This is a genomic window from Bacillus sp. 105MF, from assembly GCF_000374885.1.
Taxonomy (GTDB): Bacteria; Bacillota; Bacilli; order Bacillales; family Bacillaceae_G; genus Bacillus_A; species Bacillus_A pseudomycoides.
This window is the reverse complement of sequence record NZ_KB895584.1, coordinates 1-57,671: the sequence shown is the minus strand read 5'-3', so window position 1 is coordinate 57,671 and position 57,671 is coordinate 1. Positions and strand designations below refer to the sequence as shown.

Sequence of the window (57,671 nt, the reverse complement as noted above, 5' to 3'; positions counted from 1 at the left end):
CGCTAGCGTATTGCTAAAGAGTGTAAGGATAATTAAAAGCCCTATAAATAAACTGGAAATAATTTTAATATTTCGTTTTTTTCTTGTAACGACTTGTTCCGTTCTATTCTCCATTGTGTTCCCTCCTAAAATCTTTCCGAAGGAATGTTTACATTGTAATTCTTCATTATTCCTTCACACCTGATAACTGAATTCCCTTAATAAAATAGGACTGCGCATATAAAAATAAAAGTATCATTGGGGTCATATACAGAATAGAAGCAGAAAACCCAACCCCACGTGCCTCTTTGTTAATTTTTGATAAATAGAGCGATAATGGATGTTTGGATTCATCATTCAGAAAAATAAGCGGCTGTTCGATCATATTCCAATAATCTGCAAATAATAAAACAATAAGAGCGGCAATTCCAGGACGAATAAGAGGAAGAATAATCTTAAAAAAGATTGTAATATGGCCAGCTCCATCCATCTTAGCCGCCTCTATATACGCATCCGGGATATGCAACATGAACTGCCGGAGCATAAATACACCAAATGCACCAAAGATTCCTGGAAGAATAATAGACGCTATACTGTTCAAGATTCCAAGTTTATCCGCCATGATATAATTTGGTACGAGCGTAACTTGGAATGGCATGAGCATCGTCAAAAGATAAACGATAAACAACTTGTCTCTTCCTCGAAATTGAATCTTAGCAAAGACATAGGCTGCAAACGATGCAACGATTACTTGACCTACTATTATTGGTACAACCATGAATACTGAATTCCAAAACATTTTTAAGAATGTCGGATTTTTCACTAATACTGTTCCATACTGTTCAAATGACACTAAATCTGGGATTAGTTTTAAATTAATGAACGGTGTATCCTTTTTCACTTCTCCAATCGAATCATAATTGGATCCAATCTCTTGCTCAGTCATGAATGAATTCGTCAAGGTAAATACGATTGGAAATAGCATCATGACCGCTAATATCGTCAAAAATAGCGTTAACATCCATTTACGAAATACATTTTCTTTTTTCATCTGCTTTTCCCACCTAATTCATAAACTTTCGAAAACGACGTTCTATTGCAAACAATACGAATACAAGGATAGAAATAACCGCCACCATCAACGTGGCAGCCGCTGTCAACTTTTGAATATCAAGCGACACGAACATATTGTTCATATAATGCTGCATCATATACAAACTGTCATGCGGATAACTTCCTGCAATCAAGTATGTTTCCCGAAAGACTTTAAACGAATTGATAATCGACATTAATATGACAAAGAACATTGTTGGTGTTAAATAAATCAGTGTAATATTTATAAATGTATGCATACGACCTGCACCTTCAATTTCTGCAGTTTCGTAATACTCTTTGGGGATATTTTGTAGAGCTGCTAAAAATAAAATAATGTTGTATCCGATATTTTTCCATAGATATACGATTGTCAAAACAATAATTGCCCAATTTGATTTCATCCAATCAATTCGTTCAAATCCCATATTGTGCATCCATACGTTAAACGTACCGTTCCAATCGAATAAAATTTGCCAGAGCATGACAATGGAAGCCACAGGAACGACAAGTGGTAATACAAACGCGCTTCGTAACCAATTTTGAATATATACATTTTGATTCAAACAAAGTGCCAGTAATAAGGAGATAATGATGATGAGCGGTACACTCACTGCGGTAAACCAAAACGTATTCGTTGCTGCTTTGAGAAAAGAAGCACTACCTAGCAGTTCTTTATAATTGGCTAAACCGACAAAAGAACCATCAGTAGTGCCGTCCATTAACGAATAAATCATTCCCATTACAAATGGAATCAGATAAAAAATTGAAAAACCAATTGCACTTGGCAGAAGGAACAATAATGCTATACTTGTATCCTTTTGCATAAAATCCCGAAATTTTGTTGGGGATTTTTTTTTATCTTGAAGTTTATTCAAGGATCGATGGTCGCGATCCAAAAAAACATTCCGAATATATGATCGACTTTTGTTTATTTTCATTCGTGGATCCCTCTTTTTTATGAGTCTATTTTTATAAATCCATCTTACAATTATGTAGTTTAGTGGACACAGATGCAGATGAAATGCAGATAAAATAAAGAAATGAGGGATTTTAGTTCCGATGTTCATAAAACGGAATAAAAAAATGAAGGTTCCCCTTCCTTGCTTAGAATCATAAGGTGAAATCGAAAAGATAATAGATAAGCTTTATCAACTTTAGATAGGCTGGGTGGTTCTGTTGTAAAGGCCATGAATGGTTTCAATGCTTTTTATTGTATAAGGGGTATGGCGAAGGTTTAAAAGTAAGTAGAAAAATGAAAAAAATAGTAAAATACAAGCAGACCAAATTTAGAAAAAGATAGGCTCTCAATTGCCTATGTATGATAGTCAGAAATCCTACATTAAAGAAATAGTTGAAGGAACTGGAATCCCTTAATATTCTTTATATAGAACGATTAATCATCCGAAACTTGAAAAAACACAGATGTGAATACCTCTATGTTTTTTACTTTGCGTTCTACAGCAAGAACATTGTCACTAAGCCGACAGGGAACTAGTTAATTTATGTTCAAATTGTGTTTAAACGAACGATTTTCTTTTTTCGTTTTGGTGACACTTTAAAATATTAGCTTGATGGCTATGTGATGGTACGCCAAATAGTATAGTTAACAATCTTTTATATGTTGTGTAACTCAAAATAAAATGTTTATAAACTTAAGACTACTAAGGTATTTAGAGTTCGAGGCAGTTACACAAAATATAAGATATGGGTAAGTAAAGGAAAGAATTTTATGTTTTTTCAAATTCCTAAAAGAGTTCTATAGATCAATAAAATATGTTTTTTTGAAATTGTCACTTTTCTGTAACATAAGTAATTTATTTTATATAGGTAACTAACATGGAAAGAGGGAGAAGTTATGAAAAAAATCATACCGATAGTTGCATTAATGGGCATACTAAGTTTAGGGATGCAAGAAATGAATGTGAAAGCTGAGACATACAAATGTGCAGATTCCAAAATGGATTTTTGGAATTCTAAAAGAACAGGTACTAATTTTATGAATAGCACTTCATTACCTGAGAATTACAAGAGTGCAAAGGAGGCTCATATTGAATATGTTCGTTTAGCACCTGATAAATGGGCAAAAGATAAAGCTTTCTTCTCTGGTGACAAACCAGATACACCAGGAAAAGATTTTCTTATCGGTAATGCAGATAACTATCAAGGATTAGTGAAAGAGGACGTAGCAAAATTAAAAACAGATTTAGATGCTGCACAATCACAAGGAATTAAAGTTGTACTTACAATGCTTTCATTACCTGGTGACCGTTGGCGCCAATTTAATAATAATCAGAATGATGATAGAATCTGGGAGGAAGAGAAATATCAAGAACAAGCAAGCCAATTTTGGAAGGACCTTGCTCTTGAATTAAAGGATCATCCTGCTGTGGTTGGTTACAATATTATAAATGAGCCACACCCAGAAACATCTAAGAAAAATAGATATAATGATTTTTGGACGGAAGATTATGAGAAATGGTATTCAAAAGTGAAGGGGACCCCAGCAGATTTAAATAAATTTTATCAAAAAGTTGTTACTTCAATTCGTGAAGTAGATAAAGAAACACCCATTATTTTAGATTCAGGCCTATATGCCACACCTTGGGCTTTTAAATATCTTAAACCAGTTAAAGATAAGAAGACATTGTATGCATTTCATATGTATGAGCCATATCAATTAACAAGCCAGCGTGAAAATCAAAATAAAGAGTATCAATATCCTGGAATTGTAAAAGTAGGAGATGTAGAAAAACCTATGATGTGGGATAAAGATGGATTAAATAAATTCTTACAGCCTGTTCAAAATTGGTCTAAGAAGAATCATGTACCATCTAATCGAATCATTGCTGAGGAATTTGGAATTAACCGTACTGTTCCTGGAGCACCTCAATACATGCAGGACTTAATTTCTATATTCAATCAGAAAGGGTGGCACAAATCATTCTATGCATTCCGTGAAGATACTTGGACAGGAATGAATTATGAATTAGGAACAGGAAAAACAAAATGGGACGAAGAGGGTAAACCAATACGTCAAGATAACCCTCTCTGGGATGTAATTAAAAATGATTTACAAGCTCATAAGAAGTAAATTATTACTAAGTAATATAGTGTGTTAGGAACTTGACGGATATATTTATCCGTGTTTGAGCATCTGATCTATTAGGATTAGATGCTCTTTCTTTATCCCTTGATATATAAAGGGTACACCTTATGTTGTACCTTTACGGACAAAAAATAACCAAAAAGAAATAAGGGGATATTTAAAAATTCCTTTTACTCCCGATGTATTGACAGAAAATTTAATTATGATTACGATAATTAAATATAAAGATATAAAGTTATTAGTGAGGGATAAATATGTTTACAAATAAAAAAGGGATTCGAATTGGTTTAGGTTTATTTATCTTTTTATCTATAATTCAATTTACTATTGGCTATATAGAGGGATATTATAAATCTTCTACAGGTAATGAGTTATTAATTTCAGGAACATGGAAAACTGTGTTATTAGATGCTCCTGAAGGTATACTTGTTATTTTAGGAGCAATTGCTTTATATCAATGCACGAAGAAGTTACCAGAAAAAACGGCATCTATGTAGATTCCGTTTTTTTCTGGTTTGCTACCGGTAAGTGGGGTTATGTTAACACATATATAGGATATACAGTTTGTTTGTCTAAAAAAAGGAAAGCAGATGGCTTTCCTCAGAAATAGTATGTTGAACCAAACGGAATTGTTGAGAAATCAGTTGGATGTATGACATGATGTACAACATGATGATGTATAACATGTGTAAAGAAGGGATTCTGTGCCATCGTTTGGTGAATTGCCTGTTCTGTCACTTCTCCAGAATGTAATGTGATAGCGATTTGTCGTGCGTTATTAAAGTATGGGCTTATCATACTAATTCGTCTCACTCCTTTATAACAGTTGGCTTGCCTTTTTACATGTTATGTCTATGTACTGAACAAAGAGCTTATTTTATTGAGATTTGGTTACCGAAAAGCCGAGCCTAATTTGTGTACTGCCAGTATTTCGGAAAAAACCATGCTAAGGGTTTGGAATATTGAAAGTAACAGGAGCATTATAATATTTCGTTTACTACCGATAACTTGACTTATGTAAAAAACTAGTATGGATCTAGTTTTTTTTGTTTATGGATGTTTTAACCTCTTTATTTAAAGTGTTTCGAATATATACGTTTGTTAGTGATTTTGCTAAAAATAGCTAAATTCGGATAAGGCTAATGAAATCAATGTTTTGAAAGTAAACTAATAATAAAAAGTTTACTTTCATTTAGTGATCTTATTGAGTCCTATCTCAATAGAAACTCAATTAATAATTTACATGAATTTTTACATGCTAAGAGCTTAAATCTTTTTTGGTCTTCAATAGTTTTATTATCTGCTTGGTCGGATACAGACTTCACGCATAGGAATGGTATTTTATTAACATAAGAAACATATGAAAAAGATGCTATTTCTTGGTCAACAGCAATAGCATTATGGGTATTGCTTAAGGATAGTCTCAAAGCATCTTCTCTAATACGTTGGTCTCCCGATATAACCATCCCATTGTTGATTTTATGTTCACTGGTATTGATAGCAAAGTTAAGAAAATCACTAAATATAGAATTATTGCCATCAATAATGGATGTTCTGCCAGTATATAGGTCCCACACATCATCGTCTTTTCCAGCATTCGTAACATCATGTTGGAGCATTTGTCTTGCAATGACAATTTCTCCACCCTTGATGCTATCTGACAAACTTCCACAAATTCCTGTCATATATATTTCGTCAGGATGAAACTCTGATATAAGTAATTGTGTACAACTAGAGCAGTTTGTTTTTCCGACACCACTTATAACGGATATAATCTCTAAATTGTTAATATTATGATGATAGAATTCCCATGCGGCAATTTTACGAACTTTTCTACTCGGATATTCTTCGTGTAAATAATTGAGTTCAGGTTGCCAAGCTCCAATTATTCCTATCCTCTTCATTTTTATCCTCTCTTTGTCCAAATTATACCAAAAAGATCTTGTTTTAGGATATAATATAATCAGAATGTTAAGATAAAATGAAATATTGATATGTTAATACAAAAGGTAGGTAATTATATGATTCGTGAAGCTGAACCAAAAGACAGTAATGTAATTGAAAATTTATATAAAAAATTAGCACCGCATAGTAAAAACATTAAGGTTTTACCAGAAAGAATTGAGCAGATAAGGAATGATTCTAATAATTTCTTATTTGTTTATGAGGAAGATTGTAAAGTTAAAGGAAGTATATTTATGACTTTTTGTCTTGATCCAGGATACCAATTTAGACCATATACTGTTCTAGAGTATGTGATTGTAAATGAAGATTTTCGAGGTAATGGGATAGGTGAAAAGTTACTAAAGCATGTAGAGCAAATATCAATTGCAAGAGGATCCACAAGAATTATCTTATTAAGTAGTACAACTAGAATAGAAGCACATAAATTCTTTGCTAAAAATGGTTATAATGGAACTATAAGTAAGGGATTCAAGAAATATATACCAATTAATTAGGTTTGATATATAAGAACCACTCTTAGCTATAGTAGTGGTTTTCTTAATTGTTTTTAAATTAATTAACACATTAAAGAAAGTCATCGTGAACAACTTAAAATAAGCATTTTGTGTCATCGATGCATAAAATTGTCGTTATGGGGATAAATCAAAACTTTAGGTTGATGGCGATGGGACGGGACCCCTTATATAACAAAGCGTCGAGATCAAAGCATTAAGTAGCTTTAGACAAAGAACAAGCCAATTTCCTTAATGTACAGAAAATTGGCTTGTTGATTCGTTACTCGTTAAAAATGCTTGTAAAGCTTCTAGAGGCTATCGTATCAAAAAAAGAAAATTTTACGTTAAACAAAAACATTGGTTACCAAAAAACAATGTTTTTGTTTAACTTCTTAATGAATTCATTCACCTGGGACTTTCTTTTTTATTTTTATGTTGTGTAACGACGGCGAGTTTATGTTTTTTTATCTCAGCAAGCTCATCAGAGGTATAACTAAAAATTCCAGATGCTTTTACTGGATTCGAAGTTATTGTTGCGAGTTTTCGCTTCTCTCCCGGTAGTGCATGAAAAAGTTTATTTAGGTCAAAAGAAGCACTACCTGGTTTTATATTTGGAAATTCCTGTTTAATATATTTTAGAGCTAAAGGACCATTCATTTGACCATTATTGTCACTTTTTAAGTAATATGTTTGCCAATTCGTCAGCGCAATACCAGTATTCCCTGCATCTAATTGTTTTTGTGTAATATAATACGTATCATGTTCATATAGATCTGAGGCATGGGGAGTTAAGTCCACTATTATACCAGCTTGCTTAATCAGAAGTTGTTGACCATGTTTTATCGTTTTATATTCAACTTTCCCATCTTCATAGAAAACTTTAATTTTTTTAGAAAAGTTTTGGTTCTTATAATAATCATACACACTAATACCAAATTCTCCTTTGTTAAAAGTAGGAGCTTTGTAAGCACGGTTTTCATTGTTAGCTGTATAATCATATTTAGCACTTTGTTCTGATAAAAGAATAACAAAAGGCTCTTTTAGAAACGTATCATAGGTATCTCCAAATGTGGTAAGAGTCGTTTCTCTTGTATTAACGTCTGCTTTCGCTTTATGTTTTGTAATTGGGTTGAAACTGAATAAGATTCCCATCGCTATTCCTACAGGGGAGATTTTTTTTATACTTCTTTTTATCTTTTCTTTCATGACTTTGTTCCTTACTTTCTAAATATACTGTTACCAACATGTTTAAATTAATATCGGTAAGTTTATCTTAATTTAAACCCCTTTCAAATTTCTTTCGTAATTGTTACAAAAGTCTTTCTTTGACTTTCACTGTTTTCGTAAGAATTGATGCTATCTTGACCATACTGATAAAAGGTTGACTTTCAACTAGTACATTGGAGTTAAAGGAGGGTTAACATGAAAGATGAATTAAGTATAAATATCTATTTAGATGAAACTGATACTCCGTTTTCAAGATATTATAGCTCAGATGATGTTCACCTAAGCTCTGACCTTGAAGATTTTCTTTTGTCAAAGCTACGCAGTGGCAAAAGAAAAGAAGTTGAAATATTTTTTTTAGGTCAGAATGATTTTGACGAAAAGTTATTGAAGACTGCCACATGTAACACTTTTTCTAACATCTTGAACGAAGAGGAATATACATATGCTAGAAATGTCAATAAGGCTATTGTTTTGTTTGTAGTTGGTATTATTGTTGGGTTGATATACTTGAAGCTTTCAAGCAATCATGCCTATATTGCAGGAGTTTTAAGCATAGTGTGTTGGGTTTTTGTTTGGTCAGGTACAGAGATTTATTTTTTTGAAAATCAGCAAATCAAACAAAACATTAGAAAATGCAAGAACATTCTAAATTCTAATATACACAAAAAATAGAATTCTAGTAAATATTTACATTCGCGAAGCTGATTTGAGGATTCTATCTTGTACGTTTAATTAGATTATTGTTTGGAATTGGAAGTCGTGATGAAGATTAATATCGCCATACGAAGAAAGCGTTCATAAATACCTAAGACCTGGATTTAATCCGAGGTCTTATTTTTATCACAAAAAAACAACAATCTATACGAAAGAGCCTTGACTTTAAAGAAGTTCAACCAATATGAATGAAAAACAAGCGAATTTCAGTCTCTAATTTATGTTAACAATAATGTGTCTACTTCTTCTATGTTTAACCGATGAATTTTAAAAAGGCTTCTAACGGTATGCTATGAAACGATACCAGTTTGATTTTAGTTAAGAAGCAAATATGGAGAGTTAGGAGAAATTGGTGTGAGAGATCGCTCAGATGGCAAACAGGGAAGTGAATTTTGGTTTACTCTTCCCATCACATCAGAAAAAAATAAGACTGCTGAAAGACTTTTGTAATATTTATATTATAGAAATGAAAGACTTTCTTGTTACTATACCATTAAACAGTATACTACAGGAGGACTTTTACTTTATGAAAAGAAAATATGTATTGCTTATAGGAGGTTCCATAATTGTTGGGGGGATTTTATGGTCATTGTTCCGCCCCGAGAAATTATTTATTGATAAGCAAGTGAATGAAGCATTGCCACAAACAGAAATACAATCAAACAAAACAAAACAACAAGAAGAACGAGTAATAAGTACAGGTCAGTTTCAAAACGGTGTTCATGAAACAACTGGAACGGCAACGATCCATCAATTAGGGGATGGAAAACGTGTTTTACGACTTTCAAATTTTTCAACTTCTAATGGGCCAGATGTTCGAGTTGTATTAGTTCCTACGAATCGTTTGAAAAATAATGAAGATGTTAAAAACCATCAGTATATTGAATTAGGAAAGTTAAAGGGAAACAAAGGAGACCAAAACTATGAAATTCCTGAAGGGATAGATGTAAGCACATACGGTTCGGTTTCTATATGGTGTAAGAGATTTAATGAAAACTTTGGTGCGGCTTATTTTGAAAAGTAAGAAAGAACATAAAAATGAGGCCAAGCTGAAAAATACAGAATATCTTATAAAATTCGGAATTTTATAAGATGTTAACGAAAGAGTTTTGTAACATTTTCGCAAGAAAGATGAAAGGTATTTAAACTAAGATGAACTTATAAATATTGATTTTATATTTTAAAATCAACATACAACAGTCTTTATATATTTATTTTTTACAGTGTTACATGTAAGCAATCTAGGCTAAATCTTACTAAGAGAGGACAATAAAAATGAAGAAAAAATTTAATACAATTGGAATTGGAAAGAAAGTCATTCCTACCGCAGCGGCATTAGGTATTCTTTTTTCAGTAGCTCCTATTGCAGAAAACAAGGCTAGCGCAGGGATAGGTACCGTACTCGATGTGACGATTACTTCATTAGGTATAGTGAAAGACATTTATGAAGCGCTTGGAATATCTCCAGAGGATGGTCCAAACCCTAGTGATACTACTCGCTATTCAGAGAATATATCTTACAGAGCTCCTAGTTTTAAATCTGGGGAGTTTAATATTTCTATGCACCATACGAAAAATGACACAAATTTTACTAAAACGATTAAGGTACTTTATCCAAATGGAAAAAGTGAAATTCACAAATTAAAATCTGGACAGCAGCTTCAGATTACAGAAGCTGGTACCATTGTAGATTTAAATCCTGATGCAGGATCTGTTTCAGAACACGATCTTCTTTACATTACACAAGCGCAATTAGACGAGGGAAAGACTGGGATTGCATTGAATCAAGCTAAGACCATATATGTAGAAAAAACATCCGGTCAAAACCCAAGACTTGTTGACGAGTTTTATAAGAAAAAATTTGGACCAAATTCTCTTGACGGCTTTAAAGGTTTAGGAGTGGACCGTTTCTCTTATTTAACAGAAGAAGAAAAGAAGATAGCAACATTGACTTCACATCCAGTAGGCAGAGAAGTTCTTTCTGATTATGTTACGAATAACCCTGAAGCTCGTGCAGATTTTAATAACCGGTCAACTAATATATTGGCGGATTCTACAAAAATCCTAGAGACACCTATTACACTACCATTTAGTATATTAAATGACGGTAAACCTTATCAAATTATCCCCTATAAAAAAGGGACGAATAAAGTATTGGTAAAAACAGGTTCAAAATATCTTTCAGGGAAAGAAGGAAATGCACTTCAATATTCTGATTCGATTGGTGATGATGAAGTGTTTGAACTTGTTCAGACCGGCAATTCTAATGACAATAATTTCCAGTTCTATTTGAAAAACAAGAATGGAGTAAGTTTGGCTGGTAATTCTTATGTTCAACAATTTGGTACTGATTGGAGTTTCAAATCCGAAATTCGTTTCACTGCAAAAACTAACAATGAAATTCATAACTGGTTAAGAGCATGGTACCCTGGGAAAGAAAATGAGAAACAGAATTATGACGGAATAGAGTTCAGAAGTAATGATAAAGGTGATAGTTCTATATGGACTGCATATGATTCTACTGGAAAATTGATTAAAAATAGTTGGGTAAACCAAGGTACGCAAAATCCCGGTTGGTATTATGCAGATGCTTCAGGAGTTCTCTTGAAGGGTTGGCAGAAAATTGAGGGGAATACGTATTATTTTAATCCGGAGTCTAACATGATGGCTTCAGGAATAAATTCACAAATTGAGGGTAAGTACTATCACTTTAATGATTCTGGTGCTTTGCAACGATCAGCATGGAGAGATAATTACTATTCTGATGCTTCTGGAGCGTTGGTTAAAGAAGGTTTGCGGGAAATCGATGGTAAAATTTATTATTTCCAAAATTACCAACCTACTAAAAATAAACTTCGTCTAGAAGATCAAAATGCCATTCTTCATTTTTCTGACAAAGGCGTGCTTGAGAGAGCTTCTAATCTGAATGGAAACGCACTAATTACTCCTACAACTGTTATTTTTAACGAGAAACAAGTAGCCTTTGAGAAAAACGGTGCTATTAGAAAATTAGGAGTGACTAAAAAGAGAGCTTTCCCTCAACCGGATGGAAGCGAGAAGGATGCAATCCACTATTATAGCTTAGAAGAAGGAGCTACTTATTCTGGTTGGAAAACGATTGATGGAAAGAAATATCATTTCAAAGACGGCGCACACTATACTTTCGATGGACATGAAACCATTGACGGAAAAAGATATTATTTTAATCATGACGGAGAAGCTAAGCTAACAGGGTTCGATAAAGTTGATGGTAAGATACACCATTATGACGATAAAGGCGTAATGCAAACGGGCTGGCAAGAAATCGATGGTAAATGGTATTACTTCGATGAATCTGGAGCAGCTAAGATAGGATGGTTCCAAGTTGGTGGTGGGTATCATTTCCCTTATTACGGGTACTTTACGTATTATGCTAAACAGGATGGTTCAATTTATACAGATACCAAGGTTGAAATTAACGGAAAAACCTATAAATTTGATAGCCATGGACACAAAGGTTATTAATCATCCAAAAAAATATAAATATGACTCGCTAAATGAGGTCCCCAAATCCTCCAGATGCTTTCAGCATCTGGAGGATTTTTATTAACTTGATGGCGATGATTCCGTACCTCAAATAGGGTGATAATTATTATAGGTGTATCAGATTTCTTGTAGCTTTTAAATTAAAGGCCTTACCCAAAGTTGAGAAAAATCCACATATCCAAAATATTTTATCCTAATATTCGTTAGATCTGATGAAAAAGGAATCTGACATTTATCATAATATAAGGGAATCATAATAGAGGATTCTATCAGTTCTTTTTCAAGGTTTTTATTTAATGAGGGCCACTCCTCAAAATGTGTACGTTTGTATCTATCAAGGTGTTTTTTTATTGTTTCATTTGTTTTTACAATCTTATCCAACGGTGAATATCTAGCTGTTAGAAAATAATAAAATGATATCTCTTGATTCATCTCGAATACCTCACCATGAATAAAGAGATCAACTTGTTCATTAAGTTTTTCATCTCTCAGATAGCTTTCAAAAGGAACCCATTTGACTAGAAAAGGTATATTTTCTTTTTCTAAGACATTCATTAACCACTTTGTCAGTTTTTCTGTATACTGAGTAGCTTTTATAATAAGTGGTTCTTTAAATGCGGGGCGTGATTTTTGTCGCATATCGATTTGATGATCTATTTCCTTCAAACAACTTGTAGGGTTGGGGATCTTATTAAAGTCATATTCATGGATATGATTGATATTCTTAGTAATAATATAATGTAAGTAGTTACGAACATCGATTCGTTGAATAGATGAATTACGCCAGGCATTCATAATTATAACGCCAAAGCCAGAATTTCTTTCTACTTGAAAGGTGGAAGTGTTCTCGTTGCGCTTGGAAGATTGATAAATAGTATCAAATTCTATAGGAACCTGAATGAATTCTACTGTATCTAGCAATGGTCTTTCCTGAAAATAATCATTAAATGCTATCAATGATGTCTTTTCCTGGTTATTCTCTCCTATATAAAAACCACCAGTTCCCACAATTACACCGTTATTTTCTTTATAAATGCTTGTATTTATCATACATAACATTTGTAAACAATAGCTACAACCATCCGGATAATGTATGTCAATAATTAATGGTGATACAATATCTATTTTCTCTATTGGTGCCCATAAGTCTTTATAGTATTTATGACTCCGTAGTTTTGAGAGACATAGTTTCACGTCAGTCGCTGTTAAGATGGATCCATCATGAAATTTTATGGACTTTTTTAAGTATAGTCTAAGCTTAGATTGAGTTAAATCCCAACTATGAGCTATTTCAGGAAATATGTTCCCCTTTTCATCCATATAAACAAGTCGATTGAACACGTTTGCGACAATGTGTGCACTATGTACATCGGCAGCCTCTAGTGGATGTGTTGTTAAAAAGGGCTTTCTTCTAGGAATAATTAATTTATCATCCGAATTATGTATATAGCCAAATTTTGAGTGAAACTTAGTCATCAAACGTAGTTTACTGTTTGGAGACCAATTATATAGTAAATATTTACTGCTTTTTTCAACAGGTTGTTGATCCATAAACTCCATCACTTGTGACTCATAGATTTGTTCTATATTTTTAAGCCATTGAAGAGAGGAAGTGTGTCCTCTTCCTTTTCCAGAATTGAAAATTAGCCAACCTTCATCCATCCATTTATGTAAGTAACGTACTGTTTGCTTTGTACTTAAACTTAAAAAGTCTGCTAGGTCTTTTATTTTTATGTGTCCTGAAGAAAATGATTGCCATAGATCCAATAAATTTTTATCCATTTTCCTATCTCCTTCTATAAGTAGACATATTTTTCTAGATATGTCCATTTTTAGTTTGATAAGTCTAGTTTAATATAACATTAGATAAAAGGAGGAGATACTATGAATTGGAAAGACTTTGAGCAAAATATAAAAGTACGCTTAATTACATCATTTTTTAATCGTGCTGTTACATCAGCAGTAATGCCTTTCATGGCATTGTTTTTTGCTCAAGAAATAAATAAAGTATGGGCCGGGTTATTTTTAATCTCGACTGTTATTTTAAGTTTTTTTTCAAGTTTAATTGGAGGTTACATTTCCGATCGCTTTCAACGGAAGAAATTTTTATTGTTAACTTCTTCTTCTAGTGCTGTAATGTTTTTATTAATGACCTTAAGTTTATATCCTACAGATAAGTTGATTTGGTTATTTGCAATTGCTTATGTAGGTTTTGTAATATCTAGCAGTCTTGGTCGTCCATCCATGCACGCTATAATAATAGATTCAACTACACCAGAAAATCGAAAGGCTGTTTATACAATTGACTATTGGCTTATGAATCTTTCGATGGCAATTGGTGCTGCATTAGGTGGTTTTTTATACATTAATCACCAAAAAGAGTTATTTATATTACTAACCTTAGTTTCTGCTACACTACCAATTACCTATAAATTGTGGTTAGTTGCTGAATTTAATAATTTCTTAGAACCAAAACATGAAAATATAGTATTGGATCTAATCCAAAACTATAAAATTGCTATTCAAGATGTAGCATTTTTAAAAGTTGTAATAGGATCTACATGCATATTTGCGGCAGAGTTCTCCTTAAATAGCTATATAGGTATACGACTTTCAGAAACATTTAATACAATAAACGTTGGGAACTTTGAAATAGTAGGAGTAAGGATGCTGAGTATTCTCAACATACAAAATATGCTTTTAGTGGTATGTTTGACGTTTATTGTGAATAAATTTACAGATCGTTTAAGTGAAAAGAAGGCGTTACTTTTAGGTCTGGTTCTCTATGGTGTAGGATATGTAACAGTAACATCTGCAAACACTTGGTACGTACTTATTATTTTTAATTTTATTGCTACTGTTGGTGAACTTGTCTACTCGCCTGTCAGAAATGCAGAACAAGCTAATATGATTCCGGCTGATAAAAGAGGATCTTATTCAGCTTTTGCAGGTCTATCAGATATTGGTGCGGACCTGATTGCAAGAATTACCATTATCGTTGGTGCTTTCTTGATTCCTACGATAATGTCCGTTTACATTGGAATCATTGTGATAATTGGCACATTCCTCTTATACACTGGATTGTTCATTAGAAAAGATATTCAGTCTAAAGAAATATTGAAGAAAATATCATCATAATATAATACTTTAATAGTTATACATGGACAAAGAGGACAAAAGAGGAAGGCTTCCATACAGAACGACGCGGAAAAGGAAATGTTGGTGGCCCTTCCTCAAAACAGCTATCTTCTGATGACAAGCTAAAGAAAGCTTATTTATCTTGCGTAAAAGATAGTACGACACGAGAGATTTTAGCTTATCATGTTTCCCCTTCTTTACAAATGGCTATCGTCTATCAAACATTAGACAAATTAAAAGATAGATTAGGAGATATGATTCATCCTGAAGCACTTTTACACTCAGATCAGGGTTTTCATTACACGCACCCGGAATTTCAGCGCTGTGTAAAGGAAATGGGTATGAGACAGTCTATGTCACGTAGAGGGAACTGTCTAGATAATGCCTCAATGGAATCCTTTTTTGGTCATATGAAAGATGAATTAGACTATAAGTGTTGTCAAACATTCCGATCTCTTCAACTAGTAATCGAGAATTATATACAAGATTATAATTATGATCGTTATCAATGGACTCTCAAAAAAAGTGGCTCCGGTACAATACCGGAACCATCTTTTAAGTGCTTAATTTTTAAAGGTCTTTTTATTAAACTGTCCATTTTATATGGCACAGTTCATATATTGGTTCTCCTCTTTTTTATGAAATCTTATCTTCTATAAATAGGCAATGTATGTTTCCCTTGAATTAAGTTCCACTCATCCGAACTTTTTAGAAGTTTAATATTTAACAATGCTTTGCCATCTACGATTTCAATATCAATTTGACCTTGTTTACCAAATTGATCAAAAATTAAAGTTGCTTTATTATTTTTGAATGTTACAGTACCGTCTATATATGCTATATCTTCAGCGTTATCGGAATAAGAAGATACACCGACAACTGCTTCGTTTTCAGAAATAGGACTAATCTTCATCATTGTGAAAGCTGGGCCGATATACGGTGGTTTCGTCGGTAGTTCTTGTTCTGACCATGTTCCTTGAACGTTGTATAGAATAGAAGTTGGTTTTGCATCAGGATTCCATACACCGTCTTTATCGAGATAGTACCATTGTAATTGATCGTCGACAAACCATCCAGTTTTCATTGCACCGCTTTTATCAAGGAAGTACCATTTGTTTTGGTCGAGTACCCAACCCGTTTGCATAATACCCTTTGCATTTAAAAAGTACCATCTGTTTTGATCAAGAACCCATCCAGTGTGCATAACGCCATCTTTATTTAAGTAGTACCAATCATATGGTGAGTTTTGATGCCATCCAGTTTTCATGACACCATCTTTTCCAAGAAAGTACCATTTCCCACTATCGGAAACCCACCCATACTGCATAGCACCGTTTTTATTGAAGAAGTACCACTTTTCATCTTGTTTTAGCCATCCAGTGTGCATAGCGCCATCTTTATTTAAAAAATACGAATGTGGTCCTTCTTGATACCATCCAGTTTTCATGACACCATTTTTTTCAAGGAAATACCAATTGTTATTTGTGTTTACCCATCCGGTTTCCATTTTTCCATTTATGTAGTAATACCATGCGTGTTGTTTTTGTACCCAACCTGTTATTGGAGTAGACTGTTTATTTGTTTCTGCATAAACATGAGGTTGTATTCCGCTAAACAATATACCTGCAACAAATAACATACTAACGATTTGTTTTTTCATAGTAATCTGCTCCTTTTTTAGAAAAATGCCTTTCCCTACTACTAATATATCTAACTAATAAAACGAATTCAATACTTTTATTGCAAATGTGTTACAAAAATGTTACAAAAGTATCAAAACATTTCTTTCTGTAAGGGTTTTATTCCTTATTATCTGTTAATAAGGAATAAAATCACCATTATCATTAGTATGCAAAGGAGTTTTAAAATCCTTCTTGCTAGCTGTTTCTTTTCCATTCTATTATAGAAGAAAGAAATTCGTAAAAATTAGCAATGTGGTTTTGATTCTCTAGCATTTTTCATAGGATGCTAGAAAAATTTTCTGTTAGATATTTTAAACATGTAAGTGTATATTCTGTAAAGAAAAAGAGGAGAAATGTAATGAAGCGAATGATTGCATCAATATGTGTAGCAGGAAGCTTATTAATAGCACCTATACAAAGTTTTGCAGAAGTAAAGACAGGTGGAAATCAGCAAATTGTCGTAAAAGATGGCTGGGTGTTTGAACAAAACAATTGGTATTACTATGTGAATAATGTGCCGGCAAGCGGATGGAAAAAGATTCAGGGAACGTGGTATTACTTTGAGAGTAACGGCGTAATGAAAACAGGTTGGTATTTTGACGGAACGAATTGGTTTTATATGAATAGCAATGGTGGAATGGAGACAGGATGGAAAAAGATTCAAGGAACGTGGTATTACTTTGAGAGTAATGGCGTAATGAAAATAGATTGGTATTTTGATGGAATGAATTGGTTTTATATGAATAGCAATGGTGGAATGGAGACAGGATGGAAAAAGATTCAAGGAACGTGGTATTACTTTGAGAGTAATGGCGTAATGAAAACAGATTGGTATTTTGATGGAACGAATTGGTTTTATATGAATAGCAATGGTGGAATGGAGATTGGTTGGAATAAAATAGGCGGGGCATGGTATTACTTTGAGAATAGCGGTGTATGGGTTGCAAGCAATGATGCTGACTATTTATATACAATAGGAGAAAATCAACAGCTTATTCTTGTGACGGCAAATGATTATGGAACTAGTAAGGCAGAAATTCAAACATTCGAGAAGCGAAATAATAAATGGTATCCAGTGTATGCTGCTATGCAAGGATATATTGGACGTGATGGATTTGCTTATACAATGGCAGAAGGAGGAAAAAGTTCTCCGCGCGGTAAATATACAATTGGAACAGCTTTTGGTCGCTACGGTAATCCAGGAACAAAACTACCATATCGACAAATTACATCAAATGATGTTTGGGTGGATGATTCTAATTCATCTTTATATAACACGTGGCAGCAAAAACCAGCAAATGGCCGTTGGAGCAGTGCCGAAAATATGAATATTCCTCAATATGATTATGGGTTTGTGGTTAACTATAATACAGAACGAATAGCTGGAGCTGGCTCAGCAATTTTCTTCCATATTTCAGATATGTATACATACGGTTGCACAGCAACATCTAGGGAAAATGTTCTTTCTGTTTTAAGATGGTTAAATCCTGCTAAAAGTCCTGTGATTGTACAAACACCGGAGAGTGAACTGAAATATTATTAAACGAAAGAAAGTGTCCGTCAGTGGGGGACTTACTGCCCACGAATAGCGGGATTAAAGAGTGATATAAAAAAAGAAGGTGGCACGATGATATGATCCCCCTTATTGTAGACAGTAAAAAGAAAGCACATTAATCTGTTTACTATGGAGGGGATTTTTCTATGGGCAAAATTAGTGTTTATTTAGGGAAAAGAATTTTTATTAAAATAAAGTTTTAGACCAGAAAGTTAATGTTAAATTTTGACAATGAAATGTTATGTAGACTTCATGTATATACAGTATCTAGTAGTTTTATGTATCTTAAGTTGGTGTTATATTCAAGAAAAAAACGAGTATGGAGACAGAACTATGGATAAGCAAGTTGTTATTGAGGAGCATACACTAGAATGGGCACTACAATTTAAAGAAGAACAAAGGATTCTAAACAATATAAAGGTGTTTTCACATATGGAAAACACCTTTTCAAGCTAATTGAAACTACCAGCTAGCCACCTCAACATCCGCTTTTAACCATTTTTCCCAAAGTGGATCTTCTATTTTAAGTAAGCTTAATGAAGTGCCTTGCATGTCTAGGGAGGTTAGATGGGTTCCGACTTTGACAAATCGAATATCTAATCCTTCAAGCTCACACAAACGGCGAATGTCATTTGCGAAGATATACTGTTCCATTAATGGAGTAGCACCTAATCCATTAATCAAGATGGCAAACTTATCACCTTTTTTCCAGCGGTAAATACTTTTGAGCTTATTCATAAGCTCAACCGCCAATTTTTCAGAAGAAGATAATACTTCTTTCCGGTATCCTTTTTCTCCGTGGATGCCGACTCCGTAAAAGACTTCATTGTCTTGTAAGGTAAAAGAAGCCTTTCCTTGGATAGGGTCGGTTGCTGGAGAGAGCGCAACTCCTAATGTATGCAGATTCCGAATGACAGAATGGCCGATGTCGGTTAATTGTTGTAATGAATGGCCTTCAAGAGCCGCTGCTCCAAGTATTTTATGAACGAAAATCGTACCAGCCACTCCTCGTCTTCTTTTATTAAAGGAAGCATCATCTTCAATGGAAACATCGTCATTCACAATGACATGATCAACAAGTCTTCCTTCCTTTTTTGCTAAAGATTCAGCAGTTAAAAAGTTTTCTACGTCAGCTTGAAAGTTTTTAATAATGAATAGGACTCCTTTGTCTTTGGGCACAGAGCGAACTGCCGCTACTATTTGTTCTGGTGTAGGAGGGGTGAAAATTTCTCCATTGACTGCCGCTGAAAGCATGCCTTTTCCTACATAACCAATATCAGCTGGTTCGTGCCCGCTACCGCCGCCGCTTATAATGGCAACGTCTTGCCCAATTTCGGCAAGGTCTTTCTGATAAATGATGTTGTGTTCTCGGTTATAAGTTATTCTATCGTTATGTTCAAAATAAAAACCATGCAACATATCTTGAACAATATTTTGAACATCATTCATAATTTTTTTCATTGTTTTTCCACCTTATGATTTGTTTGCTGATTGCTTTAGTAAAAGGACTAATTGATTGTTTATCATATTTTTCATCATCGAAGACATGATAGACGGATCAATAGCGCAATGATTCTCAATCCAATCTTTTATTGTCCCAACAAATCCGTGACTATAAAAAGAGGCCAGTGTATCTTTTTTTACCTCAGAAATTGCTAATTTACAGCCAATTAATAGTTCATCGATGATTTTGAGATATAAGTTTTTCGTATGTTCAAAGAGATAATAATTAAATGAATTTTGCTCGATTACTTTAAATGCATTTCGATAGAAGCATTGGTTTTGGTAAAAGTAATCAAATAATAGGTCGAAAATATTTTCCCATTTTTCATAATCAAGAAAGTCTATAATATTCTCTTTTGTTTCTTCTTTATAAATCCAACTTAACAATTCAAATTTATCTTTAAAGTGATAATAAAAAGTTTGCCTGCGCATCTGACAATTTAACATAATGTCACTCACGGATATTTTATGGAAAGGTTCAGTTTCCATTAATTTTTTTAATGAGTTGGCTATGATTTTTTTTGAAATGATAGAAGAGGTCATTATAATCATCCCTACAGCTTTATTCGTTTTTAATAATTAACATCCTACCTACAAATGAAGTGGGTGTCTTTAGACAAATCGTTCATTTTGTCCGTTTACCATAAAACGCTTTCATTTTATTATAGTTAATAAGAATGCGCTTTCAAATATATCATAATTCAGAAGAGAATGTACCGTGGTAGGAAAAGCAATAAAATTATTGAAGTGTGGATACGAATAGGTTTGCGAAGAATGTAACAAAGCTTACAGAGGAGGAATAACAAATGAAAAAAATTATAAATAAACCTGAAACTCTCGTTATGGAGATGTGCAATGGGATGGTTATGGCTCATCCGGAACTCGAGTTATTAAAAAAGTATAAGGTCATTAAGAAAAAAGAAATGAACGAAAATAAGGTAACTTTAATTAGCGGTGGCGGTAGTGGACATGAACCGGCACATGCGGGGCTAGTAGGAAAAGGAATGCTGGATGCGGCAGTATGCGGAGATGTGTTTGCTTCTCCATCGCAAATACAGGTGTATCAAGCGATTAAAGCAACAGCTAGCAAAAAAGGTACGCTACTAATTATTAAAAATTACAGTGGCGATATCATGAACTTTAAAAATGGTGCTCACTTAGCTACTGAGGATGGCATTGAAGTAGAATATGTCCGCGTAGATGATGATATTGCAGTAGAAGATAGTCTTTATACAGTAGGACGTCGCGGTGTTGCAGGAGTTGTGTTGGTACATAAAATAGCCGGTGCAGCAGCGGAAGAAGGTATGGATTTGATGCAGGTGAAAGCTGTAGCGGAAAAAGCAGCGGCAAATGTTCGAACAATCGGTCTCGCATTAACTTCCTGCACGGTTCCGGCGAGTGGATCACCTACTTTCAAATTAGGTGAAGATGAGATGGAATATGGCGTTGGTATTCACGGAGAGCCAGGCAGGAAACGCGAAAAAATTATGGCTGCAGATGAATTAGCGTTACGTATGACAAATGACCTTGTGAAGGATTTAGGACTAGATGAAGATGCTGAAATTACTGTTCTAGTAAACGGATTTGGTGGTACACCGCTTCAAGAACTGTATTTGTTTAACAATGCAGTTACGAGAGAGTTAAGTAAAAGAAATATACGAATCAATAGAACGTTTGTCGGTAATTACATGACGAGTATTGATATGGCTGGAATTTCTCTAACAGTGATGAAACTAGACGATGAGCTGAAGACATTGCTATCGAAAGAATGTAATACACCTGCGTTTAAAGTAGATGGACCAATTGAGAGTGTAGAATACGTTGATATTGCGGAGCACGAAGAAGAGAAGCCAGTTTTCTTTGAGACGGAAACAGCTGAAGAACATGCAATCATTAAGAATGAGGTAATCACATTAAATAATATGATTTATCTTATAGATAAAATGAGCGAAGTTATTATTAAGAACGAAGTACCATTCTGCGAACTGGATACGCATGCAGGTGATGGTGATTTCGGAATGAGTGTCGCGAAAGGATTTAAACAATTAAAGCGTGAATGGAGCTCGATTTTAGATCAAGAGCATTTAAATATTGGAACTTTCCTTGATGCGTGTTCTATGGTGATTATGGAACATTGCGGTGGAGCTTCTGGTCCAATTTGGGGCGGAGCTTTCCGAGCTGCAGGTAAGGCTATGGAAGGGAAAATGGAATTAACAGTTGGAGAGTTTGCTGAAATGTTGCAAGCTGCACTTCATGGTATACAGTCTATCGGTGAGCGCTCTTTCGGAAGAGGAGCAGAAGTAGGCGATAAGACGCTTGTAGATGCGCTTGTACCTTGTGTAAATGCTTGGTCAGAAAGCGCTGCAGCTGGTACAGACTTTAAGACTGCTTTTGAAAAAGGGGCAGCGGCTGCCGTTAAAGGAGCAGAATATACAAAAGAAATCGTCGCTCGAATGGGCCGCGCTGGTACGGTTGGTGAAAGAAGCTTAGGTTATCCTGATGCTGGTGCCTATGCGCTAGGGGTTATTTTTACGGAGCTTTCTCGTAGTTTAAGATAATGGTATTTCGGGATACTGTGAAATACCGTTAAATCTATTTCATTAAAACATCCCAATAGGGTTTACTCTATTGGGATGTTTTTGTGAATAAAAGATTTATGCTATTTAGCCTATATTTCCGTTGAAATGTAGACGGGTACGCCTTTTAGTCGTTATTTTCTTATTAGCATTACGCATATTGATTTTATGAACTTAATTAATAAATAAAAGATAGGATGAAAACAATGTACGAAATAAATGTAATGAAAACAAGGAAACATATAAGCATCGTATTGGATACACATTGTTCTATTCTTTTTTTCATTTTAATTTGTTTTATTTTTTCAATTTTGCAGGATCAATTTGAATTTGTCCTTTCCAAGATCCAGTTACTTTTCCGATTTTATTTATATTTACATTTATCGTAAGTGGTTGTTTAAAGGATCCTTTCCCTTCAGGACCTTCAACAAATGTAACAACGCCTTCGGGTTTATCTTTATCACGAATACCTACATGTTTTAATTCTTTTCCATCTGCCATTAATTTGAATGGTAAATCATCTGTACCTTGAATAAATCCTAACTGTGAGAACATACCATCCTTAGTATTATATTCAGGATTTTCTTCTTGTTGTCCATTTGCCTTACCATCACTTTTAAGGTCTAATCCAGTTGTATCAAATTCAAACGGTACTAGACTTCCATCAGCTTTTTCAATTCTATAATGAACTGATATACGTGAATCTGCAACAAATAATTCTTTAAAATGCACAGTAACACCTTGATCAGTTATTTTTTCATCTAGGGGAATAAATTGACCATTCTTCATCATATCTTGTGTGACACCATTTTCATCCTTTATTCCCTCATTTACAACCTTATCATTTGTAACTTCATTAGAAAAATAGGAGGCAACATTCGTAGCTGCAACTTGTACTTGTGGAATCATTGCTGTTGTGAAAAGTCCTGCTGCAGCTACCGCTGTATAAATGAAACGTTTTGATTGTTTACTCATGTTTGTAAACAATCCTTTCTTCTTCTGCGTTTTATTATTGATATAAGAAACATTTTCTTGCTTTGAACGCTTTTCAAATGTCTGCCATGCTTGTTCTACATCAATATTGATTTCTTGTGTTGCATGTACACACTCTTCATCAAGCATTAAATTTTCCCATTGATTTAATTCACTAAGTGCTATTAATACTTTTTGACAATCTTCACATGTATCTAGATGTTGTATAAATTTCTTTCTTGCATCACGAGGAAGTTCTCCATCTATATACGCTTGAATTAACCCCATATCATAACAAGTCATTTGTTATGCCTCCTCCATTTGTTTATAAATCTTGCGAAATTTTGTTTTGGCTCGTATCAACAATGTTCCAATAGAAGCTATGTCAATTTGAAGTACTTCTGCAATTTCTTTATATTGAAATCCAGAAAATTTCATTAACAAAATGGTTCGATCTCGATCACTCATGTTACTTAGTACGGTTTGTACCTTTGTGACTTCTTCTTTTCTTATCCAGTCATCATCTAGCGATGAAGCATGTTGTACTTCATGATATTGTATTGTTTTATCTATTCTCGCTTGATGTCGTTTTTCAGATCGTAAATAGTTATAAGCTACATAAGTAGAAGATCTAATCAGCCACCCAGGTAAGTTTTCAATTGCTTTCCAATCGGTGCGATATAATTGTAAAAACACTTCTTGTGCTAGTTCTTCAGCGATTGTTTGTTTTTTGATAATCCATAGGATTTGTTTTACAACGTAACCATAGTATCGTTTAAACACCTGTTCAAATGTCACATCCGAAATATGCCTTTCTTCATTTTTTATAGTTAACATGTAATTCAAAACCTCACTCTCATTTGCTGCCTGTATTATAGAGAAACCAGAAAATCCAGTTTTGTGACAAGAATTTTTATTTTTTTATTATGGACTAAAAAAAGCATTCATCTTTCAATCAGATGAATGCAAAAATTGAAGTCAAATGAATCACTTGATCTAAATTAATCTTAATATAGTCGCTATTTTTTTCAACTATGTTGATGTTACAAAACTGTGCAACAGAACCCGTTAGAAATATGTACATGAATAACTCCATATAAACTCCTTAGCCCTCTAGATAAACTACTGAATAACTCCATACAAACTCCAGATAGTGTATATAGAATAAAAACTATCAAGGAGGTTAGAAAAAATGAATTTTATAAAACGCGCAATTCTCAGTATGAAAAAACGAAAAGGAACATCATTAATTTTGATGGCTGTCTTTCTGATTGTTACCAATTTAGTGTTGGCAGGATTCACAATCCAAAATGCATCAAAAAAAGCTGCTGATGCTGCAAGAAAAAAACTGGGTGCAGATGTTACTTTGGGTCTTGATTTTGATAAATTAGGAAAACAAGCAAGGGAAACTGGAGAAATGCCTAATCCGCCGCATCTCAACACAAAAGAAGCAGATCAATTAGCGAAGTCCAAGTATGTAAAAGACTATAATTATATAACCAATACTTTCGGAATTTCGGATGGGTTTAAATTAGTAGGAGCTTCAGAAGGAGAAGGAGAAGAAGAAGGAAAAGGTAGAGCGGGAGTGGCGACTGTACGAGGAGGATCAGGTTCAGGTTCAGAAATAGATATGAATTCTTCTCTTATAATAGAAGGAGTGCGCAAGACTTTATTACAAGAAAGTTTTAAAAATGGAAAAAGTAAAATCATTGATGGGAAACCAATTACAGAAAAGATGAACGATCAGAATGTAACTTTAATGGAAAAACGATTAGCGGAACAAAACAATTTGAAAGTAGGAGATAAGGTTAAAATTCAATCAGGGGATAAGAAGAAAACTCTTGAAGTTGAAATTATTGGTATTTACGAAACGAATGAGCAACCACTGGGTGAGCATGCCCCTCCTATGATGGATCCAGCTAATAAGCTATATATGCCTCACTCTACTGTCAAAAAATTAGAAGCAGATGAAGGTACTAGTAGTAGCATTCAAGTCGTGTACTTCTTGAACGATCCACAATACATTGATGCATTTAAAAAAGAAGCAAAACAATCTGATATTGATTTTAATTATTTTAAGTTAGATGCACATGATTCATTGTACAAACAAATGATTGGTCCTATTGAAAATATCTCTTCTACTTCCCAAATGATTATCTATATGGTATCTATTGCAGGTGCTATTATCTTAGGATTAATCATTATGTTATCAATTAAAGCACGTCGTAAGGAAATGGGGATTCTATTGTCCATTGGAGAGAAAAAATGGAAACTGATGGCACAGTTCGTAGTAGAAGTAGTATGTATTGCTATTTTAGCATTTGGATTATCCCTAACAACAGGAGCTAAAGTTTCTCAATTCGTAGGGGATAATTTACTTTCGAGTGAAATTGCTACAGCAAGCGAAGAAAAAGACAATTCACAAAATGGTAGTGTAATGATGGTTGGAGCTGGTGGTAATCTACAAAACCAAAGCGAAGATCCAATTGATAAAATTGATGTAAGTGTAACAGGAGAGGATTTAGGAAAAATGGGGGGAATTGGACTGACTATTGCTATATTAGCAACCATTCTTCCGGCATTATCTATTCTACGCTTAAATCCAAAACAAATCCTTTTAAAAGATGAATAAGGAGGCTCGGCATGGAGACAATTTTACAATTTAAAAACTTAAATTATTATTATGAAAGTAACCGAAAAAAAGTAACGATACTAGATAATGTGAATTTTTCTTTTCAAACAGGGCATTTTTACACAATTTTAGGGCCGTCTGGATCTGGCAAAACCACAGCTCTTAGCCTAGGTTGTGGTTTGGATATACCTAAAAATGGTTATGTACTGTATAAGGGTAAGGATATTCGAAAGATTGGTTTAGATCGATACCGGAATCAATATGTATCTGTGATTTTCCAATCTTATAATTTAATTACCTATATGACCGCTCTTCAAAATGTACTAACGGCAATGGAAATTACAGGTGTTCAGGTGAAAAATAAAAAGGAAAGGGCATTAGAATTATTAGAGAAGGTAGGACTTACAGAAGTAGAGGCGAAGCGAAATGTCCTGCAACTAAGTGGTGGACAACAGCAACGTGTAGCAATTGCTCGAGCGCTATCTTGCAATGTTGATATACTTATCGCTGATGAGCCAACAGGAAACCTTGATGAAGAAACCGCAAAAGAGATTATTGATTTGTTTCAGAAGCTTGCCCATCAAGAGAATAAATGTGTAATTGTTGTTACACATTCACAAGAAGTTGCAAAACAATCGGATCGAGCAATTTATTTGAGCAAGAAGCAATTAGTAGTAAAAGATATTAATAATTCTTAAATAACAAACTCCCCTATTAATAGGGGAGTTTATTTGTTAGTTAGATATTGGAATATTAGGGGTCACCATACATGCCCATCAATTTAAGAAGAGAAGCAAAATGAACTTTCGTTCTCGCTTTACAAGCTCGAGTGTTCTTGCAAGTTTTTCTAAAAATACAGTCGTAACATATCGTTGTAATCCTTTGGCAAATAGTTTTAGCTCATCTTGAATCGAGAGACTCATAACAAAACGTCATCCATTTATAAAGTATCAAAAAATACGACCATTAATGTCCCGGTAAATCAGCATTATGAAATTTCAGGGAACAATATGGACGGAGTAATTATGACGGTTCATAAATAGTAGCTTACTTTATAAATTAAGCTACATCATCAACTTAAGAATGGAAACAAACTAAATGGATGCTTTTGTATAAGTGCGAAAAATTTGGAGATTTACTTGTGAAAGTAGACCCAGTATACACATCGCAAGATTGTTCTGGTTGTGGAAATCGTGTGAAAAAATTACTTTCTATTCGAACACATATTTGTGCAAAGTGCGGAACGGTATTAGACAGAGATCATAATGCAGGTCTAAATATTTTGCAAAAAGGGTTAGAACAATTACTTATGAGGACGACCAAAGATTGAAACTGTAGGACAAGGTTGTGTCCAAACAGTATAAACGACGCCTGTGGGGAGTATGTAAGACTGCTAAACAGGAAGCCCCTTCTTCAAACGACTTGTAAGAGTGTTAAGGAGGGGCATTCACTATTGGTGTAAAAGCATCTTGTCCTTGCTTATAGTAACAAAAAGTACTCCAATGTAAATTATCATGCAGTAAAGAACCAGTTTCCATATTATGTTCCAATACCTGTTTTATATAGATGATAGCATTAATTCGTTCAGTATATTTTTCAGAGAATTTTTCTGTTTCGATCCATACCAAAAGACACCCAAGAATTATCAAAGATTCTTCTTCGTCTGTTTAAACTCCTACAGTGAAACGGACGAAAATCGCATCGATACGAGAAGAAAACAGGCTTTGATATTAGGTGTCAATTAAAATTGTACCATGTCTCACAATCAAGCAGCTTAATAAAAGAATGAAACCCGTTTGTTTTTTGATATGCAGAATTTCTAATGATCTACACTGGTTTTTTAGAAAAAGAAAAAAGTTTCTTTTGAAACTGACCTTTTTTAATCTTATCTTGATAGCGATGTGGTGAGACCCCGAAATAAGATTAAGATTCTTTTTTGTTTATTTGATAGATAATGGAATGGTAACTAAAAATTGTACACCCTGTTCTACATTATTTATTGAATACCTTATACCCAGTGCTTCAAAAATTTGTTTGACGATATATAACCCTAAGCCACTCCCTCCAGTATTTCGATTTCTTGACTTTTCGATTCGATAAAATGGTTTGAAGATATCTTGTATATTCTCTTCATTAATTTTGACACCTGTATTGATGACTTGCATTTGGATGTGGTTTTGTTTAGAATCTTGGGTTAACTGTATATAGACTTTTTCGTTATGCGGTGAATACATAACCGCATTATGAATAATGTTTTTACAGGCTTTTTCTAACAGAACACAATCCGTATAAACAAAAAGGTCAGGATCAATTTGTTTTATGATTTGAATGTCTTTTTGAGAAGCAAAAAATCCGATATCTTTTGTGATTGTATCCATTAATTCTGAGAGATTTACTTCTTCTAATTGTAGTTTAAAGGTATGTTGTTCTAGTTTTGACATGCTTAAAATTTCGCGAACCAGTTGTTCCATACTTTCAATAATTTGGTGATTTTTCTTTAAGTATTGGTCACGATCTTGATAGGGACCAATATTATAGATCATCCCTTCTAGGTATCCTTTCATAACAGTGAGAGGAGTTTTTAATTCATGTGATACAATTGCAAAAAATTCCCTGCGTTTTGCTTCTATTTCTCTTTCTTTTTCAATATCGCTCTTTAATTGCTGATTCGCTTTTTGTAAATTGAACATAGCTTGTTGTAAATTAATAGACATATCGTTCAAACTATTGGATAATTCTCCTAATTCATCCGTGGAACGAACCTCAATTTTTTCGGAAAAATCTAAGTTTGCCATCTTTTGTGCACCCTCATTAATATAAATGAGTGGTTTTGTAATAAACCTTGAATAGAAATAAGCACTTCCTATACCAATCACAAGTACAATGATACTGATATAGGGAAGAAAACGTACTAAGACTTGCGTAGCTTCATCAATAGGTTGAAATGTTGCGAACACCACAAGCGTTAAGGTAACATCTTGGAATTGAATCGGCACAGTAACATCATATGAATTACGAAGGTAATCTGAACTCCCTAATGGTGTTGCTTTGGCAATTACATGTGCTTGGGTACCTCTTTGAATAAAACTAAAAGAAGGAGAATACATAACTACGCCTTCCTTATTTTGAAGGGAAATCATTGCGTTATTTTTTTGTGCGTATTCATCAAAAAGTGGTATAGCATTTTGAAACGTAAGATCTTTAGATTTATCAATTATTTCTTCTATTCCTGTTTGAAGCTGATCTGTTTTGTATTGCTCATAAAATGTAGGGAGAAAGAAGTATAAAGTTAAATAAATCAGGACTGCAAAGGCTAACAAAATGAGGGATGTAGTCATAAAGAGTTTATAGGTAATTCTCTTCGTCTTCATGATTTTCACAATCCTATTCATCGATTTTGTAACCAATGCCCTTTACTGTTTTAATGTAGGAAATATCTAATTTTTTTCGTATGTTTTTAATGTGTGTATCGATCATACGAGTTTCTCCGTGATACTCGTATCCCCAAACCTTTTCTACGATGCTTTCTCTTGTGATTACTTTTTTCTTATTTTGAAGTAGTAGTTGTAGAATTTCGAATTCTTTTGCCGTTAAGGGGATTTCAACCTCATTTACATATACTTTATATGCATCGCAATCAACATGTATTTCTTTAAAAAATAAATGATTCTCCGTACTTTGATCATAGCTTCTCCGCAGCACTGCTTCGACTCGTCTAATCAAAACATGAAAAGAAAAAGGTTTCGTAATATAATCATCGATGCCAAGATCAAATCCCTTCATTTGATCTTGTTCTTCTTCTAACGCGGTTAGCATAATAATGGGTATATTTGACTGACTTCGAATCATTTTGGCAACTTCAAATCCATTAAGGTTTGGCATCATCACATCTAGTAGAATTAAATCAAAGGATTGTTTATTAAATTGTTTCATGCCCTCTAATCCATCTGATGCAACTGTAACAGCATACTGCTGAGTCATTAAAAATTGTTTGATTAATTCCTGAATTTCTTGATCATCCTCTACCACAAGAATATGATAGTTCATCCTTATATCACCTCTTGTAGCCATTATAACCTGCTTATCTGGAGTTTATGTGGAGACGTATTAGAATACATAGAAACAATATAAAAACTTCACAGGAAAACTATATTTATATCATATCAGCTCCAGATTCAAGAGATATGATATAAAAAACCACAAGAAAGAAGGAGGTAATCAAAATGTCACTTGAAACAAACATAATTCTTTCTTTATTAGATGTAAAACTGTGGATGGTCTATCATTCGGATAGTAGTCGCATAGAAGTGAAAAAGAAATTAAAACCAGCACCATACTTACATAAGTACGTAAGTGTAAAGAAACGAAAGCTATATAAGTCTAGTTAACAAAAATGTTACATCCCCTCCATCGTACACACTCTTTATAACATCCTTATTTTCATTCCTGAATAGTAACTTTACGGGTAAAAAAAGAGAATCAAATTGATTCTCTCTTTTTCGTATATTCGATGACTAGATACTGAAAATCTTTACTATAACTTTAGATTAATCCCATATAGAATACAGATTAAGTTTGTATGATAAATGTATCAAATAGAAAGGAATGATACATGATGTTGACGATTTACACAGTCTATCAAATTTTATCTCTTCCTTCTTATTTACACACAAATCTATTACCATCTATTCTCACTAGAACCTTTATAAACCTATTTTGTCGCTTTTCGTCCTACTAATACCCAGTACAGAGATAAACTGAAAAGGGTAACGAGTACGAGGATGAATAGGATATTACTAAACATGGAAGCATCCACATTGTTTGTCATTCCGAAGAAACTTTTTTTCATTGCGGAATGGTCCATCATTGCCGCTGTGTAGGCAATTCCGATTGACATCGCGACATTAAGTGTTAAATTATAAAATCCGATTGCTGTTCCTGTTTTTTCTTTATCAATTGTACAAATGCAAGAGTCAAGTAATGGTGCATACATGAATGCAAATGAACTAGAGAATAGAACCATAGAGATTACGAATACAACAACAGAAGTTTTGATAAAGAATCCGCCTAATAATAAGCTGATTATAATGCTGCACATAGCGAGCGTAATGCATTGCTTGCTTCCCATAACCTTTGCAACTTTTCCTGAAAGAGCCCCAACGATAGTCGCTGCGATATATCCTGGAATTAATAATAGTGAAATTGTATCTAGCTGCAAACCGTAAATCTTTTCAAGCAAGAATGGGAATAGGAAAATATATGCTAGCTGTACAGAGTAAATGATAAATGCAACGCCAAGCAATGAGATAAACTGCTTATTTTGGAAGAATGAGATTCCGATAAACGCTTTTGAATTCTTACTAATATAAGTAAGGAACAAGGCAATTGCAACAATAAACAAGACTAGGTAAAGCCAATTGAAATCTGTAATATATAGTAGTAGAGACGCTGAAATGGCTCCGACTAGGAATAATCCTAGTACATCTACATGACTGTTTTTCGCTTCTTCCTTAGGAATGTATTTTAAAATAAAAGGAAGAGTGAAAAGTGTTACTAAAGAAATTAAAAATAGAGTTGTCCAATGGAAATATGTTGAAACATAACCTCCAGTTAATGCACCGATAAGCTGTGAAAGAGCAAAACTACTTGTACTTAATCCTAAAAATTTCTTTTGTTCATCTGCAGGTAAATGCTTTGTGACAAATATTACATATAACGTTTCAGCTGATGCTAAACCAGCAGTTTGGATAATACGTGAAATAACAACTAGTAAAAACGAATGTTGAAAAATATATCCCATGACTGAACCGACACAGATTAAAATAATCCCAGCGCTAAAAAGTTTTCTAAAACTAATAGAATCCGCTAAAGCTGCGTAAACGACTGCTCCAATTCCAATCACAAGACCAGCTAATGTTGCTTGCCAGCTAACTGTTGTCGCTGAAATGTGAAAATCTTTTGCCATATCAACAGAAATAATCTTAAACGAATTGTCAATTACTAAACATAATAAAAATAACAGTAAGGTAACAGGTACTGCTTTCTTAGCACTATATTTCTGAGTTTTCTTCATGCTCACATCTTCATTAATTGTAGACATAGCTATATTCCTCTTTTCTTGTTATTCAGGGAATTGTCTTCCTGAGTCATGATTGTCTGGCCTTTAACTACCAATTGATCCTTTTGTAAAGGATGGTTTCAGTAATTTCTACACCTTTTGTTTCATATGCGAGGCTTTCTTGTGCACAGTTGTACCGATTTTTGTTCGTTCCTTCTTATGGTGTTTAAAAAGGAAACGTTTTCATGAACAACCAAAAAACATCTTATCTTTTGATTACGCTTTCATGATGATGCATAATAACTCCTTGAACTATATAATATTGTTTGGTTATTTAAAAACTTGTATGCACTTGAATATTGAAAAGGATATCATGCCTTTCCTTCTTATGATGCTTACAAGGAAGCATTTTCATGAACAACCAAAAACATCTTACCTCTTGATTGCGCTTTCATGATGACTCTTTGGGATATACAATATTGTATAGTTGTCTAAAAACTTGTATGCATCTGAACAATGAAAAGGATATCATACCTTCCCTTTGCTCACAACCCATCTTTCTTTTGGAATTTGTCTTTTTTGTTACAAAAAAATCGCCCCCATTATAATTGTAAGTAACCACACAAACAAGAAATAGGAGACGATTTTTTTATCCCGCATTAACGGGCAGTAATACTCCCACCTCAAAATTCGGTGAAAGCAAAGCAGTTAGATGGGAGATCAACGGCCCGTAAAAGCCCGATTGGCTCAACTAATAATCAGTGGGGGATGAAGAAAGCCCCCACTGATTAAAGTTTCACTTTATGAGTAACCATTCAGCTATTTTCATTCATTAATAACATGGGTCGGTTAATTCTACCAATGGACTATAGCGATTTAATCCCAGAAGATTATGTGGTAAGAGTGATCCATGACATGGTGAACAAGCGAAAACGGAAGTAGAACAGGAACAAGATAAGGGAGCAAAAAAAGAGAAAAAGAAAGTGTATCAAGAGAAACGAAAAATACATAAGAAACTGAAAGAAGACTATTTATCACGACTACAAAAATATGAGTCACATCAAGAGACTTTCGGTGATCGTAATAGCTTCTCGAAGACAGATTCAGATGCCACGTTTATGAGAATGAAAGAAGACCCCATGACAAACAGTCAACTGAAAGCTGGATATAATGTGCAAGTAGGAACAGAAAATCAGTGTATTGTAGGATACTCTCTTCACTAAATTCCGACAAATACACGTTGTTTCATACCGCATTTGGAGAAATTAAAAGAAGCCAATAGCTCTCCACAAATGGAAATTTCTAAGAGATAATGGATTGTTCATTCGGTTATTTAGATGTTTTAATCCTAATTTGACTAAATTCTATTGGTATATAGTATTTATTATAAACCACAGGGTATTTGTCGCTGATATATACACTTTCTAAAATTAAATCAAATTCCTCCCCATGGAAAATTTGGTATTTTAATGACGGAGTATTGGCGGAATTAGAACGTTTAATTTCAATGGTAGAGGAGTTAGCCAGTTCATATACTTTCTCCTCCAACATTTCCAATACTTGCTTCTCGTTATGTAAGTCAAGGTTCAATTTGGAAACGGCTTCTATTGGCATCATAGTAAAAGCAAAAGCTACTATCTTATCGTGATTTTTATACCAGCGTTCCAACGCAACCACTGCAGTCATTTGTTGATTTAATACTTGTATTGCATAGTCCGTTACTAGGTCAATTCGGAAATTAAGTTCGATATCATCTATTTTTTCCGTATAGCATTTATATAAGGGATTCCCCAGCTTCTCTAAGCCATCGCTACTTTCATTATGATGAAATCTTGTAATGAAATTTCCTTTTCCATGGATATTTTTAACTAATCCATCTTCTTGTAAAAGTGCCAAAGCATGTCTTAATGTCATTCTGCTCACACCAAATATTTTGGCCAATTCGGGTTCTGTTGGAAGTTGGCTGCCTAGAGGAAATGTTCCATCCGTGATTAATTTATACAATTGGTCATACACAATGACGAATAGTGGTTTTTTTGGTTTATTGAGTTCATGAAGTTTATTGTTCATTTTCTTATACCCCTATAGTTTTTCAAATTCGTGACGATAAATTCTATTTCTTCTCGTTTTATAGTAGTTTATTTTCTTTTTCTATTGTAGCTTACTTTTCCGCGTAAATTAATACGCTTTCAAAAATTCATTATAATTTGCACTAGGTGTATTTGTCACTCAAAATGAAGATGAACGATATTGCGGACCACATCTTCATTAATCAAGAGTACGAATTTCAGTGGCTTGCGTTACATGAAGAAGAGGATGATGGGAAGGACTTCTGTTATGACCTTCGAAATCAAGCGGTTCAAACCATTTATCGGGATTAAAGAAGGTCATTGTACTTGATGCTGGAGGGAAAGCGAGTGACCTTGGTGTATGAACAAGAGGATTTCCAAGACAGTCTTCTTTAGCCGTAAACATTGGGTGTAAATACTAATTTTAGGATGCCTGATATTTTATCAATTGGACTGGGTGGGGGAACTCGCCTTTCTGGATTAGACGAAAAGTTTATGAAAGTGTAGGCTATGAGATTACCAAAAAAGCACTTCTTTTCGGTGGAGATGTACTCATTTCTTCATATGTTGTGACGCTTTTAGGGCAGGATTTTGACGATAAAGCAATGTAGACAGAACATGTATCAGTAGAGTTTTGTAATAAAGCTACTGGATATTACCTTGTTTTATTTCAAACAACTTATGCATCCGTTTAACTTTGTTTTTTGATTTGTTCTGATGGTACTGAAGGTACGGGAATGAAATGAATGAGCTATTTCACTGCGAGTGGCAGTTTTATAGAAAGAGCCTTAAAATTATATACTTAGAAGATGGTTTCAATATCGCAACGAATCTATTTTTTTCTAGAGGATCTAATTTGTTTTTGATACATTAATAGTTGGGAAATACAAATAAGGGGTAGAGACGTAGATATGGAATTATTTGATTATTATAAGCGAAAAGGGAAGTTTAAACTTTTTATTGGAACCTGTATTTTTCTATTTGCACTATGGTGTGTATATGGAACTTGGGGAATGGTGAATTGGGGACAAGTTATTTTTATTGTAATCGTTTCTTCTGTTTTTTTCGGAATTGGATTTTGGCAGTTACGAAAAGGGAATTTGATACAAAAGAATGCGGTGAAAAGTAATGTAACGTTTTGGGATGTCGATACGTTTGTCGTATTAGAATTGCCTAAACAGAATAAACAATTTGGTTTATATCATCCTGATGGGGGATATGTTGCTGGAACAAAGATCATTTCATCTAACGTTCTTTTTTCAGTGATACCTTTTTTAAGTAATAGAGATGTTTATGGATTAGAAGCGAGTAGCGGGGAAATTCTTGCATATTTTCATACTGAAGCTGACGGGTATGATTGGGTAATCTATGATTCGGATTATAACCAAATTGGTATGTTTAAAGAGAAGATGATACAAGGATTTGCGGCGATACGTGGTTCTTTAATGACTGATAAAGTAACAAAATTGTCCGATGTAGAAGTAGAGTTTGATTTTATTCAAAGTACTCTTCGTACAACAGATGGACGTACATTAGCAATCGGTAAGCAAGGGTATATGCCTATAGAATGGAGTGAAAGGTTTATGGGACTAAATGTGCCTACTATTACATTAGGTTCCAATGCGTCTAAGAATGAAAAAATTCTAGGGCTAGGGGTGCTCCTATATAGCTTACGTACAATTGAGATTAGAAAAAATAGAGCGAGCGTTTAATAGAAAAAAATAAACGAAACGATTAGAACAGAGTCCATAAAGTGATTCTGTTTTTTTTATAAATCTTACAAAGATGTCATCTTTCTGTAAGATTATTAGATAGTTCATTTATTTTTTTAATGTAATAATAAAGGTATAAGAAACGCCAATAAATGATAGGAGAGTGTCAGTAATGATTGTAACAACAACTTCTGGAATTCAAGGAAAAGAAATTATTGAGTATGTGGATATTGTAAATGGTGAAGCTATTATGGGTGCAAATATTGTCCGCGATTTATTTGCTTCTGTTCGTGATGTTGTAGGTGGCCGTGCTGGAGCATATGAAAGTAAATTAAAAGAAGCGCGTGACGTTGCGATGGAAGAAATGAAACAACTTGCGAAGCAAAAAGGAGCAAATGCAATTGTTGGCATTGATGTAGACTACGAGGTTGTTCGTGACGGAATGTTAATGGTTGCTGTAAGTGGTACGGCTGTGCGTATATAAAAATAAAAAGCATGTTATAGATGATAGGATAATCCCCTTAGAGTAGAAATACCCTAAGGGGATTTTTCATAGTTAAAAAGGCTCAACACCTAATACTTATTCAGACGAATTACAACTATCGGCTGTTCAAAGCTATTTATATGGTGAATGCAATTATCAACTCATAGCTAAGCGATAGAATATTAGGAGTTCTACACAAGTTAAAGGTTGGCGAAGAAAGTATAAAGAATTTGGTGAAATTAAAGGTATCCGTGGAAAGAATAATGGAACTCAAGGGATTCTTCATCTACTAAAAGGCACAAGTTTCATATTAAAAAAAGACATGTCTGATTACATGGCATACTAAATTTTTCAGTGTACATCGCTCGAGTTATTATAAATGGATTCAAATGAAGTGCTCGTTACAGATGAAGCTTTAGAATTCAATGGTATAATACTAAAAAACGGATATACCCAATAAATCTATCATTACTGTAATTTTAAGGGATTATACTACAAATCAGAGCCTAATGAAAAAGAAAATCCCATTCCAAAAAACAAGTAAGAGTACCGTTCTAAAAGGAGGAAAGCTTCATGCGAAATGCTGTATACGAGTTGGTTGAGACGAATGATAGTCTGCCTTTTGATGTTTCATTGAACAGTGTCAATTATGTACCGAGTCATTGGCATAACAGCGTAGAGATTATTTTTGTGCTGCGCGGTACGGTGGAGGTTAGGCTAAGTCATGAGAAACGGACGCTTTCTGAGGGAGACGTGCTACTTATCAACCAATGTCATGTGCATGAGGTGATTGGCCTTGATCGGAATATTATTGCGACGTTTCTTATTCCTTTCAGTTATTTGAAGGAAAAAATAGCACGGGCAGATGAGATTAGCTTTGATTGTTATTCAGGAGATAAGCAGCGGCGTCATGCTTTAGACCTGGTGCGACGTTTATTGGCTGAAAGCGGTGAGTTATTTTTCAGGCTGTACTTGCAAAGTAAAGCGGAAATTACTGATCCTCACGTTTCTCCGCTCCTTTCAGATCAATTAAGTAATATGCCGCAGACGCTAATTGCAACTGCTGAATTTGATTATTTAAAAGTAGAGTGCGAAGCTTACGCGGCAAAACTTGCACGAAGCGGCGTACCTACAAAGCTTATTCAGTACAACGGTACAGATCATGCATTTATGGATAAAATTGGTTTGTATCCGCAAGCGGAAGATTTAATAAATGAAATTGCAAAAGAGGTTAAGCGAGTATTTGCTTAATTAGAAAAAGCTTGTTCAAAAATACGTTTTTTGAACAAGCTCTATATTTCAAGATGCATAAGGAACTTTGAATAGTTTTATGATAAAGATATCAAATGAATGAAAAGGAGAAGAGAAATCATGGAATCATTATTTCTCTTCTTTTTTATTTTTCCGTTGTTTATAGCAGTCAAAACATTGAGAAAAGGAGTTATCGCTGCATTGTTCTGGATCTCATTCGCATGGGTTAAAGCTAGGATTAGCTAGCACCTCGTATGGTCTCATCATATCGTAATCTTCGTGTTCAAGAATATGACAGTGCCATGGGTAAGTTCCTGTAAATGGACCAAAGCGTGCGATAATCCGGGTCACTTCTCCGGGATTAGCACGAACAGTATCTTTCCATCCTCTCTCGTTTGGATCAGGTGGTATGGGCGGTCCGACTTTGAGGTCAGAACCATTTGGATCGCCAGTAAATACAGCACGATTCAAAATTTGAAAATTGACAAGGTGCAAATGAATCGGGTGAGTGTCTGGTGTCGTATTGTACAGCTCCCAAATCTCTATAGTTCCATTATACGGGGTTTCTGTAATAGGCTGATTCCACTCCATGTTATTTAATAATGGCATAGGGCGTCCAAAATTATCGGTAGCTTCAAGTAAAGTGTTTTTTCGTGTGATTACAGCATCCTGGGGATTCAGCTGTTCCAAGCAACTCAACTTCTCTGGAATTTTACTTTTGTCAGGTTTGCAGTATGTTTGTTTGACGCGAAATTGCGTAATCTGTCTCAGATCTTCAGAAGGACTTTCGCCGTCAGGGAACGGGGTTGGTGCGTCATTTGTTAAAATAATACTCTGACCATTATGGTTTGAAAAATCGACAATGACATCGGCACGTTCCGCAGGTGCAAGGATGATTTCGGATACTAGGACTGGTTTTTCCAAAAGTCCTCCATCCGTACCAATTTGGACAAAATTTTGCCCAGAGCTCAGCTTCATACGATAAAAACGAGAATTGGAGCCATTTAGGATGCGGAACCGGTATTTCCGCGGCTCAACCTCAAGATAAGGCCATACTTTTCCGTTGACTAAAATTGTGTTACCGAAAAATTCAGGGACCACTGACGGATTTGGTAATGTAGGATCGATTGGTGGAGGTGGCTGTGGGGCTGGAGGCGGCATATTTCCTGGTTGGGATGGATAAAAGAGTTCACCATTGGCATAGAACGAACGATCTTGGATGACCAGCGGGATTTCAAAGTTTCCACTCGGAAGATTCAATTTCTTCTCTTCTTCATCTCTGAGAAGATAGAAGCCCGCAAGACCTGCATAAACGTTCAAACGAGTAATTCCAAGGGCGTGATCATGATACCAAAGTGTTGTAGGGCGTTGACAGTTTGGATAATAGTAGACTTCAGTCACGAATTTCGGCCCAACATTTTTAAAATCTCTTGTGAACCATGCATCAGGATATCCGTCACTTTCTGGACGAACACGGCCTCCATGTAAATGGACAACCGTCCTAACAGAAGGTATGGATGATTCCGCACCATGAACAGTTTGGTCGACAGGCAGCAGGTGTTCAAAGGGCAATTTATTTTTCCATTTTACAAGAATAGGGTGATTTCTTTCTGCTTCGAATGTAGGACCCGGGTACATACCGTTATAGCCCCAGACAGTAGTTGGCGGCAAATCCCGATGTAATTTTTGTTTGACTTGCTTCATTGTTACTTCATAGAATGGTACTCCATCATGGGTACCTTCTGCTTTTAAGACAGGAGGAATTGGTAATGCATCGACAAATTTTTTAAAAGACAATTCACTGCCTCCTTTTTAAATCATCAAATATTGTTTGTCATATATAATATGAATTTAATGTAGGCCGGTATAGACGAATTTCTAACAGGAAATGAATGAAATAGGCTGGAATTGTAAAAAAGCAATTTGTTTCAGAGAAAATTTCATTTAAATGAGTTATGGTGAACCGTACCCCGAATAAGTGATACGGTTTTTACCAGCAGTTAAAAATCATAACAGTATAAAAATACATTAAGTTTTGTTTTCATTGAATCGAAATAAATTTCTTTTTCATTTATACGTTCAAAGTTTTGACTATCATAAAATCCATAGTTACATTTATTATCTGTATATAGATATAAAGATTTCACATTCGTACTTTTCATATAATTAGACAAATGATTCATTAGAGCATTTCCAACCCCAAGACCTCTAGATTCCCCTGATACAATAAATAACTGTATACAACCTTGAAAATCATCTTCCTTTCCTTCTATAAGTTCTTTATATGTGTCTTCAACCTTTGAGGATTCTTTTATGAATTTTTTATTCTCTTTATTAGTCATGAATACTTTCAGCATGGTGTAGGCAAAACTTAAAGTATTATGAGCTTTCTTTAAACGCTTTTTGTCTTTTTTTGAATCCCCCAAAATAACACCAATAATTTTATTGTCTTTTTCTGCTACTGTGCTAAATGAACTCCCTAAAATACAACTTTGCAAATAGATGTTTAATACGGAATCTAAAAATTTTTTATCCTCAATCATTTCATTGAAGCCAAATGCTTCACCAATCAAAGCTTTGACAGATTCATAATCTTCTTTAACTAGACTTCTGTATGTTACTGTATTCATGTTTCGAAACTCCCTTGTATATAAGTGAATTTTGTATTTTATTGCAAATATCTTATTATGATCATAAGGTCTCCCTTAAGGGGAGAGTCAATGATAATATAAGAAAAATATAAAGGAAGTGATTAGGGTGAAAAACTTATTTTCTATTGGGGAAGTTGCGAAAATAAAGGACATCACAATAAAAGCGTTACGATATTATCACAAAATGGGGATTCTTATTCCAAGATATATTGATGAAACAACAGGTTATAGGTATTATTCTATAGATCAATTTATTCATATAGATATTATAAAAAGCTGTAGAGAGTTAAGAACGAGTATAGTAGAGCTTCAAGAGATTTTTAAGGACTGTGATACTGATCAATTACTACAATTTTTACAATTAAAGAGATATGAAGCAGAAGAAAACATAAAGAAAATGCAAGAAGTAATCAAAACCATTGATAGCTTAAATATGAAGGTAGAGACTTCTAAGGATATATTAAATAGTGATGAGATATCTATTCAGTTCTTTGAACCGCGCTATGTAATTGTAGCACCATGTAAAGAAGTGGGAAGTTTACAAGAGCTACTTTACTATTCAGACTTAGAGAAAATCATTCAAGATAAAGAGAGGAAAATGTCAATGGAAAGAGGAATCATATATAACTTTAATTCAGAGGGGGATGCAGAACCAAAATATGTTTTTAGTAGATTTCAAGGGAATTCTAATATAGAAGCTGAACAAAATATAAAAATATTACCAAAGGGAAAGTATGTAACGTTATCTTATAGTAAAGAGAATGAAGAGGAACGTCGAAATAAAATCATTAAATATGTAAAAGAAAATAATTTAAAAGTTAAAAGTTTCATTGAAGTGGAGTTATTTAACGATTTCTTTAATACAGAATCTTATAGCTGTCAAATTCAAATGCTTATAGAAAATAATGAGTCAGTTGACGGTTAGGATATATACAAGTTAAAAAACCGACATAAAAACCCTTTTCTTTTTAGAGGGGGACTAGAGCATCTGGCCATGCATAGAAGCGGTCAAGACCTTTTCCTGCCACGTGCGAGTGCAGGTCACGTTGTATTTTGCTTAGATATCGAAAAATTAAAATAGATTTATATAGTCACGTTGAACCGTACCATAGGTAACTAAGTAAATAAGACCACTAAATTAGTGGCCTTAATAGATGTTAATTAAAGTTAATAAGAAGTCCAGCCGCCGTCTACAGCAATAACTTGTCCGTTTACGAAACTAGCCTCGTCTGAGCCTAAGAAGATAGCTAGCCTTGCAACTTCTTCTGGTTGTCCGGCACGTGGATTAATTGCCATACCTAATGCGTTCAAGATTTTGTGTCTCCAATATATATGAAAACAGCCTTTATGAAAAATAAAAAAGAAGCAACGCAAAAACAAACGTTGCTTCTTTCTTGTATTAGGATTAAGCCGATTCTTTCTGAACTCTCTCAAGCAAACTAGCCAACACATGCGTACGATAGGATTCTAGTTTTTTACCTTCATAAGTACGGATACCTAATTTTTTTAGTTCCTTTACATACCAACCTTTGCTACCGAAATACATAGAATCGCTCCCCTTCAAATTTGTTTTTTTTATGTGTTCTGATTGTTACTTGGAGGTACGGGAAATAGATGAAGGAAATGAATTTCGTGTGAAAATGGTTAACTTTGATGCAAAAGACATATATACTAAAGGTAGTATATAACGAGGTGGGCACGACGTGATTATAGAGAAGCACGAAATTCAAATTGACCAAATTACGAGCGGAAAGGTGAATATATTTACTTTCTACCGAAATAGAAAGCAAATTGACGATCCGTTTTTACAATTGCAAGAGCCATCGCTTACGGCTAACTACTATTTCCATTTTCATTTGGATGCAGAGAGCTTGAGTCTTCTGCAGGAAGAGTTTCCTAATGTATATCCGTACGACGGGAATGGAACCATTCACGACTGGACGGAAAAGATGAAAGATGAATTGCAGCGCCAAATTCAAACTGGAAAGTGGAACAGACGCGTGCGTATTGGTAACCGGATTCTAGATGTGGTATTTACGTGGTGTGATGAAGATATAGAATGAAAAAGAAGCGGATGACGCTTCTTTTTTTAGCGCTGGAATAAAACGAGTTTTCCTGCGGAAGATGTGCAGCGATGTGTGTGCTTATGCAATCCCTTTTCTTGTAAAATGGATGCTCCTTTTGATTTCGCTTCTGCTTCTGTTGCCGCCTCGAATGATTCGTCTAGCATTTTTGAACCATCTTTTTCAAAGACTGTTAGAACGTATACTCCCATGAAAATTCCCTCCAAAAATTAAAATCAGAATCTTATAACTATTTTGTCATAAAATGCTAGAATATGCAAAGAAATATGTGACATTGCGTGGTAAAATAGAGTGAAACTTTTATAGGATAAAGAAAGGATCGTTTATTTGTGAAACAAGTAAAGTTTATACATGCGGCAGATTTGCATTTGGATAGTCCGTTTAAAGGGATGGAAATGAATGTGCCGTCATCTGTTTGGGAAAGAATGAAGCAAAGTACGTTTCAGTCGTTTGAGCGTATTATCGATAAAGCAATTCAAGAGCGCGTTGATTTTGTATTACTAGCAGGAGATTTATATGATGCGGAAACGAGAAGTCTTAGGGCGCAAGTGTTTGTGAGGGAGCAGATGAAGCGCCTTTCGCAGTATGAGATTCCGGTGTATATCATTCATGGTAACCACGATCATTTAGGGGGAAGCTGGGCAGCAATTGAGTTTCCTGAAAATGTTCATGTGTTTGCAGAGCCATATGTAGAAGAAAAGCCGTTTTATAAAGATGGTGAACTGCTTGCATCTATTTATGGGTTTAGTTATTTGCAGCAGGCTGTAACGGATAATATGACGGCGCAGTATGCAAAAATGAGCGATGCGCCTTTTCATATTGGCATGCTTCACGGGAGTGTGGAAGGCGATGCGGAACATAATCGCTATGCGCCGTTTCAAATTCGTGAGTTAAAAGAAAAGGGATTTGATTACTGGGCTCTTGGGCATATACATAAGCGAGAGATTTTAGCAGAGGAGCCGTATATCATTTATCCAGGCAATATACAAGGACGCCACCGGAAGGAAACAGGAGAGAAGGGGGCGTATCTTGTTGAGATAACAGAGCAGGGAACGGTGTGCTCATTTTTCGGTGCGGCGGATGTAGTTTGGGAAGAGACGGAAATTAGCATTGATGAACTGCAAACAGTTGATGACCTTATGACAGCTTGTACGGAAGTGATGAATGAATGGCGTCAGGAAGAGGAAGGAACTCTTTTGACAATTGTATTCATCGGACAAGGGCCATTGTCTCCTTATTTACGTGATGAAAAACGTGTGGAAGAGATTTTTCATATTTTAGCAGCGGGAGAAGAACGAAGAGATTTTGTGTATGTGATGAAGTGGAAGAATGAGACGGTTTCATTTGCAGAAATCCAGCGATTAAAAGAGGAGAATCATTTTGTTGGTAGTGTATTGCAAGAATTGGAATCATTTACGAATATGGATGCGGTGCTTAGGACGATTTGGACATCTCCAGTTGCGCGTAATGTGATTGAATCCTTTTCAGATGAGGAAAAAGCAGAGATTCAAAAGGAAGCGGAAAATATTATATTAGAGCAACTATTCCAGCAAGAGAGGGATAAAAAATGAAAATTGAAAAACTCCATATTTATGGTTATGGAAAATTAGAAAATGTGGAAATGGATCTTTCATTGCTGACGGTGTTGTACGGTGAAAATGAAGCAGGAAAATCAACGATTCGTTCGTTTATGAAGAGTATTTTGTTTGGGTTCCCAATGAGAGGACAAAGGCGTTATGAGCCGAAAGAAGGCGGGAAGTACGGCGGCAGGGTGACTGTTATGACTGAGCAGTATGGGAGACTCCAAATCGAGCGCTTGCCGAAAACGGCTGCTGGGGAAGTAACAGTATACTTTGAAGATGGAAAAACAGCTGGAGAAGAAGTGTTACAGACTGTGCTGAGCGGGATGAATGAGAGCCTGTTTGATTCTGTCTTTTCGTTTGATATGCACGGTCTTCAAAATATTCATCATATTGGAGAAGCTGAAATCGGAAATTATTTATTTTCGGCGAGTGCAGTTGGGAGCGATGCCCTGCTGCAGTTAGATAAAAAGTTAGAAAAAGAAATGGAGCAGCGTTTTAAGCCAAATGGTCGTAAGCCTGAGATCAATGCGTCACTTCAAGAAATAAAGAAGCTCCAAGAAAAGCTTGGGGCGTGGCAAGGAAAGATTGGTACGTATGAAAAGTTAATGGGGCAGTTAAAAGAAAATGAAGGGCGTCTTGCTCATATTCGGAATGAAAAAGAGATGGCAGAAAAGCGTAAGAAAGACTATGAAGTATTGGCTGCATTGCAACCTCTTGTGATTGAAAAACATGCATATGAAAAAGTGCTAGAAGAACAGAAGAATCCGTTTCCTGTTCGAGGAGTAGAACGTTTCGAAACGATAAAAGCAAAACTCGAGCCGCTCGGGGTGCAATTAGATTCCATCCAGAAAAGGATGGAAATGGTGCAAACGGAAGTGGATGGGGTAGAAGTACAAGAAGAGCTCTTGCAAAAGGCTAGCTATGTAGAAGAACTTCGTATGCAGCATATGTCATATGAAAATGCACGTCAAGAAATGCGTGATATTACAGTAAGTATTGGAAATATGAAAGAAGAGATAGAAGAGCTTGAGCAGCAAATTGGTGCTACTTTTGAGAAAGAAAGTGTGCTTTCATTTGATACAAGCCTTGCAGCGAAAGAAATGATAACGCAAACGGTGCAAAAGGCGAGAGCATTAGAGACGCGGAAAGAGCAGCTAGATGAGCGCTTTAAAGTAGTGCAAGAGCAACTAGAAGAACAGGAAGAGAATGTAGGGCACATCCGAAAGCAGATGTTAGCGGATGAAGAGCGACAGGCGCTTGTAGAAAAGGAAAGATCGTTTCAAGATACAGTTTTTATGGGTACTGGCGTGGAACGAATGAAGCGTAAATATGAAGAAAGAATGAAAATCGCGCAGGAAAAGAAAAAGCGCTGGCAGACGATTTGTTTCCTTTTGTTAGCTATTAATACAGTGATTTTGCTGACAAGTGTATTTTTAGATAACCGTGCGTTGTTATTTACGAGTGTTATCGTCTTTGTCCTAATTATACTTGCACTTGTTTTGTATAAAGATACTTCTTCCGATGGTTTACAAGAAGAACTGCTCTCGCTGCAGCAAAGTGCAGGCGGAAGACAAAATGAAGAGGCGCTATCCATTCGTTATCAATTAGAAAAAGATGAAGAAATTCGTAAATTATTTGAGCGAGAGTCTTATAAATTACAACAAATAGAACGAACCTATGATAAAGGTGTTTCTGCATATGAAGAATGGGAGCGAGATACGTTTCGTATGGGAGAGCAAGTCGATACATATAATGCGTGCTATTCTTTCCCGCACTTTTATACATATGCGCATATATTGCCAGCATTTGAACGCATTGAAAAGATGCAGCAGTTATATCGTGAGGTAGGAAAGCTGGCGGAGCGAAAAGGAATATTATATGAAATGATTTCGCAGTTTGAACATAAACTAGAAAACGTTATGGAAAATACAGATTTTGATCATCTTCATATGATCAGTAATCGTATTCAAAAGGAAAAAGAAAAGAAACAAAAGAGGGAGCAGCTTTTAGGGAAGCTAGCTGATTGGAAAGAAGAACAAGCACTATTACAGCATCAAGTAGAACAACTTACATTAGAAAGAGATGCGCTATGGAACGTGGCAGCAGCTACTGATGAAGAAATGTTTTTAGAAGCTGGCAAGAGGGCAGAAAAGCGTGAAGATGCAGAGAAGCAAGTAGAGCGGTTATCACCACAGATTGACATGTTAGAAAAACGTTTAACAAGCTTATCATTAGCGGAACACTATCAAGTGGAAGGGTATGAAGGAAAGCTGAAACAAGAAGCGCTCTATATACAAGACTTCCTTTCACAAGAGAAGGAGTTGACCGAGCGTATTGCGGAGCACCGCGTAGAGATTGCGAACTTAGAAGAAGGTAGTACGTACGGTGATTTACTCCATGAATGGGAAATGAAAAAGTCTCAAGTACGTGAGCAAGTGAAGAAGTGGGCGGCGTATGCAGCGGCAAAAACAGTGTTAACAAAAACAAAGCAATACTATCATGAAGTGCAGCTGCCGCGCATTTTACAAAAGGCCGAGGAGTATTTTGTATATTTAACAGGTGGTCAGTATAGTAAGATTTTTTCACCATCAGAAACAGAGCCGTTTATTGTAGAACGAAGTGATGGTATTCGTTTTTATAGCCATGAACTCAGTCAAGCGACAGCGGAACAGCTCTATTTATCATTGCGCTTTGCATTAGCGCGGACGTTTGAGCATGATTATCCATTTATTATTGATGACAGCTTTGTGCATTTTGATGTACTACGAACAAAACGAACAACCCAGCTAATAAAAGAAATTGCGAAGGATAGACAAGTGATTTTCTTTACATGTCATGCCCATCTATTATCATTCTTTGCGGAAAAACAGATTATAAAATTAACACGTGAGCATAAAGAAAATAAGGTATAATGTGCTATACTAAAAGTACTTAAGTTGGTGGAGGAATCAGGATGAAAAAGAAAATTGCAGAATATGAAGTTGGTGAACAAGTCGATATCTTCTTGTTAATTAAGACAGCGACAAAAGGTATCGCGAGTAATGGGAAACCATTTTTAACAGTAATCTTACAAGACCAAACTGGAGATATTGAAGCGAAGCTATGGGATGTATCACCAGAAGTTGAGAAACAATATGTAGCAGAAACGATTGTTAAGGTAGCTGGAGATATTCAAAACTATAAAGGGCGTATTCAACTTCGTGTGAAGCAAATTCGCGTTGCAAATGCGAATGAAGTGACAGATATCTCAGACTTTGTAGAAAAAGCACCAGTGAAAAAAGAAGATATGGTAGAAAAGATTACACAGTACATATTTGAAATGAGAAATCCGAACATTCAGCGTCTGACAAGACACTTATTGAATAAACATCAAAATGAATTTTTAGACTATCCAGCAGCGACGAAAAATCATCACGAGTTCGTATCAGGGCTTGCGTATCACGTTGTATCGATGCTTGATTTAGCGAAAGCCATTGCTACGCTATACCCATCTTTAGATAAAGATTTACTGTATGCAGGTGTTATTTTACATGACCTTGGTAAAGTAATTGAATTGTCTGGTCCAATTTCAACAACGTATACATTAGAAGGAAATCTACTTGGCCACATTTCCATCATGGTAAACGAAATTGGAAAAGCAGCAGATGAACTGAAAATCGAAGGAGAAGAAGTATTAATTCTTCAGCACATCGTCTTATCCCATCACGGGAAAGCGGAATGGGGTAGTCCAAAACCGCCATTAGTAAAAGAAGCAGAAATTCTGCATTACATTGATAATTTAGATGCGAAGATGAACATGATGGATCGTGCCCTTGGACGCACGAAGCCAGGTGAATACACAGAACGTGTCTTTGCGCTTGATAATCGTTCGTTTTATAAGCCTACTTTTCATAACTAAATAATACTTATGAGGCAAGTGATTTTAGCGTATAGCTGAGGTTACTTGCCTTTTTTATTTTTAAAAGTGGGGGTAGTAACACATATCCATCAACTTAAGAAATTGGTTGTTTCCCAAAACGAAAAAAGTGAGCTGAATTCTTATAAATAACTGTAGAAATATAAAATTTTCGTTTTGGGGATATTTCAAAATCTTAGCTTGATGAGTATGGGGCGTGGCCCTATCTTAAAAAATAAACCTTTTTTCCTACTTTTCATTATTTTTTTCTTCAGAAACAAAAAAAGCCTCTCAAATAAACCGAGAGCCCCTTTAAAATAAAAATCACTTTTGACACAAAACAATGATTTTATATGGCGTAGTTTGGGCTGGTATACTCATTGTTGCAAGACCATAAATAACTATTAAATTTCGATTCGCAAGATTCCCTGTAAAAAATTGGCCATTTGTTAATAAAATTTGAGTAGAAGGAGAAATATTTAATTTTAATTTTCCATCACTACTCTCTAACTGTTCATTAAAATTATCTACTTTTACATTTTGATAGGGTATATATTTCGCTATAACAATTGCTTGAAATTGTGGTGGGAAAATGAGAGGAACAGGGACGTTAGCATCGTAAAATCCAGTTACTTTATCTCCTACTACTACCGCTGCGTAGTCAATAAAATAAGTATTTGGTTTCACTACAAAATTTGTTAGAGTCCCATAACCATTATCTAAGGATATTAATTTAGTACATCCTATTTCTTCATTTGATCCTGTTACAAAATCGTTAATCATAGTTATTGTCCCATCAAATGATTGAAAGTTTTTCATTCTAATACCTCTTTTGTTTATATAATTAAACTTTTATCGTTACTCTATAATTTTTAAAAACATGTAAATGAATTAATCCTTCTTGTATCAATTCCAAAAATCACCCAAAACCTACCGTTCCATCTAAAACCAGTAACAGATCTTCGTCCTACAAAAATCGGATAATACCAAAACTGTTCACCATTCGTAAGCCATATATAGGTATTTCGAAATAAACAGAATGAAATTGCCCCTGGATCAACAGCAAATGGTGAAGCAGTTGATTGTTGAGGAATAAATGATGGAGGAGGAGATGTTGGAGCTTGTGAACTTTGCTGTCCTGGTGCACCCGGAAAACCTGGCATTCCCGGTATATCTGGTGCACCCGGAAAACTTGGCATTCCCGGTATACTTGGAATCTGAGGACCAGGGAATTGACGATCGAAGTATTGATTATAATTTATATAAGGAAAATATATTGACTCATTATACATTTAAAAATCACCTCTTTATTTTTAAAATCTCCTAAAGTATTAATATGTAATATTTTCCGTATAGGAAGCTTATTCACTTCTTATACGGAAAATATTTTAATAAAGCGGATATCAAACATAAATGTATTACCCTTTGTTTTTGGATGTGAGCGCAGTGGCTGAGGTGAAGCGAAGGGCTAGCCCCTTCTATTGTCATAAACATATAGAGTAAAAGGTATTTTATGAAAAGCCTCTTTGGTTATAGAAGAGAGTAAATTAAACAAAAAAGCAGGAAAATCCCAGTTATATCAATGGTTTTGGGGATTTTAGATACTTAACTTTTTTAATTAATTTGTTTTTTAGTGATGTCGAGGTTTTTGAGCCTACTATTGCAAAGTTAATGAGAAAGCTACAAGCAAACAACTTCATCAAGAAAAAGCAAAATAGCGTTCATATCGTAAATCCTAACATTATGATGAAAGGGAACGATACAAAACGACAAATATTATTAAGTTATTACGAAGAAGATAAAGCTTTAAATTCCATTGAGGTTTTAAGAGAAAAACAAAAAGCTATTCCAAAACAAAAAATAGCCAAGAATGAATCAAAAAATTGGAGATGAAAGATAATGATTGAGAGCGTTGAATTAAATATTTACCTAGATAATGACACAGTATCATTTAGTTTATCCCCTGTACAAACAAAGGTTGTATTTAAAGCATTAGGATTGCAATTTGATTCAAACACACAAACAGTAAGTGCATTTAGTAGCAACAGTTTACAAAAGCACATTCTTCCTAAAGTGAATTTTTCACCCAAATAAAAAGCATTACACCAATTGGTATAATGCTTTTTATTTATGAGGTAGGTTTTAATTGAGCCTTTACAGATGAATATTCTGACAATTATTTTTCAATCAGCTTAAAAGGGGGATTCTATATACAATTCGTGGAATTATGTTAACATTCAGTTTATTGTAGATGAAAATGAAGGGGATGAATTGTTGTGAGCACACATGTAGTAACGAAAGAACAAATGAAACATTCACTAGACACTTGGTATCAAGCAATGTTGCAACAACAAGTGGAAAAAGCGACACGATGTAAAGAAGAAATTGATAATAACCTGAATCAGGTAGAAGCAGATCAGGATGTATTATTGTATTATGCATTATTAAATTTCAGATACAATGTCCTGACTGACTGGGTTGCGGTTAAAGAAGATAGTTTTGATAGAGTAGAATCTTTTGAAATTCCGACAGAAGGGCTTCTAGCATATTATTATCATTTTTTTAAAGGCTTTCATTTGAGACTTATCACAAACTATACAGAAGCAAAAGAGCAGTTTGATCAAGCTGAAAAACTATTACAATACATTACAAATCCATTCGAAAAGGCTGAATTTAACTATAGGTTAGGAGAATTTTATTATCACTCATACCAACAAGTAAAAGCAATTGATTTCATTCAAAAAGCAAAAGAGGAATTTTCTAAGCAATCAGGATATGAAATCAATCTTGCATTATGTGAAAATATATACGGACTATGTTGTATTGATTTAAAACAATTTGAGTTAGCTGAAGAAACATTGAATGCTACATTAGATGTATTCCAAAAAACAAATCATGAAAAATATATACTCATGGTACGCAATAACTTAGGTTTACTGTATGCAAATCAAAATGTATCCGAATCCGCAATTCGTCACTTATCAGAAGTAACAAAGAAATCTCCAAATCATTTCCGAGCATTGTATTTAGAAGCTGATGAAAATTTGAAATTAAATCGTTCAGATATTGCTGAATCATTAATAGAAAAGGGATTGCATATTTGTAATCAATTTAAAAATCAGGAGTATCAATATCGTTTTATGATTTTAAAAGAAATGAATACTAATATAAATGCATTCGAAAAGGCTGTTTTAAAAGGAATTATGTACTTTGAAAAAGAAGAATTATTTGATTGTATTGAAGAGTATGCAGAGCGTTTAGCTGATAAATTCTACAATGAAAACAATCATGAAAAAGCAAGCAAATATTATCACATGAGTAAAGAAGCAAGAAAAAAACAAATAAAAAAAGGAGCATTAAAATGATGAAAAAAATTATCTTAACAGCAGTAGGTTTTGCATTTACGTTATCTATTACAGCTGGATTTAGTGATTTTAACAATGTGACTTTAAACAAAGGGGACACAGGAGGAGCACCTTCTAATAGCCACGCAGATTTCTCAGCACCAAAAGAAATTTAAGTAAATTTACAGCAAAAACAGAAGAACGTTTACCCTCACTAAAAGGCGTTCTTCTTTTATTTTTTTCTTCTTCATCTTCAAAGTCGCGTAAGCTAGAAAGCAATTCTTGAAAGGATGAACAGACGGGATAAATTGCTTTTTTCATATCTTCATCTTCGTGTTCCCCAAATACAATGGTTGATGACTGAGGAGTATTTCGGTAATCAAAATATAAAAAGTTTGATATTTATGCTTTACTTTCAATTAAGACGTATTTTTAATGCTTCCTCAAGCATGGTATTGAAATCATTATATATTTCCATCACTGTACCAGATGGTTTATCAAGTTCCACATATGTACCGTCAGATAAATTTTTACAAAACCAAGCAATATCTGAATCTCCAAAGAAAAGATACTCTTTTTGAAATTCATTTTCATACCAAATCTTATTCGTGTCTATAAGTCCACAGATTGGTTCCTCTCTTTCTGGTTCTAGTAAAGAAGGATCAACTCCATAAATCACTAGTCCATCAAAATCTAAACCATTTACAGTTTTAAGAAACTCTTCGTATTCAATCGGTAGATCAATATTGAAATTCTCTTTCACACGTTCTCTTAATCTCTGAACTTCAGTATCTGTTGCGGGTGTATTCATTTTACAGTTAAAGCTTTTCTCTATTTCTTCAATTTCTAAAATCAGATTTTTCCACATATGAAAACCTCTTTCTTTAATCTCCTTTAGGATAGAGTGTATCTTTTAATATGGATCAATTTATCTCCAACGCCATGCGATTATTGTATTTTCTATGTAAATAGCCGGTATATCGATTCCTAAGTATTTACCTTCATTTTCATCTAAAATAGACCAATTACTTTCTGCTAAAAATGCTGGATCTGCGCTGTCAAAATCAAATTCATTGTCTTCATCAACCATCCCGTGAAAATATTCATGAAAGGGCTTACTCTTTTCATTTAAGTGAATCGTCCCATACATCCACGGTGGATCTGCGGATACTTCTGTAATTTCACCTAATTCAATATCTTTAAAGTATAGTTTCATATGAACACCTACTTATCCGGGAGTTTTATGTAATCCTTTAGTATTTCTTCTTTAGTTCCATGCTTATTATCTATTTTTTATCCCTAGTCCAATTACTCCGGCACTATAGACTCATCACCGAACATCAAATCATCCAATTCTTCTATATCTTTTTCTATTCCTTTATTTCTTTCAATCAAATTCTTAATCATTTCTAATGAAATGATATAATTGCTTTGATAAAATCTTAATTCTGCTCCCATGTTTATTAACTTTTCAGCAGTACGTTGTAAAGAGGTTAAACCATCAGTATCGTAGCTTTCTTTTATCATTACTGGTTCTAGTGTTTCAATATTCTTTTTGATTTCACTAATTGACTGGGAAGTGACTTTTCTTAACAAAGGGATGTATTTATTAGTATTTTTATCAGTTACTATTATTAATTTCACAATAGCCATATTAACCTCTCCTATATTTAAAAAACTATTATATGATTAATAGATTTTCTTAGTTTATAGTTGGTGCAAAGATGAATGTTACTGGATCGCTACATAACTCTAAAAGACATGCATATTTTATCCCGCTATTTGTGGGTAGGAAGATTCCCGCCTCAAAATGCAGCGAAAACAAAGTAGGTAGGAGGGGGATAGGTAGCAAAATATTTTTAAAGCTGTATTGGTTTATATGCTAGTGCTATATCTACTATTTGTTCTGGAGTAAGTTCTTCATCATTCCAATATAGTAAATCACTTACTTCTGGATGTGGAACATTTCTTTCTACAACTTCTATCATTTCATCAATCTCTTTTTCAGTTCCTTCACATTCTACTAATTTACTTACTAGACTTATCAGTTCTTCTCTTGTTATTTTTTTAAACATATATTTCACTCCTTATTTATTAAAATGAAATCCCCTACTAAAAATTTCTTGATGTACCATTGGAGGAGATATTACTATTTTCTATCATAAACTTCTTCAATATATCTTGGCCATTTTTGACCTGTTTCCACTCTGGACTTCCGCAAGAACTTTAGCGATACTAGAGGCTAGTTGAAGTGTTGTATCATTCAAAATTACGTTTAATATTAATTGTTTATATCAGTAGGTACTGCATTTAGCACTACACCAACAGGTCCCAATTTTTCAATTAATTTTTTTGCCTTACCATATGGGAACTTCTTCACTAATGTAAAAGGAAGATTTTTCGAACCCTTTAATAAATCTCCTGTTGAAATATCAATTGCTAATATACTTTTTATTTTTACTAAGTCTTTTAATCCTTCATTAGGGGTTTCTACTAACACTATATTACACATATCAGGGAATCCCACTGCTATCTTCTGTATTTTTTCATTTAAGCACCCTGTATTTACCCATTCACTAAAATCTAAGATCATTACAGTAGCATGATTTGGATTCATATCACCAGAACCAATAATCAACATTTCTTTTACATCTGCACTTTGCAACATTAAAAAAACATTACCACTACCATCATCACCGATAGAAACATAACCACTTGCATATTCAGTTACTTCCCAAGTCTCATTTCGTTCTACAATATCCTCAGTACCATAAATCGTTAAACCTCCACCATTTGAAAAACCATTAGTATATCTCAATAAATCTTTATATGCATTAGGTAACTCCATTTTCATCAGATCTTCTAATTCTTGAATTTCAATATCATTTGCTGGGTTATTCTTTATTAAATCAGGAATTTTAGATAAATCGATCATTTTTTATAAAACCTCCTAACCTATCAAAATATTTATAAGCATCTGCTAATACCTTTTTTGCAGTTTTTTGATCAACCTCATGCCTCAATCATTTCTCTATAGCTTACATTAAATTCATAATGTATATCAGCATCTCTGTAGAAAATCAAAAACAACGACAAGAAGTACGAGAACGTTTAAGTACGGAAGAAGGTAAAACATTAGATAGAAAAAGAAAAATAGATGTAGAACCTGTATTTGGTCATATCAAATATAACCGCTTTTTCCAGAGATTCTCCTTACGAAGCCTTTCCAAAAACAGGGTGGAATGGGGGCTTATTTGTGTTGTCCATAATCTGCGGAAATGGGCAACAACAACGCAACAAAAAGAAAAAGAGCCACAATTATAGGAGGAAACCAACAGGATTTCTCTCCCATAAAACATTTTGTAATCCATATAAAGGTAAAAAAGAAAAGACTGTCTCCAAAACTGAGGGTTGATGCAGTCTTTGTGAAGGGAAATATAAAAGCCATCTCTTATAGGTGGCTTTCAATTGTGTCTGATAGAGGTAATATTCTGATAAGTGTTTCTCAAGTCGTTTATATATCGAAAGGGATATACAATTTGTGGAAATATGTTAATATTTAGATAATTTCAGTTAGAATGAGGGGGATGAATTTCTATGAGTGCACATGTAGTAACGAAAGAACAGATTAAGCATTCATTAGACGCTTGGTATCAGTCAATGCTGCAACAACAAGTAGAGAAAGCGACACGATTGAAAGAAGAGATTGATGAGAAGATTGTTAATGTCGAAGAAGATCAAAGCTTATTGTTATATTACGCCTTACTAGATTTTAGATATAAAGTGTTGACTGATAGTTTAAGTATTACAAAAAATAGTTTTGATGTAATCGAATCATATAACAAACCTTCTGATGAGATTCTTTCTTATTACTACCACTTTTTTAAGGCAATACATGCTACGTTAACAACGAATTATAATGATGCTAGTGAACATTATGAGAAGGCCGAAAAACTGTTGAAGCATGTGCCTGATGAGTTAGAACGTGCAGAATTCTATTATCGTATTTCTGCATTTTTTTACTATACGACGCAACCAATGAATACTATAAAATATGTAAACAAAGCTAAAGAAATTTTCTTAAAGCACACAGGATATGAAATGAGTATTGCATTATCGGAAAATCTTTTAGGATTAACTGCTATCCAAATAGGACAATACGAACAAGCTGAGGAATTCTTGAGTTCCGCAATAGATATTTTACAAAAACAAGATAATGAAACTTTGCTTTTGAGGGTGCGTCATAACTTGGGGTGGTTATATGCAAGTCAAAATCTTTCAGCATTGGCAATTCGTCATCTATCCGAGGTTACAACAAAAATGTCGACACACTTTAAAGCTATTTTTCTACAAGCTAGGGAACATCATAAACTAGGTGAAATAAATATTGCTGCCGAATTACTTATAAAAGGCTTAAATATTTGTACTGAATTGAATAATGAAGAATATATACATCACTTCACTATTTTAAAAGCACTAAATAATAATGTTTCAACAGAAGAATTAGAAAAGATTATTATTGAAGGAATTACCTATTTCGACAAAGAATCACTATATAATTACACTCAAGAATATACAGAAAAACTAGCAGTTAAGTTTTATAGTGAAAACAATCATGTAAAAGCAAGTGAGTATTTCCACACAGCATTACAGGCAAAAGAAAAAACGTTTGAGAAAGGGGCATTAAAATAATGTTTAAAAAAATTCGTGTTGTGGTAACAGGAATAGCGTTAGTTGGTATCGTATCTGTTGGTTTAAATAGTTCATTTTCACAACAAGCTAATCACGGGGATGTACCAGCGCCGCAAAGACCTGACTTAGCATACAATGTTGGAAACGGCGGAGCACCTTCTAATTTTTATGGAGACTACCCAGCACCAAAAGAAATTTAAGTAAATTTACAGCAAAAAAAGAAGAACGTTTACCCTCACTAAAAGGCGTTCTTCTTTTATTTTGCGCTTTATCTCCAGCGCCATGCGATCGTTGAATCTTCTATGTAAATAGCCGGTATATCGATTCCTAAATATTTACCTTCATTTTCATCTAAAATAGACCAATTACTTTCTGCTAAAAATTCTGGATCTGCGCTGTCAAAATCAAATTCATTGTCTTCATCAACCATCCCGTGAAAATATTCATGAAAGGGCTTATTATTTTCATTTAAGTGAATCGTCCCATACATCCACGGTGTATCTGCGGATACTTCAGTAATTTTACCTAATTTAATATCCTTAAAGTATAGTTTCATATGAACACCTACTTATCCGGGAGTTTTATGTAATCCTTTAGTATTTCTTCTTTAGTTCCATACTTGTTATCTAATTTATTATTAATCTGTACCCTCTTCCTTATAGTTCAACGCAATTTCTGGTTCTGGTGCAGAAAATTTAAAATGACTGAAAATAGTCTTTCAAACTTGGACATACTGATACTATTATTACTCTATAAAAGGTGTGTGATCAGTATGGAAAAGGAAAATTTATTTAAATGGAAACATTATCAACCTGACATTATTTTATTAACGGTTAGATGGTATCTACGGTACAATTTAAGCTTTCGTGATTTGGTGGAAATGATGGAGGAACGAGGGCTATCTTTGGCTCATACAACCATTATGCGGTGGGTACATCAATATGGGCTTGAATTAAATGAGCGAATTTGAAAACATTTGAAACAAACAAATGATTCCTGGAGAGTGGATGAAACATATGTAAAAGTGAAAGGCCAATGGATGTATTTGTACCGAGCTGTAGGTTCCGAAGGAAACACCATTGATCTTTATCTGAGTCAAACAAGACATCACACGGATGCAAAGTATTTTTTCAAGAAGGATTTGCGGTCTTTTCATGTTTCCAAACCCCGTGTGATAACAGTTGATAAGAATCCTGCTTATCCGGTCGCTATAGCACAGTTGAAGAAAGAAAAAAAGATGCCAGTCAGCAACCAAACCAGGAAGATAAAATATCTGAATAACATGGTGGAACAAGACCATCGTTTTATTAAGAAAAGAATACGCTCTATGTTGGGATTCAAGTCATTTAAAACAGCAACCTCTATATTTAGTGGCGTTGAAGCCATGCATATGATAAAAAAGGGACAGATTGATTTAGAAAACATGATATTATCCCCTTAAGGTAGACAGTGTAAAAAGACCATGAATAAACATGGATGTTACACTTTTACTTGGAGGGGATTTTATTATGGTTAAAAAAGGGGATAAATTTCAAACTTATTCAGATGAATTAAAGATACAAGTTGTAAAAAGTTATTTAAATGGTGAAGGTAGCCAAACAGCTATAGCTAAGAAATATAAGCTGAAAAGTAGAACACAGTTAATGAATTGGGTCCGGAGATATCAAGAAACAGGCGATATTTCA

At 34.4% G+C, this 57,671-nt stretch carries 57 protein-coding genes and 11 pseudogenes (1 of these 68 running past the window's edge); 37 read left to right on the top strand and 31 right to left on the bottom strand.

What is annotated here, in order from left to right:
- The 3 genes in view from C564_RS0122865 to C564_RS0122855 are tightly spaced (at most 52 nt apart) and all read right to left on the bottom strand, a layout consistent with a single transcriptional unit that may run on beyond the window.
- A protein-coding gene (locus tag C564_RS0122865; RefSeq protein ID WP_018766977.1) for an efflux RND transporter periplasmic adaptor subunit crosses the window boundary here: on the bottom strand, positions 1-114 show its beginning. 1,152 nt of this gene lie to the left of the window's left edge; 114 of the gene's 1,266 nt are visible here — the first part of the coding sequence; its start codon is at positions 112-114; its stop codon lies off the left edge, out of view.
- Between the two features lie 52 nt (positions 115-166).
- Positions 167-1,030 (bottom strand): carbohydrate ABC transporter permease, encoded by an 864-nt coding sequence (locus C564_RS0122860; RefSeq protein ID WP_003202798.1) that lies wholly within the window; start codon positions 1,028-1,030, stop codon positions 167-169.
- Between the two features lie 13 nt (positions 1,031-1,043).
- Complete coding sequence (locus C564_RS0122855) at positions 1,044-2,012, bottom strand: carbohydrate ABC transporter permease (protein WP_018766976.1); 969 nt, start codon at positions 2,010-2,012, stop codon at positions 1,044-1,046.
- Positions 2,013-2,929: 917 nt separating this feature from the next.
- Between C564_RS0122855 and C564_RS0122850 the strand changes: the two genes are divergently transcribed.
- Together C564_RS0122850 and C564_RS0122845 are read left to right on the top strand one after the other, a co-directional pair.
- Entirely contained in the window at positions 2,930-4,165 is a 1,236-nt protein-coding gene (locus C564_RS0122850; protein WP_003202802.1) for a glycoside hydrolase family 5 protein, read from the top strand.
- 269 nt (positions 4,166-4,434) lie between these two features.
- The gene (locus C564_RS0122845; protein ID WP_018766975.1) at positions 4,435-4,677 is read left to right on the top strand and encodes a DUF3937 family protein; all 243 of its coding nucleotides are present in this window, start codon (positions 4,435-4,437) and stop codon (positions 4,675-4,677) included.
- Positions 4,678-4,780: 103 nt separating this feature from the next.
- Here the strand turns inward: C564_RS0122845 and C564_RS0122840 are convergent, their stop codons facing one another.
- Both C564_RS0122840 and mtnN read right to left on the bottom strand, forming a co-directional pair.
- On the bottom strand, positions 4,781-4,978 hold the full coding sequence (locus C564_RS0122840; RefSeq protein ID WP_018766974.1) for a hypothetical protein: 198 nt from the start codon (positions 4,976-4,978) through the stop codon (positions 4,781-4,783).
- A gap of 413 nt (positions 4,979-5,391) precedes the next feature.
- The gene (gene mtnN, locus C564_RS0122835) at positions 5,392-6,084 is read right to left on the bottom strand and encodes a 5'-methylthioadenosine/S-adenosylhomocysteine nucleosidase (RefSeq protein WP_018766973.1); all 693 of its coding nucleotides are present in this window, start codon (positions 6,082-6,084) and stop codon (positions 5,392-5,394) included.
- A gap of 117 nt (positions 6,085-6,201) precedes the next feature.
- Here mtnN and C564_RS0122830 point away from each other — a divergent pair, with 117 nt between their 5' ends.
- A complete protein-coding gene (locus C564_RS0122830; protein WP_018766972.1) occupies positions 6,202-6,639 on the top strand; it encodes a GNAT family N-acetyltransferase in 438 nt (145 codons plus the stop codon).
- 405 nt (positions 6,640-7,044) lie between these two features.
- On the opposite strand, the gene C564_RS0122825 is transcribed toward C564_RS0122830, so the two are convergent.
- A complete protein-coding gene (locus tag C564_RS0122825; RefSeq protein WP_018766971.1) occupies positions 7,045-7,845 on the bottom strand; it encodes a hypothetical protein in 801 nt (266 codons plus the stop codon).
- A gap of 216 nt (positions 7,846-8,061) precedes the next feature.
- Here C564_RS0122825 and C564_RS0122820 point away from each other — a divergent pair, with 216 nt between their 5' ends.
- The 4 genes and pseudogenes from C564_RS0122820 to C564_RS0122805 all read left to right on the top strand — a co-directional run bounded on the left by C564_RS0122820 (position 8,062) and on the right by C564_RS0122805 (position 12,084).
- A complete protein-coding gene (locus C564_RS0122820) occupies positions 8,062-8,538 on the top strand; it encodes a hypothetical protein (RefSeq protein ID WP_018766970.1) in 477 nt (158 codons plus the stop codon).
- 384 nt (positions 8,539-8,922) lie between these two features.
- Positions 8,923-9,030, top strand: a pseudogene (locus C564_RS38480) (sensor histidine kinase); the annotation flags it as partial.
- Positions 9,031-9,106: 76 nt separating this feature from the next.
- Positions 9,107-9,604: a DM13 domain-containing protein gene (locus C564_RS0122810; RefSeq protein ID WP_003202815.1), complete on the top strand. Its 498-nt coding sequence runs from the start codon at positions 9,107-9,109 to the stop codon at positions 9,602-9,604.
- 251 nt (positions 9,605-9,855) lie between these two features.
- Positions 9,856-12,084, top strand: a complete 2,229-nt coding sequence (locus tag C564_RS0122805; protein ID WP_018766968.1) for an N-acetylmuramoyl-L-alanine amidase family protein — start codon at positions 9,856-9,858, stop codon at positions 12,082-12,084.
- 156 nt (positions 12,085-12,240) lie between these two features.
- On the opposite strand, the gene C564_RS0122800 is transcribed toward C564_RS0122805, so the two are convergent.
- Entirely contained in the window at positions 12,241-13,887 is a 1,647-nt protein-coding gene (locus C564_RS0122800; RefSeq protein ID WP_018766967.1) for an ABC transporter substrate-binding protein, read from the bottom strand.
- Positions 13,888-13,989: 102 nt separating this feature from the next.
- Between C564_RS0122800 and C564_RS0122795 the strand changes: the two genes are divergently transcribed.
- Complete coding sequence (locus C564_RS0122795; protein ID WP_018766966.1) at positions 13,990-15,243, top strand: MDR family MFS transporter; 1,254 nt, start codon at positions 13,990-13,992, stop codon at positions 15,241-15,243.
- 131 nt (positions 15,244-15,374) lie between these two features.
- A pseudogene (locus tag C564_RS33725) lies at positions 15,375-15,810 on the top strand (transposase); the annotation flags it as partial.
- Between the two features lie 79 nt (positions 15,811-15,889).
- Here C564_RS33725 and C564_RS0122785 read toward each other — a convergent pair.
- Entirely contained in the window at positions 15,890-16,903 is a 1,014-nt protein-coding gene (locus tag C564_RS0122785; RefSeq protein WP_018766965.1) for an N-acetylmuramoyl-L-alanine amidase family protein, read from the bottom strand.
- 380 nt (positions 16,904-17,283) lie between these two features.
- On the opposite strand from C564_RS0122785, the gene C564_RS0122780 reads away from it, so the two are divergent.
- Both C564_RS0122780 and C564_RS38085 read left to right on the top strand, forming a co-directional pair.
- Positions 17,284-18,468, top strand: coding sequence for a hypothetical protein (locus C564_RS0122780; protein ID WP_018766964.1), 1,185 nt, complete (start codon positions 17,284-17,286; stop codon positions 18,466-18,468).
- A 345-nt stretch (positions 18,469-18,813) separates the two neighbouring features.
- A complete protein-coding gene (locus tag C564_RS38085; protein ID WP_018766963.1) occupies positions 18,814-18,936 on the top strand; it encodes a hypothetical protein in 123 nt (40 codons plus the stop codon).
- Positions 18,937-18,942: 6 nt separating this feature from the next.
- On the opposite strand, the gene dhaQ is transcribed toward C564_RS38085, so the two are convergent.
- Positions 18,943-19,941, bottom strand: a complete 999-nt coding sequence (gene dhaQ, locus C564_RS0122770) for a DhaKLM operon coactivator DhaQ (RefSeq protein WP_018766962.1) — start codon at positions 19,939-19,941, stop codon at positions 18,943-18,945.
- A 12-nt stretch (positions 19,942-19,953) separates the two neighbouring features.
- A complete protein-coding gene (dhaS, locus tag C564_RS0122765) occupies positions 19,954-20,526 on the bottom strand; it encodes a dihydroxyacetone kinase transcriptional activator DhaS (RefSeq protein ID WP_018766961.1) in 573 nt (190 codons plus the stop codon).
- A gap of 263 nt (positions 20,527-20,789) precedes the next feature.
- On the opposite strand from dhaS, the gene dhaK reads away from it, so the two are divergent.
- Positions 20,790-22,541, top strand: a complete 1,752-nt coding sequence (gene dhaK / locus C564_RS35250) for a dihydroxyacetone kinase subunit DhaK (protein WP_018766960.1) — start codon at positions 20,790-20,792, stop codon at positions 22,539-22,541.
- Positions 22,542-22,856: 315 nt separating this feature from the next.
- Here the strand turns inward: dhaK and C564_RS0122755 are convergent, their stop codons facing one another.
- Together C564_RS0122755 and C564_RS0122750 are read right to left on the bottom strand one after the other, a co-directional pair.
- Entirely contained in the window at positions 22,857-23,834 is a 978-nt protein-coding gene (locus tag C564_RS0122755; RefSeq protein WP_018766959.1) for a DUF4179 domain-containing protein, read from the bottom strand.
- A gap of 3 nt (positions 23,835-23,837) precedes the next feature.
- Positions 23,838-24,368, bottom strand: coding sequence for an RNA polymerase sigma factor SigX (locus C564_RS0122750; RefSeq protein ID WP_018766958.1), 531 nt, complete (start codon positions 24,366-24,368; stop codon positions 23,838-23,840).
- A 355-nt stretch (positions 24,369-24,723) separates the two neighbouring features.
- Here C564_RS0122750 and C564_RS0122745 point away from each other — a divergent pair, with 355 nt between their 5' ends.
- Together C564_RS0122745 and C564_RS0122740 are read left to right on the top strand one after the other, a co-directional pair.
- Complete coding sequence (locus tag C564_RS0122745) at positions 24,724-26,163, top strand: ABC transporter permease (RefSeq protein ID WP_018766957.1); 1,440 nt, start codon at positions 24,724-24,726, stop codon at positions 26,161-26,163.
- Between the two features lie 11 nt (positions 26,164-26,174).
- Positions 26,175-26,861 (top strand): ABC transporter ATP-binding protein, encoded by a 687-nt coding sequence (locus tag C564_RS0122740; RefSeq protein ID WP_018766956.1) that lies wholly within the window; start codon positions 26,175-26,177, stop codon positions 26,859-26,861.
- A gap of 78 nt (positions 26,862-26,939) precedes the next feature.
- Here C564_RS0122740 and C564_RS36325 read toward each other — a convergent pair whose 3' ends face one another.
- Positions 26,940-27,086 (bottom strand): hypothetical protein, encoded by a 147-nt coding sequence (locus C564_RS36325; protein ID WP_018766955.1) that lies wholly within the window; start codon positions 27,084-27,086, stop codon positions 26,940-26,942.
- A gap of 18 nt (positions 27,087-27,104) precedes the next feature.
- On the opposite strand from C564_RS36325, the pseudogene C564_RS35245 reads away from it, so the two are divergent.
- The 3 pseudogenes from C564_RS35245 to C564_RS38475 form a co-directional block, all read left to right on the top strand.
- A pseudogene (locus tag C564_RS35245) lies at positions 27,105-27,206 on the top strand (D-Ala-D-Ala carboxypeptidase VanY); the annotation flags it as partial.
- Between the two features lie 53 nt (positions 27,207-27,259).
- Positions 27,260-27,493: pseudogene (locus C564_RS0122730) on the top strand (zinc ribbon domain-containing protein); the annotation flags it as partial.
- Positions 27,494-27,766: 273 nt separating this feature from the next.
- Positions 27,767-27,941: pseudogene (locus tag C564_RS38475) on the top strand (IS4 family transposase); the annotation flags it as partial.
- 162 nt (positions 27,942-28,103) lie between these two features.
- Here C564_RS38475 and C564_RS0122720 read toward each other — a convergent pair.
- Together C564_RS0122720 and C564_RS0122715 are read right to left on the bottom strand one after the other, a co-directional pair.
- A complete protein-coding gene (locus tag C564_RS0122720; protein ID WP_026008666.1) occupies positions 28,104-29,555 on the bottom strand; it encodes a sensor histidine kinase in 1,452 nt (483 codons plus the stop codon).
- Positions 29,548-30,234 carry a response regulator transcription factor gene (locus tag C564_RS0122715; RefSeq protein ID WP_006093794.1) on the bottom strand — a complete coding sequence of 229 codons (687 nt, stop codon included), beginning with the start codon at positions 30,232-30,234 and terminating at the stop codon, positions 29,548-29,550. Before C564_RS0122715 ends, C564_RS0122720 begins: the two co-directional genes overlap by 8 nt.
- A 152-nt stretch (positions 30,235-30,386) precedes the next feature.
- Between C564_RS0122715 and C564_RS36910 the strand changes: the two genes are divergently transcribed.
- Entirely contained in the window at positions 30,387-30,551 is a 165-nt protein-coding gene (locus tag C564_RS36910) for a hypothetical protein (RefSeq protein WP_018766950.1), read from the top strand.
- 323 nt (positions 30,552-30,874) lie between these two features.
- Here the strand turns inward: C564_RS36910 and C564_RS0122705 are convergent, their stop codons facing one another.
- The gene (locus C564_RS0122705) at positions 30,875-32,263 is read right to left on the bottom strand and encodes an MFS transporter (RefSeq protein ID WP_018766949.1); all 1,389 of its coding nucleotides are present in this window, start codon (positions 32,261-32,263) and stop codon (positions 30,875-30,877) included.
- 965 nt (positions 32,264-33,228) lie between these two features.
- Between C564_RS0122705 and C564_RS0122700 the strand changes: the two are divergent.
- Positions 33,229-33,441, top strand: a pseudogene (locus C564_RS0122700) (IS5/IS1182 family transposase); the annotation flags it as partial.
- Positions 33,442-33,550: 109 nt separating this feature from the next.
- Here C564_RS0122700 and C564_RS0122695 read toward each other — a convergent pair.
- Positions 33,551-34,291 (bottom strand): GntR family transcriptional regulator, encoded by a 741-nt coding sequence (locus C564_RS0122695; RefSeq protein ID WP_018766946.1) that lies wholly within the window; start codon positions 34,289-34,291, stop codon positions 33,551-33,553.
- Between the two features lie 164 nt (positions 34,292-34,455).
- On the opposite strand from C564_RS0122695, the gene C564_RS0122690 reads away from it, so the two are divergent.
- The 4 genes from C564_RS0122690 to C564_RS37690 all read left to right on the top strand — a co-directional run bounded on the left by C564_RS0122690 (position 34,456) and on the right by C564_RS37690 (position 37,737).
- Positions 34,456-34,602 (top strand): hypothetical protein, encoded by a 147-nt coding sequence (locus tag C564_RS0122690; protein ID WP_003206049.1) that lies wholly within the window; start codon positions 34,456-34,458, stop codon positions 34,600-34,602.
- A 599-nt stretch (positions 34,603-35,201) separates the two neighbouring features.
- Positions 35,202-36,002: a hypothetical protein gene (locus tag C564_RS0122685; RefSeq protein WP_018766945.1), complete on the top strand. Its 801-nt coding sequence runs from the start codon at positions 35,202-35,204 to the stop codon at positions 36,000-36,002.
- Positions 36,003-36,174: 172 nt separating this feature from the next.
- Positions 36,175-36,486, top strand: coding sequence for a heavy metal-binding domain-containing protein (locus C564_RS0122680; RefSeq protein WP_003195672.1), 312 nt, complete (start codon positions 36,175-36,177; stop codon positions 36,484-36,486).
- A gap of 573 nt (positions 36,487-37,059) precedes the next feature.
- A complete protein-coding gene (locus C564_RS37690) occupies positions 37,060-37,737 on the top strand; it encodes an alpha/beta hydrolase fold domain-containing protein (RefSeq protein ID WP_018766944.1) in 678 nt (225 codons plus the stop codon).
- 216 nt (positions 37,738-37,953) lie between these two features.
- Here C564_RS37690 and C564_RS0122670 read toward each other — a convergent pair.
- A pseudogene (locus tag C564_RS0122670) lies at positions 37,954-39,534 on the bottom strand (multicopper oxidase family protein); the annotation flags it as partial.
- Between the two features lie 203 nt (positions 39,535-39,737).
- Complete coding sequence (locus C564_RS0122665; RefSeq protein WP_018766942.1) at positions 39,738-40,367, bottom strand: GNAT family N-acetyltransferase; 630 nt, start codon at positions 40,365-40,367, stop codon at positions 39,738-39,740.
- Positions 40,368-40,494: 127 nt separating this feature from the next.
- Between C564_RS0122665 and C564_RS0122660 the strand changes: the two genes are divergently transcribed.
- A complete protein-coding gene (locus C564_RS0122660) occupies positions 40,495-41,313 on the top strand; it encodes a MerR family transcriptional regulator (RefSeq protein ID WP_018766941.1) in 819 nt (272 codons plus the stop codon).
- 242 nt (positions 41,314-41,555) lie between these two features.
- Here C564_RS0122660 and C564_RS35240 read toward each other — a convergent pair.
- Together C564_RS35240 and C564_RS35235 are read right to left on the bottom strand one after the other, a co-directional pair.
- A pseudogene (locus tag C564_RS35240) lies at positions 41,556-41,693 on the bottom strand (SDR family oxidoreductase); the annotation flags it as partial.
- 100 nt (positions 41,694-41,793) lie between these two features.
- Positions 41,794-41,934 (bottom strand): YflJ family protein, encoded by a 141-nt coding sequence (locus tag C564_RS35235; protein WP_018766939.1) that lies wholly within the window; start codon positions 41,932-41,934, stop codon positions 41,794-41,796.
- 157 nt (positions 41,935-42,091) lie between these two features.
- Between C564_RS35235 and C564_RS0122640 the strand changes: the two genes are divergently transcribed.
- Positions 42,092-42,451 (top strand): hypothetical protein, encoded by a 360-nt coding sequence (locus C564_RS0122640; protein ID WP_018766938.1) that lies wholly within the window; start codon positions 42,092-42,094, stop codon positions 42,449-42,451.
- Between the two features lie 26 nt (positions 42,452-42,477).
- On the opposite strand, the gene C564_RS0122635 is transcribed toward C564_RS0122640, so the two are convergent.
- On the bottom strand, positions 42,478-42,663 hold the full coding sequence (locus C564_RS0122635; RefSeq protein ID WP_003195690.1) for a YhzD family protein: 186 nt from the start codon (positions 42,661-42,663) through the stop codon (positions 42,478-42,480).
- Positions 42,664-42,801: 138 nt separating this feature from the next.
- On the opposite strand from C564_RS0122635, the gene C564_RS0122630 reads away from it, so the two are divergent.
- Genes C564_RS0122630 through yhaM form a run of 3 tightly spaced genes read left to right on the top strand, consistent with a single transcriptional unit; the run spans position 42,802 to position 47,953 of the window.
- The gene (locus C564_RS0122630) at positions 42,802-44,043 is read left to right on the top strand and encodes a metallophosphoesterase family protein (protein WP_003195692.1); all 1,242 of its coding nucleotides are present in this window, start codon (positions 42,802-42,804) and stop codon (positions 44,041-44,043) included.
- A complete protein-coding gene (locus tag C564_RS0122625) occupies positions 44,040-46,967 on the top strand; it encodes an ATP-binding protein (RefSeq protein WP_018766937.1) in 2,928 nt (975 codons plus the stop codon). Before C564_RS0122630 ends, C564_RS0122625 begins: the two co-directional genes overlap by 4 nt.
- 41 nt (positions 46,968-47,008) lie before the next feature.
- Positions 47,009-47,953: a 3'-5' exoribonuclease YhaM gene (gene yhaM, locus C564_RS0122620; protein WP_006093824.1), complete on the top strand. Its 945-nt coding sequence runs from the start codon at positions 47,009-47,011 to the stop codon at positions 47,951-47,953.
- Positions 47,954-48,274: 321 nt separating this feature from the next.
- On the opposite strand, the gene C564_RS0122615 is transcribed toward yhaM, so the two are convergent.
- Entirely contained in the window at positions 48,275-48,769 is a 495-nt protein-coding gene (locus C564_RS0122615) for a hypothetical protein (protein WP_018766936.1), read from the bottom strand.
- 53 nt (positions 48,770-48,822) lie between these two features.
- Positions 48,823-49,242 (bottom strand): hypothetical protein, encoded by a 420-nt coding sequence (locus C564_RS0122610; RefSeq protein WP_018766935.1) that lies wholly within the window; start codon positions 49,240-49,242, stop codon positions 48,823-48,825.
- A gap of 379 nt (positions 49,243-49,621) precedes the next feature.
- Between C564_RS0122610 and C564_RS0122605 the strand changes: the two genes are divergently transcribed.
- The 4 genes from C564_RS0122605 (at position 49,622) to C564_RS36895 (ending at position 51,470) form a co-directional block, all read left to right on the top strand.
- On the top strand, positions 49,622-49,843 hold the full coding sequence (locus C564_RS0122605) for a replication/maintenance protein RepL (RefSeq protein ID WP_231382347.1): 222 nt from the start codon (positions 49,622-49,624) through the stop codon (positions 49,841-49,843).
- Between the two features lie 6 nt (positions 49,844-49,849).
- A complete protein-coding gene (locus C564_RS0122600) occupies positions 49,850-50,044 on the top strand; it encodes a hypothetical protein (protein ID WP_018766933.1) in 195 nt (64 codons plus the stop codon).
- Positions 50,045-50,226: 182 nt separating this feature from the next.
- Positions 50,227-51,315 carry a response regulator aspartate phosphatase gene (locus C564_RS0122595; RefSeq protein WP_018766932.1) on the top strand — a complete coding sequence of 363 codons (1,089 nt, stop codon included), beginning with the start codon at positions 50,227-50,229 and terminating at the stop codon, positions 51,313-51,315.
- Entirely contained in the window at positions 51,315-51,470 is a 156-nt protein-coding gene (locus C564_RS36895; protein ID WP_176549048.1) for a hypothetical protein, read from the top strand. Before C564_RS0122595 ends, C564_RS36895 begins: the two co-directional genes overlap by 1 nt.
- A 67-nt stretch (positions 51,471-51,537) precedes the next feature.
- On the opposite strand, the pseudogene C564_RS37685 reads toward C564_RS36895, so the two are convergent.
- The 6 genes and pseudogenes from C564_RS37685 to C564_RS0122565 all read right to left on the bottom strand — a co-directional run.
- Positions 51,538-51,690 (bottom strand): annotated as a pseudogene (locus C564_RS37685) (SMI1/KNR4 family protein); the annotation flags it as partial.
- A gap of 19 nt (positions 51,691-51,709) precedes the next feature.
- Positions 51,710-52,162 carry a YrhA family protein gene (locus tag C564_RS0122585; protein ID WP_018766930.1) on the bottom strand — a complete coding sequence of 151 codons (453 nt, stop codon included), beginning with the start codon at positions 52,160-52,162 and terminating at the stop codon, positions 51,710-51,712.
- Between the two features lie 60 nt (positions 52,163-52,222).
- Complete coding sequence (locus tag C564_RS0122580) at positions 52,223-52,510, bottom strand: hypothetical protein (RefSeq protein WP_018766929.1); 288 nt, start codon at positions 52,508-52,510, stop codon at positions 52,223-52,225.
- A gap of 92 nt (positions 52,511-52,602) precedes the next feature.
- Complete coding sequence (locus tag C564_RS0122575; protein WP_018766928.1) at positions 52,603-52,947, bottom strand: hypothetical protein; 345 nt, start codon at positions 52,945-52,947, stop codon at positions 52,603-52,605.
- Between the two features lie 206 nt (positions 52,948-53,153).
- Positions 53,154-53,369 (bottom strand): bacteriocin immunity protein, encoded by a 216-nt coding sequence (locus tag C564_RS0122570; RefSeq protein WP_018766927.1) that lies wholly within the window; start codon positions 53,367-53,369, stop codon positions 53,154-53,156.
- Between the two features lie 206 nt (positions 53,370-53,575).
- A complete protein-coding gene (locus C564_RS0122565) occupies positions 53,576-54,229 on the bottom strand; it encodes an SMI1/KNR4 family protein (RefSeq protein WP_018766926.1) in 654 nt (217 codons plus the stop codon).
- Positions 54,230-54,354: 125 nt separating this feature from the next.
- On the opposite strand from C564_RS0122565, the pseudogene C564_RS35225 reads away from it, so the two are divergent.
- The 3 genes and pseudogenes from C564_RS35225 to C564_RS0122550 all read left to right on the top strand — a co-directional run.
- Positions 54,355-54,618, top strand: a pseudogene (locus C564_RS35225) (transposase); the annotation flags it as partial.
- A gap of 273 nt (positions 54,619-54,891) precedes the next feature.
- A complete protein-coding gene (locus C564_RS0122555; protein WP_018766924.1) occupies positions 54,892-55,986 on the top strand; it encodes a Rap family tetratricopeptide repeat protein in 1,095 nt (364 codons plus the stop codon).
- On the top strand, positions 55,986-56,186 hold the full coding sequence (locus tag C564_RS0122550) for a Phr family secreted Rap phosphatase inhibitor (RefSeq protein ID WP_018766923.1): 201 nt from the start codon (positions 55,986-55,988) through the stop codon (positions 56,184-56,186). The genes C564_RS0122555 and C564_RS0122550 overlap by 1 nt, the downstream gene beginning before the upstream one ends.
- A gap of 68 nt (positions 56,187-56,254) precedes the next feature.
- On the opposite strand, the gene C564_RS0122545 is transcribed toward C564_RS0122550, so the two are convergent.
- Complete coding sequence (locus tag C564_RS0122545; protein ID WP_018766922.1) at positions 56,255-56,542, bottom strand: hypothetical protein; 288 nt, start codon at positions 56,540-56,542, stop codon at positions 56,255-56,257.
- 216 nt (positions 56,543-56,758) lie between these two features.
- On the opposite strand from C564_RS0122545, the pseudogene C564_RS33720 reads away from it, so the two are divergent.
- Both C564_RS33720 and C564_RS32480 read left to right on the top strand, forming a co-directional pair.
- Positions 56,759-57,427: pseudogene (locus tag C564_RS33720) on the top strand (IS6 family transposase).
- Between the two features lie 31 nt (positions 57,428-57,458).
- Positions 57,459-57,671 (top strand): transposase (locus tag C564_RS32480; RefSeq protein ID WP_331273776.1); only part of this gene is annotated, 213 nt, incomplete at its 3' end.

Excerpts from the sequence above, each read along its gene's own strand:
- C564_RS0122860 (WP_003202798.1), bottom strand. The coding sequence starts at position 1,030 with ATGAAAAAAGAAAATGTATTTCGTAAATGGATGTTAACGCTATTTTTG.
- C564_RS0122855 (WP_018766976.1), bottom strand. The coding sequence starts at position 2,012 with ATGAAAATAAACAAAAGTCGATCATATATTCGGAATGTTTTTTTGGAT.
- C564_RS0122850 (WP_003202802.1), top strand. The coding sequence starts at position 2,930 with ATGAAAAAAATCATACCGATAGTTGCATTAATGGGCATACTAAGTTTA.
- C564_RS0122845 (WP_018766975.1), top strand. The coding sequence starts at position 4,435 with ATGTTTACAAATAAAAAAGGGATTCGAATTGGTTTAGGTTTATTTATC.
- C564_RS0122840 (WP_018766974.1), bottom strand. The coding sequence starts at position 4,978 with ATGATAAGCCCATACTTTAATAACGCACGACAAATCGCTATCACATTA.
- mtnN (WP_018766973.1), bottom strand. The coding sequence starts at position 6,084 with ATGAAGAGGATAGGAATAATTGGAGCTTGGCAACCTGAACTCAATTAT.
- C564_RS0122830 (WP_018766972.1), top strand. The coding sequence starts at position 6,202 with ATGATTCGTGAAGCTGAACCAAAAGACAGTAATGTAATTGAAAATTTA.
- C564_RS0122825 (WP_018766971.1), bottom strand. The coding sequence starts at position 7,845 with ATGAAAGAAAAGATAAAAAGAAGTATAAAAAAAATCTCCCCTGTAGGA.
- C564_RS0122820 (WP_018766970.1), top strand. The coding sequence starts at position 8,062 with ATGAAAGATGAATTAAGTATAAATATCTATTTAGATGAAACTGATACT.
- C564_RS0122810 (WP_003202815.1), top strand. The coding sequence starts at position 9,107 with ATGAAAAGAAAATATGTATTGCTTATAGGAGGTTCCATAATTGTTGGG.
- C564_RS0122805 (WP_018766968.1), top strand. The coding sequence starts at position 9,856 with ATGAAGAAAAAATTTAATACAATTGGAATTGGAAAGAAAGTCATTCCT.
- C564_RS0122800 (WP_018766967.1), bottom strand. The coding sequence starts at position 13,887 with ATGGATAAAAATTTATTGGATCTATGGCAATCATTTTCTTCAGGACAC.
- C564_RS0122795 (WP_018766966.1), top strand. The coding sequence starts at position 13,990 with ATGAATTGGAAAGACTTTGAGCAAAATATAAAAGTACGCTTAATTACA.
- C564_RS0122785 (WP_018766965.1), bottom strand. The coding sequence starts at position 16,903 with ATGAAAAAACAAATCGTTAGTATGTTATTTGTTGCAGGTATATTGTTT.
- C564_RS0122780 (WP_018766964.1), top strand. The coding sequence starts at position 17,284 with ATGAAGCGAATGATTGCATCAATATGTGTAGCAGGAAGCTTATTAATA.
- C564_RS38085 (WP_018766963.1), top strand. The coding sequence starts at position 18,814 with ATGGATAAGCAAGTTGTTATTGAGGAGCATACACTAGAATGGGCACTA.
- dhaQ (WP_018766962.1), bottom strand. The coding sequence starts at position 19,941 with ATGAAAAAAATTATGAATGATGTTCAAAATATTGTTCAAGATATGTTG.
- dhaS (WP_018766961.1), bottom strand. The coding sequence starts at position 20,526 with ATGACCTCTTCTATCATTTCAAAAAAAATCATAGCCAACTCATTAAAA.
- dhaK (WP_018766960.1), top strand. The coding sequence starts at position 20,790 with ATGAAAAAAATTATAAATAAACCTGAAACTCTCGTTATGGAGATGTGC.
- C564_RS0122755 (WP_018766959.1), bottom strand. The coding sequence starts at position 23,834 with ATGACTTGTTATGATATGGGGTTAATTCAAGCGTATATAGATGGAGAA.
- C564_RS0122750 (WP_018766958.1), bottom strand. The coding sequence starts at position 24,368 with ATGTTAACTATAAAAAATGAAGAAAGGCATATTTCGGATGTGACATTT.
- C564_RS0122745 (WP_018766957.1), top strand. The coding sequence starts at position 24,724 with ATGAATTTTATAAAACGCGCAATTCTCAGTATGAAAAAACGAAAAGGA.
- C564_RS0122740 (WP_018766956.1), top strand. The coding sequence starts at position 26,175 with ATGGAGACAATTTTACAATTTAAAAACTTAAATTATTATTATGAAAGT.
- C564_RS36325 (WP_018766955.1), bottom strand. The coding sequence starts at position 27,086 with ATGAGTCTCTCGATTCAAGATGAGCTAAAACTATTTGCCAAAGGATTA.
- C564_RS0122720 (WP_026008666.1), bottom strand. The coding sequence starts at position 29,555 with ATGAATAGGATTGTGAAAATCATGAAGACGAAGAGAATTACCTATAAA.
- C564_RS0122715 (WP_006093794.1), bottom strand. The coding sequence starts at position 30,234 with ATGGCTACAAGAGGTGATATAAGGATGAACTATCATATTCTTGTGGTA.
- C564_RS36910 (WP_018766950.1), top strand. The coding sequence starts at position 30,387 with ATGTCACTTGAAACAAACATAATTCTTTCTTTATTAGATGTAAAACTG.
- C564_RS0122705 (WP_018766949.1), bottom strand. The coding sequence starts at position 32,263 with ATGTCTACAATTAATGAAGATGTGAGCATGAAGAAAACTCAGAAATAT.
- C564_RS0122695 (WP_018766946.1), bottom strand. The coding sequence starts at position 34,291 with ATGAACAATAAACTTCATGAACTCAATAAACCAAAAAAACCACTATTC.
- C564_RS0122690 (WP_003206049.1), top strand. The coding sequence starts at position 34,456 with ATGAAGATGAACGATATTGCGGACCACATCTTCATTAATCAAGAGTAC.
- C564_RS0122685 (WP_018766945.1), top strand. The coding sequence starts at position 35,202 with ATGGAATTATTTGATTATTATAAGCGAAAAGGGAAGTTTAAACTTTTT.
- C564_RS0122680 (WP_003195672.1), top strand. The coding sequence starts at position 36,175 with ATGATTGTAACAACAACTTCTGGAATTCAAGGAAAAGAAATTATTGAG.
- C564_RS37690 (WP_018766944.1), top strand. The coding sequence starts at position 37,060 with ATGCGAAATGCTGTATACGAGTTGGTTGAGACGAATGATAGTCTGCCT.
- C564_RS0122665 (WP_018766942.1), bottom strand. The coding sequence starts at position 40,367 with ATGAATACAGTAACATACAGAAGTCTAGTTAAAGAAGATTATGAATCT.
- C564_RS35235 (WP_018766939.1), bottom strand. The coding sequence starts at position 41,934 with ATGTATTTCGGTAGCAAAGGTTGGTATGTAAAGGAACTAAAAAAATTA.
- C564_RS0122635 (WP_003195690.1), bottom strand. The coding sequence starts at position 42,663 with ATGGGAGTATACGTTCTAACAGTCTTTGAAAAAGATGGTTCAAAAATG.
- C564_RS0122625 (WP_018766937.1), top strand. The coding sequence starts at position 44,040 with ATGAAAATTGAAAAACTCCATATTTATGGTTATGGAAAATTAGAAAAT.
- yhaM (WP_006093824.1), top strand. The coding sequence starts at position 47,009 with ATGAAAAAGAAAATTGCAGAATATGAAGTTGGTGAACAAGTCGATATC.
- C564_RS0122615 (WP_018766936.1), bottom strand. The coding sequence starts at position 48,769 with ATGAAAAACTTTCAATCATTTGATGGGACAATAACTATGATTAACGAT.
- C564_RS0122610 (WP_018766935.1), bottom strand. The coding sequence starts at position 49,242 with ATGTATAATGAGTCAATATATTTTCCTTATATAAATTATAATCAATAC.
- C564_RS0122605 (WP_231382347.1), top strand. The coding sequence starts at position 49,622 with ATGAGAAAGCTACAAGCAAACAACTTCATCAAGAAAAAGCAAAATAGC.
- C564_RS0122600 (WP_018766933.1), top strand. The coding sequence starts at position 49,850 with ATGATTGAGAGCGTTGAATTAAATATTTACCTAGATAATGACACAGTA.
- C564_RS36895 (WP_176549048.1), top strand. The coding sequence starts at position 51,315 with ATGAAAAAAATTATCTTAACAGCAGTAGGTTTTGCATTTACGTTATCT.
- C564_RS0122585 (WP_018766930.1), bottom strand. The coding sequence starts at position 52,162 with ATGTGGAAAAATCTGATTTTAGAAATTGAAGAAATAGAGAAAAGCTTT.
- C564_RS0122580 (WP_018766929.1), bottom strand. The coding sequence starts at position 52,510 with ATGAAACTATACTTTAAAGATATTGAATTAGGTGAAATTACAGAAGTA.
- C564_RS0122575 (WP_018766928.1), bottom strand. The coding sequence starts at position 52,947 with ATGGCTATTGTGAAATTAATAATAGTAACTGATAAAAATACTAATAAA.
- C564_RS0122570 (WP_018766927.1), bottom strand. The coding sequence starts at position 53,369 with ATGTTTAAAAAAATAACAAGAGAAGAACTGATAAGTCTAGTAAGTAAA.
- C564_RS0122565 (WP_018766926.1), bottom strand. The coding sequence starts at position 54,229 with ATGATCGATTTATCTAAAATTCCTGATTTAATAAAGAATAACCCAGCA.
- C564_RS0122555 (WP_018766924.1), top strand. The coding sequence starts at position 54,892 with ATGAGTGCACATGTAGTAACGAAAGAACAGATTAAGCATTCATTAGAC.
- C564_RS0122550 (WP_018766923.1), top strand. The coding sequence starts at position 55,986 with ATGTTTAAAAAAATTCGTGTTGTGGTAACAGGAATAGCGTTAGTTGGT.
- C564_RS0122545 (WP_018766922.1), bottom strand. The coding sequence starts at position 56,542 with ATGAAACTATACTTTAAGGATATTAAATTAGGTAAAATTACTGAAGTA.